This is a genomic window from Streptomyces sp. NPDC001157 (assembly GCF_053598255.1).
Map to the genome: position 1 here is coordinate 1 of NZ_JBSFJW010000037.1, position 57,671 is coordinate 57,671.

The following is a 57,671-nucleotide window of genomic DNA, read 5'->3' on the forward strand; positions in this document are numbered from 1 at the left end:
GCCCGGTTACATTCCGAACCCGGAAGCTAAGCCTTACAGCGCCGATGGTACTGCAGGGGGGACCCTGTGGGAGAGTAGGACGCCGCCGAACAATTATTCAAAGGGTTGGATCCTGAACTTCGGTTCGGGGTCCAACCCTTTTTTGTTCTCCGTCACTTGAAGTTCACGTTGCGCAACAACCATCCGAAGCATGGGTACTGCTGCAATGCTCAGGGCCGCCGGCGTCGGAGTCGGTGACGAGGTTGTCGTACCGGCCTTCGGGAACGCCGAGGTTGCCGGGGCCGTCGCCCTCGCCGGCGCGCTGCCGGTGTTCGCCGACATAGATCCGCTGACGTACTGCCTCGACCCGGCCGCTGTCGAGGCAGCCATAACTCCGCGGACGGCGGCGGTCGTTGCCGTTCACCGCTTCGGTCGGCCCGCCGACATCGCGCGGCTGCACGGCGTGGGGCAGCGGCATGGGCTTCTGGTGCTGGAGCAGGGGGAGTCCGAGGTGCCCTACGACGAGATCGCCCAGCGGAGGGAGCGGGCCGCCTACCTCGACGCCAAGTTGAGGGGTGTGCGGACACCCGACGGCGGTGACGGGCATACCTATCAGCAGTACGTGGTGCGTGTGCCGGGGAACGGGCGGCCGGATCGGGATGCCTTCGCTCGGGCCGTGCGGGCCAGGGGAGTTGAGTGCCGGGTGCCGGTGAAGACTCCTGTGCACCGGCTGCCGGAATTCCGCCGGTGCGTGTCACTGCCCGAGACCGAGAGGGCCGCCGACGAGACCCTCGCCCTGCCTGTGGACGCCGCGTTGACCAAGCGGGACATGCAGCGGATCGTGAGTGCGTGCAATGCACTGGGCGGATTGCTTCAGCCTGCTTTCTGAGCGGGGGCCGGCACTGCACGACGCGGTTGGGAGCACGTGTCTGTTCGGGGTATGATCTATTCCGTTGCCGCGGGGGAAACTCCCCAAGGTGACAGGCCCCTATAGCTCAGTCGGCAGAGCGTCTCCATGGTAAGGAGAAGGTCAACGGTTCGATTCCGTTTGGGGGCTCCAGCCAAAAGGCCCCGCCCAATTGGGCGGGGCCTTTTTCATGCTCGTGGATTCCTCAGTCCTTGTGGAGGCCGGGAACCCTCATCGCCAGGATGGCCATGTCGTCGGACGGGGCGTCGGATGCGAAGCGTTCCACCGCGCGCATGATGCGGGCGGCGACCGCGCCGGCCGTCAGGCCCGTGCAGGTGGTGAGGACGTCGGTGAGGCCGTCGTCGCCGAGCATGCGGGTGCCCTCACGGCGCTCCGTGACGCCGTCCGTGACGCATAGAAGGACGTCGCCCGGGTCGAGGGTGACCGTCTGCTCGTAGAGCTCCAGGTCCTCCATGACGCCCAGGAGCGGCTGGGGTTCGGCGGCCGGTTCGACCGTGCCGTCCTGGCGCAGGCGGAGCGGGAGGGGGTGGCCGGCGCAGACCACCTTCAGTTCGGCGCTGCCGTCCTCCTGCGGCCGTAGCTCGCCGTAGAGGAGGGTCAGGAAGCGGCTGCGGGCACCCTCGTCGAGAATGGCCGAGTTCAGTCGCTCCAGGACCGCAGGGCCGCTGAGGCCCTCGCGGGCCAGGAGGCGGAGCGCATGGCGGGCGAGGCCAGTGACCGCCGCCGCGTTGGGGCCCGTACCGCAGACGTCGCCGATGGCGAAGCCGTAGGCGCCGTCGCTGATCGGGAAGAGGTCGTAGAAGTCGCCGCCGACCTCGTTGCCCTCGCCGGCCGCGCGGTAGATGACCTCGACCTCGACGCCGTCGATCTCGGGGAGTTCCGGGGGCAGGAGGCTGCGCTGGAGGGACTGGCTGATGGCCGTGCGCTCCGAGTACAGGCGGGCGTTGTCGAGGGCCAGGGCGGCCCGGCGGCTGAGGTCCTCGGCCAGTTCCAGGATCTCCTGGCGGAAGTGTTCGTCGGTGGGCTTGCCGAGGGTCAGCATGCCGATGACTCTGTTGCGTGCCACCAGGGGGAGTACGACGGTTTCGCCGCCGACCGCGGAGGCGGTGGCGAGCGTGGGGCCGATGCCCGAGGCGATCTGGGGGGTTGGGCCGCCGCTGAGGCCGAGGCTGCGCATGGAGCTGCGCAGGGCCGCCTGGTGGGCGACCTCGCCGGGGGCCGACCAGACGCGGGCGCCGGGGGTCGGTACCGGGTCGGGCGGCGGGACCTTCGACAGCAGCGACTTGATGCCGTCGATGAGTTCCTCGTCCTCGTGCAGGACGTACGACAGGTACGGCTCGGAGGCCTGGTCGGCGATCGTGTAGACGGCGCACCAGGTGGCGAGGGTGGGGACCGTCATCTGGGCCATCAGGGCCAGGGTCTGGTCGCGGTCCAGGGTGCCTGCCAGGAGGTCGGAGGCCTCGACGAGGAAGCTGAGCGAGCCTCGGCGCAGGCGTTCCAGTTCGCCGAGGCGGGCGGACTCGACGGCCAACGCGATGCGGTCGGCGGCGAATTGGAGGCGCAGGGCCTCCTCGTTGGAGTATCTGCCGGGGCTCTCGGCCGCCACGCCCAGGGAGCCGGTGAGGCGGCCCTCGACCTTCAGGGGGACCGTGACGACCGAGCGCATGCCCGTGCCGCTGAGGAGCGGGACGGCGCCGGGTACGGCCGTGAGGTCGTCGTGGACGGCCGGCATGCGGGCCGAGCCGTAGCGGCCGGGGCCCGCCTCGACGGGCACGCGCGCGAAGCGCTGGCGGGCCGAGGGCAGGCCGGTGGAGGCGCGGACCTCCAGCTCCGTCTCGTCGTCGGTCGCGAGGAGGAGGAAGGCGGAGTCGGCGTCGAGCATGTCGCGGGCGCGTTCCACCGTGCGCTGGAGGAGGCCGTCCAGGTCGTCCGGGGCCGGAGAGCCGATGAACACCTCGAAGGGGTCGGTGTTCTGGCCGTCGGCGGTGGAGGCCGTGTCGGAGGCCGGGATGCGCAGCGGCGTCTGCAGGACGGCCCGCTCGTGGTCCCGCACGAGCAGGCAGACCGTGGAGGGCTCGCCGCCGGTGTCACGGACGCGGAGGTGGGAGGCGTACACCGGGGTGACGCGGCCGTTGGCGCCCCTTATGCCGTAGCTGCCCTCCCAGCGGGAGAGCTGGAGTGCCTCGGCGATGCCGGTGCTGGTGCCCGGTGTGTGCGGCCAGGCGGCGAGATCGGTAAGAGGCTTTCCGATCACCTGTTCGGCGGGGTAGCCGAAGAGTTCCTCCGCGTCCTCGTTCCACGAATTGATGGAGCCGCTGCGGTCGATCTGGACGACCGCCACACGGACCCGGCCGTCGGCGAGGGGGAGGAGATCGGCGGGAAGGGACGGGCCGGCGGCGCGCGTGCCCACGGCGCGCTCGGGGAGGGCGAGCTGGAACCAGACCTGCTTGTGGGTGGGCGTGTACTCGACACCCCAGCGGCCTGCGAGTGCGGCGCACAGCTGGAGTCCCCGGCCGCCCTCGCGGTCCGGGCTGCCCATGTTGACGGGGTGGCCCTGGAGGGGGATCTCGCGCTCCGGATACCAGTCGGCAACCTCGATCCGTACGCCTTCGTCACTGCGCAGACACAGGACGTCGGCGGAGGTGCCCGCGTGCACCACAGCGTTGGTGACCAGCTCGCTGGTGAGGACCACGGCGTCGTCGACGATGTCGGCGAAGCCCCAGCCCTGGAGGGTGTCGCGGACGAAGGAGCGGGCGGTCGCTACCGATCGTCCGACGGGCTCGAAGCTGGCGGCCGCGCGCGCGGTGATCACAGAACTCCTCGGCCGGTTGTCGACGGGCAGGGCTGCCTGGCCGACCGGCTCGTGCCGCTGATGCGGCAGACCGCCCGTCGGCCGGGGGTCCGGGGGCTGTTCCCCCGGGATCAGTCCGGTGGTCATGTGTGCGGCCGCCCCTCCGATGCCCGCTCGTTCTCGTGCCACCGCCCAGGCCGGACGGACCGGCGCGGCTGGACAGCCGCATGCAAGGTTACTTACCTTCGACGGCCATGCGGATGCCGGTCTGCAGTGTTTCCGCCCAGAGGGTGTGCGGACGATGTGCGAAGCTGCCGAACTGTTATGGCCGGGTTCAGGCAGGGTGAAACACTGGGCAAGCTTCTTGTGAAGGTCCGGGCAGGCTGAGTGACTTCCGCGTACAGCGGGCAGCAGCCGGTGGTGCGGCCTGGTACATCGGGCAGAAACAGGCAGCAGTAACTGGTACGGCGAGCGGTAGTACCGGAGCACAGCAGTAACGGTCGACCCCTGCGGGAGGGACACAGTGGAGTCTGGCGCAGCGACGCGGGGCACTAAGACGCGCGCGAAAGGCGGACAGTCCCTGAACAACCAGCGCAAACCACGCGGCGGGACGACCGCAGTGGACACGGCGTCCCTGAACCGGCTGCTGGCGGCTCTCGTGGCGATGCGCGACGGGAACTTCCGCAAGCGGCTCACGGTGTCCGGGGACGGCGTGATGTCGGAGATCGCGGCGGTCTTCAATGAGGTGGCCGACCGGAATCTCCATCTGACGGGTGAGCTGTCGCGGGTGCGGCGCATGGTCGGCCGCGAGGGCAAGCTCACCGAACGGCTGGAGACGGGCGCCTATGAGGGCTCCTGGGTGGCCGCCATCGAGGCGTCCAACGCGCTCGTGGACGACCTCGTACGGCCCGTCTCCGAGGTCGGCAGGGTGCTGTCCGCGGTCGCGGAGGGCGATCTCTCGCCCCGTATGGAGCTGCGGACGCAGGCGCCGGACGGGACCGGGCATCCGCTGCGCGGGGAGTTCCTCAAGGTCGGGCGAACAGTAAACAACCTTGTCGATCAGCTGTCTACCTTCACTGACGAGGTCACGCGTGTGGCCAGTGAGGTGGGCACCGAGGGCAAGCTCGGCGGGCAGGCACGCGTGCGTGGCATGTCGGGTTCGTGGAAGGACCTCACGGACTCCGTCAACACGATGGCGTACCGGCTGACGGCCCAGGTGCGTGACATCGCCCTGGTGACGACCGCGGTGGCCAAGGGTGATCTGTCGCGGAAGGTCACCGTTCATGTCGCCGGCGAGATGCTGGAGCTGAAGAACACCGTCAACACGATGGTGGACCAGCTGTCGTCCTTCTCCTCCGAGGTGACGCGAGTCGCCCGCGAGGTGGGCACCGAGGGTGAGCTCGGCGGGCAGGCGCAGGTGCCGGGTGTGGCCGGAGTGTGGAAGGACCTCACCGATTCGGTGAACCTCATGGCCGGCAACCTGACGGCTCAGGTGCGCGGGATCGCCCAGGTCACTACAGCGGTCGCCAACGGTGACCTGTCGCAGAAGGTGACCGTGTCGGCACGCGGCGAGGTGGCGCAGCTCGCGGACACGATCAACCAGATGACGGAGACGCTGCGGATCTTCGCGGACGAGGTCACGCGTGTGGCCAACGAGGTCGGTGCCGCGGGGCAGCTGGGCGGTCAGGCGAACGTGCCGGGCGCGGCGGGTACGTGGAAGGATCTGACGGACTCCGTCAACACGGTGTTCCGGAATCTGACCATTCAGGTGAGGGACATCGCGGCCGTCACCACGGCGGTGGCCAACGGTGACCTCTCCCAGAAGGTCACCGTCGACGTGGCCGGCGAGATGCTCGAGCTGAAGAACACCGTCAATGGGATGGTCGACCAGCTGTCCTCGTTCGGCTCCGAGGTCACGCGGGTGGCCCGGGAGGTCGGTGTCGAGGGTGAGCTGGGCGGACAGGCGCAGGTGCCCGGCGCGGCCGGTACCTGGAAGGACCTGACCGACTCGGTCAACACGGCATTCCGCAACCTCACCGGGCAGGTGCGCAACATCGCCCAGGTGACGACGGCGGTGGCCAACGGCGATCTGTCGCAGAAGGTCACCGTGGACGTCTCCGGCGAGATGCTCCAGCTGAAGAACACCGTGAACACGATGGTGGACCAGCTGTCGTCCTTCGCCGACCAGGTGACGCGGATGGCCCGGGACGTGGGCACCGAGGGCCGTCTGGGCGGTCAGGCGGTCGTACCGGGTGTGGCCGGTACGTGGAAGGAGCTCACCGACTCCGTCAACGGCATGGCCGGCAACCTGACGGCCCAGGTGCGCAACATCGCCCAGGTGACGACCGCGGTCGCCCAGGGTGACCTGTCCCAGAAGATCGACGTGGACGCGCGCGGGGAGATCCTGGAGCTGAAGAACACCATCAACACGATGGTCGACCAGCTCTCCGGATTCGCCGACCAGGTGACCCGGGTGGCCCGCGAGGTGGGCACCGAGGGCCGTCTGGGCGGTCAGGCGCAGGTGCCCGGTGTGGCAGGCGTGTGGCGGGACCTGACCGACTCCGTGAACGGAATGGCAGGAAACCTTACGGCTCAGGTGCGCAACATCGCGCAGGTCGCCACCGCGGTGGCCCGTGGTGACCTGTCGCAGAAGATCACCGTGGACGCGCGCGGGGAGATCCTGGAGCTGAAGAACACGCTGAACACGATGGTGGACCAGCTGTCGTCGTTCGCGGAGGAGGTCACCAGGGTCGCCCGCGAGGTGGGCACGGAGGGGCAGCTCGGCGGTCAGGCCGAGGTGCAGGGTGTCTCCGGCACCTGGAAGGACCTCACCCAGTCCGTGAACTTCATGGCGAACAACCTGACCATCCAGGTGCGCAACATCGCCGAGGTCACGACCGCGGTCGCCAAGGGCGACCTGTCCAAGAAGATCACTGTTGACGCGAAGGGCGAGATTCTCGAGCTCGTCACGACGGTCAACACGATGGTCGACCAGCTGTCCAGCTTCGCCGAGCAGGTGACCCGGGTGGCCCGCGAGGTGGGCACCGAGGGCATCCTGGGCGGCCAGGCGCACGTGCCGGGTGTCACGGGCATCTGGAAGGACCTCAGCGGCAATGTGAACCTGATGGCCAAGAACCTGACCATGCAGGTGCGCAACATCTCCCAGGTCGCCGCTGCCGTCGCCAACGGCGACCTGACGCGGACGGTGACGATCGAGGCGCGCGGTGAGGTGCAGCAGCTCGCCGACACCTTCAACACGATGGTGAAGACGCTGAGTTCGTTCGCCGACCAGGTCACGAAGGTGGCCCGCGAGGTGGGCACGGACGGCATCCTGGGCGGTCAGGCGCATGTGCCGGGCGTGGCGGGCACCTGGAAGGACCTCACCGATTCGGTGAACGGCATGGCGTCCAACCTGACCGGTCAGGTGCGCAACATCGCCATGGTCACCACCGCCATCGCCAAGGGTGACCTGACCAAGAAGATCGACATTGACGCCCGGGGCGAGATCCTCGAGCTCAAGACGACGATCAACACCATGGTCGACCAGCTGTCCAGCTTCGCCGAGGAGGTCACCCGAGTGGCCCGAGAGGTGGGCACGGAAGGACAGCTCGGCGGTCAGGCACGCGTGCGTGACGTCGACGGCACCTGGCGCGACCTCACCGAGTCCGTGAATGAAATGGCAGGAAACCTTACTCGGCAGGTGCGCGCCATCGCGCGCGTGGCGACCGCGGTGACCCGCGGTGACCTGAACCTGAAGATCGACGTCGATGCGTCCGGCGAGATCCAGGAGCTTCAGGACTACATCAACAAGATGATCGCCAACCTGCGCGACACCACCATCGCCAACAAGGAGCAGGACTGGCTGAAGGGCAACCTCGCCCGTATCTCCGCGCTGATGCAGGGGCGCCGCGATCTGCAGGACGTGGCCTCGCTGATCATGAGCGAGCTGACACCTGTGGTCTCGGCACAGCACGGCGCGTTCTTCGTGGCGATGCCGCTCATGGACGGCAAGGACCTGAGCGCCGAGAGCGAGGACGCATACGAGCTGCGCATGCTGGGGTCGTACGGCTACTCGATGGGCTCCATGCCGACGTCGTTCCGGCCGGGTGAGGCGCTGATCGGGACGGCTGCCGAGGAGAAGCGCACGATCCTGGTGGAGAACGCGCCCAGCGGCTACCTGAAGATCTCCTCCGGCCTCGGCGAGGCGCCGCCCGCGCAGGTGATCGTCCTTCCGGTGCTGTTCGAGGGCAAGGTGCTCGGTGTCATCGAGCTGGCGTCCTTCAATCCCTTCACGCAGATCCAGAAGGACTTCCTCAACCAGATCGCCGAGATGATCGCGACCAGCGTCAACACGATCTCCGTCAACACCAAGACGGAGCAGTTGCTGAAGCAGTCGCAGGAGCTGACCGAGCAACTCCGGGAGCGGTCTGCCGAGTTGGAGAACCGGCAGAAGGCCCTCCAGGCGTCCAACGCCGAACTGGAGGAGAAGGCCGAGCTGCTGGCCCAGCAGAACCGCGACATCGAGGTGAAGAACACCGAGATCGAGGAGGCCCGGCAGGTCCTGGAGGAGCGTGCCGAGCAACTCGCCGTGTCGATGCGCTACAAGAGCGAGTTCCTCGCCAACATGTCGCACGAGCTGCGTACACCGCTCAACTCGCTGCTGATCCTGGCCAAGCTGCTCGCCGACAACGCGGACTCCAACCTCACCCCGAAGCAGGTCGAGTTCGCCGAGACCATCCACGGCGCGGGATCCGACCTGCTTCAGCTGATCAACGACATCCTCGACCTGTCGAAGGTCGAGGCGGGCAAGATGGACGTCTCCCCGACGCGTATCGCGCTCGTCCAGCTCGTCGACTACGTGGAGGCCACCTTCCGGCCGCTGACCGCGGAGAAGGGCCTCGACCTGTCCGTACGGGTGTCGCCGGAGCTGCCCGCCACGCTGCACACCGACGAACAGAGGCTGCTGCAGGTGCTGCGGAACCTGCTGTCCAACGCGGTGAAGTTCACCGACTCCGGGGCCGTGGAGCTGGTCATCCGGCCCGCCGGCCGGGAGGTGCCGGTGGCGATCCGGGAGCAGTTGCTCGAGGCCGGGTCGATGAGCGACCCGGACGCCGATCTGATCGCGTTCTCGGTGACCGACACCGGTATCGGTATCGCCGCCAGCAAGATGCGCGTGATCTTCGAGGCGTTCAAGCAGGCGGACGGCACGACGAGCCGCAAGTACGGCGGTACCGGCCTGGGGCTGTCGATCTCGCGGGAGATCGCCCAGCTGCTCGGCGGTGAGATCCATGCGCAGAGCGAGCCGGGCCGGGGTTCGACGTTCACGCTGTATTTGCCGCTGCATCCCAGTGAACTGCCGCCGCAGGGCTACCAGCAGGCCCTGCCCACCCTGAACGCCGGCGACCTGGTGGCATCCGCGGACCTCGCCCATCTCTCCGAGGTGGAGATCGAGACGCCGGCCGAGGTGAAGTCGTACCGGGAGACACAGAACGGCGCCGCCGCGCTCTTCAGGCGCCGGCGCAGGCACGGGCTCGACGCCGACCAGCGTCTGGCGACGCAGGAGCAGTGGTCGGCCGCAGAGCAGGACGCGGCGCCGCAGGTGCACCGTGGCATCCGGTTCGGCGGCCAGAAGGTGCTGATCGTCGACGACGACATCCGCAACGTCTTCGCGTTGACCAGCGTGCTCGAGCAGCACGGGCTGTCCGTGCTGTACGCCGAGAACGGTCGCGAGGGCATCGAGGTCCTGGAACAGCACGACGACGTGGCGGTCGTCCTGATGGACATCATGATGCCCGAGATGGACGGCTACGCGACGACCACGGCGATCCGCAGGATGCCGCAGTTCGCGGGCCTGCCGATCATCGCTCTGACCGCGAAGGCGATGAAGGGCGACCGGGAGAAGGCGATCGAGTCCGGCGCCTCCGACTACGTGACGAAGCCGGTCGATCCCGATCACCTGCTGTCGGTGATGGAGCAGTGGATGCGGGGGGAGTGACGGGAACCATCGATGTTCACGCGGAGTTGCTGACTCAGTGTGGCCGAAGCCGTGTAGAAGTACGGGATTCGGGGAACCTTCTGGTCTCCCGCTACGTTTCTGCTACGTGCACAGTGACATCGCGGTGACAGGGTGTGGCGACGGGCGGGGTGCGGCTACGATGACCGGCACAAGGACGGGCGGCGAAAGGGAGTCGTCCCCAGGGGCGGCGCCCGGTGCACATCCGGGGCGAGGAGGGCGGGCCATGGTCCAGAAGGCCAAGATCCTCCTGGTCGATGACCGGCCGGAGAATCTGCTTGCGCTGGAGGCCATCCTCTCGGCGCTCGATCAGACGCTGGTGCGGGCATCGTCCGGGGAGGAAGCGCTCAAAGCGCTGCTCACGGACGACTTCGCGGTCATTCTGCTGGACGTCCAGATGCCGGGAATGGACGGTTTCGAAACCGCCGCCCACATCAAGCGGCGAGAGCGGACCCGGGACATCCCGATCATCTTCCTCACCGCGATCAACCACGGCCCGCACCACACCTTCCGTGGGTATGCGGCGGGCGCGGTGGACTACATCTCCAAGCCGTTCGACCCGTGGGTGCTGCGCGCCAAGGTCTCGGTGTTCGTAGAGCTGTACATGAAGAACTGCCAGCTGCGGGAGCAGGCGGCGCTGCTGCGGCTCCAGTTGGAGGGCGGTGGCGGCAAGACCGCGGTCGGCGAGAGCAAGGAGCCCGCCAGCCTGCTCGCCGAGCTGTCGGCGCGGCTCGCGGCGGTCGAGGAGCAGGCCGAGGCGCTGTCGAAGCAGCTCGACGACGAGTCTGCGGACGCGGCGGCCGTGGCGACCGCGGCCCATCTCGAACGCAAACTCACGGGATTGCGGCGGGCGCTGGACGCCTTGGAGCCGGGCGCCGGCAGCACGTCCTCGGTGTCCTCGCAGAACTGAGCTCCGGGCGCGGACCAGTTGCCCATGAGGACGCGTCAGTTCCGCGCCCGCTTCAAGGCGACACGAACGGGTGAAGCAGTAGGCACACGTGTCCGCTGTCGCCTCCACCGGTAACCTCACCTCTATGGCCTCACGTCCCTCCGCTGCCAAGAAGCAGCCCGCGAAGAAGGCGGCGGCTCCGGCGAAGAAGGCCGCTGCGAAAAAGGCCCCGGCGAAGAAGGCCCCGGCCAGGAAAGCCGCGGCGAAGAAGTCGGCGCCCCCGCCGAAGCCTGCGCCGAGCCCGACCGGGGGCATCTACAAGCTCGTCCGCGCCCTCTGGCTCGGTGTCGCGCACGCCGTCGGCGCCGTCTTCCGCGGCATAGGGAACGGCGCCAAGAACCTCGACCCGGCACACCGCAAGGACGGCGTCGCCCTGCTGCTGCTCGGTATCGCGCTGATCGTGGCCGCGGGCACCTGGGCCGATCTGCGCGGGCCCGTCGGCGACCTCGTCGAGATCCTGGTGACCGGCTCCTTCGGCCGCCTCGACCTGCTCGTGCCGATACTGCTCGCGGTCATCGCCGTGCGCTTCATCCGCCACCCCGAGCAGCCCGAGGCCAACGGCCGCATCGTGATCGGCCTGTCCGCGCTCGTCATCGGTGTGCTCGGCCAGGTCCACATCGCCTGCGGGGCGCCGGCCCGCAGCGACGGCATGCAGGCGATAGGGGACGCCGGCGGCCTCATCGGCTGGGCGGCGGCGACCCCGCTGACGTACACGATGGGCGACGTCCTCGCCGTACCTCTGCTCGTGCTGCTGACGATCTTCGGGCTGCTCGTCGTCACGGCCACGCCCGTCAACGCCATCCCGCAGCGCCTGCGGCTGCTCGGCGTGAAGCTCGGCATCCTCCACGATCCGGAGGAGGACGAGTTCACCGACGACGAGCAGCGTTACGACGACCAGTGGCGCGAGGCGTTGCCCGCGCGCACGCGCAGGCGTGGTCCGGCCCCGGAGTCGTACGACCCCGACAGCGCGGAGCAGGAGGCCCTGTCACGGCGTCGTGGCCGCCCGCGGAGGTCGGCGGTGCCGCAGCCCGACATGCAGCGCCCCATGGACGCCGTGGACGTCGCAGCGGCGGCGGCCGCCGCGCTCGACGGCGCCGTCATGCACGGTATGCCGCCCTCGCCGATCGTCGCCGACCTCACCCAGGGGGTGAGCGTCGGGGACCGCGAGGAGAGCACACCGACACCCACGCCGGCGCCGAAGGCCGTGCCGGCCGCACGCCCCAAGCAGGAGAAACTGAAGGTCGAGGTCGCGGACCTCACCAAGCCCGCCCCCGAGGCGCCCAGTGACCTGCCCGCGCGCGCCGAGCAGCTTCAGCTCTCCGGCGACATCACCTACTCCCTGCCCTCGCTCGACCTCCTCACGCGCGGCGGTCCGGGCAAGGCGCGCAGCGCGGCCAACGACGCGGTGGTCGCGTCACTCACCAACGTCTTCACCGAGTTCAAGGTGGACGCCGCCGTCACCGGCTTCACGCGTGGTCCGACGGTCACGCGTTACGAGGTCGAACTCGGCCCCGCGGTGAAGGTCGAGCGGATCACGGCGCTGACCAAGAACATCGCGTACGCCGTCGCCAGTCCGGACGTGCGGATCATCAGCCCGATCCCCGGCAAGTCCGCGGTCGGTATCGAAATCCCGAACACCGATCGCGAGATGGTCAACCTCGGAGACGTGCTGCGTCTGGCGGCGGCGGCCGAGGACGACCATCCGATGCTGGTCGCGCTCGGCAAGGACGTCGAGGGCGGCTATGTGATGGCCAACCTCGCGAAGATGCCGCACATCCTCGTGGCCGGAGCCACCGGTTCCGGTAAGTCTTCGTGCATCAACTGCCTGATCACGTCGGTCATGGTCCGCGCGACTCCCGAGGACGTCCGTATGGTCCTCGTCGACCCCAAGCGGGTCGAGCTGACCGCCTACGAGGGCATCCCGCACCTGATCACGCCGATCATCACCAACCCGAAGCGGGCCGCCGAGGCGCTCCAGTGGGTCGTACGGGAGATGGACCTCAGGTACGACGACCTCGCCGCCTTCGGATTCCGGCACATCGACGACTTCAACGCGGCCATCCGCAACGGCAAGGTGAAGCTGCCCGAAGGCAGCGAGCGGGAGTTGCAGCCCTACCCGTATCTGCTGGTGATCGTCGACGAGCTCGCCGATCTGATGATGGTCGCGCCGCGGGACGTCGAGGACGCGATCGTGCGCATCACGCAGCTCGCGCGCGCGGCGGGCATCCACCTGGTGCTCGCCACGCAGCGGCCCTCGGTCGACGTCGTCACCGGTCTGATCAAGGCGAACGTGCCCTCGCGGCTCGCGTTCGCCACCTCCTCGCTCGCAGACTCGCGCGTGATCCTCGACCAGCCCGGTGCCGAGAAGCTGATCGGCAAGGGCGACGGGCTGTTCCTCCCGATGGGCGCCAACAAGCCGACCCGTATGCAGGGCGCCTTCGTGACCGAGGAGGAGGTCGCGGCCGTCGTCCAGCACTGCAAGGACCAGATGGCGCCCGTCTTCCGGGACGACGTCACCGTGGGCACCAAACAGAAGAAGGAGATCGACGAGGAGATCGGCGACGACCTCGACCTGCTGTGCCAGGCGGCCGAGCTGGTGGTGTCCACGCAGTTCGGGTCGACGTCCATGCTCCAGCGCAAACTGCGCGTCGGTTTCGCCAAGGCCGGGCGGCTCATGGACCTCATGGAGTCCAGGGGCATCGTCGGACCGAGCGAAGGGTCGAAAGCTCGTGACGTTCTTGTGAAGGCTGACGAGCTGGACGGCGTGCTCGCGGTGATCCGCGGGGAGGCTTGAGAAGGCGGCTCGCGCGGGAGGGCCACCGATGTCCGATCGTGACTCACCCGTAAGGGATCATTGAGCAACCGTTTCCCGTCCCCGTACGTCAAGTTGAGGGAAGCGACATTCGCGCACCCCACCATCGGCGTGTCCGGCCATTCCGATGGGCTACAAAGTCCGACCGCCCGGTTGCCCCACCCTTTCGCACCCCCCATAGACTGAACCTGCAGCACAGGTGGCTTAAACGCTCGAAAGGCGCCCCCGTGTCCATCGGCAACTCCCCTGAAGACGAGCGTCCGTTCGAAGACGATCGCCAGGCAGCCCGCCACTCCATCGGCCATGCCCTCCGGCAGGCGCGAATTGCGGCCGGGCTCACCGTCGACGACGTCACCAACGCCACCCGGGTCCGCATCGCCATCGTGCACGCCATCGAGGCGGACGACTTCGCCCCCTGCGGTGGCGACGTCTACGCCCGGGGACACATCCGGACCCTGGCCAAGGCCGTCCACCTCGATCCGGCCCCGCTGCTCGCACAGTACGACGCCGAGCACGGTGGCCGCCCCGCGCCGACCCCGGCGGCCCCCCTCTTCGAGGCGGAGCGCATCCGCCCCGAGCGGCGCGGACCCAACTGGACCGCGGCCATGGTCGCCGCGATCGTCGCCGTGGTCGGCTTCGTCGGGTTCACCGCGTTCAAGGGTGGCGACGACGGCGGCGCCAAGACCCAGGTCGCCGAGGGATCCACGCCCTCGACCAGCAAGTCCGCCTCGCCCACGCCCAAGAGCAGCAAGTCCGACAACCCCAAGTCCAACCCCTCGGACAGCGCCATCGCGGCTGCGCCCCAGGACAAGGTGACCGTCCAGGTCAGCGCCGCCGACGGACGCAGCTGGATCTCGGCCAAGGACCACAACGGCCGGCTGCTCTTCGACGGCCTCCTCAAGCAGGGCGACTCCAAGACCTTCCAGGACAGCGAGAAGATCAACCTCGTCCTCGGTGACGCGGGCGCGATCCAGCTCTACGTCAACGGAAAGAAGATCGAGGACAACTTCCAGCCCGGCGCGGTCGAGCGCCTGACGTACACGAAGGGCGACCCCCAGGCCGGCTGACAGCCGACCGGCAGGGCATGTCCACACGGGGTTGGTCAAGATCGGCCAACCCCGTCGACGTGGGCTGTCAGTGAGACAAAGTAGTCTTGAGCGCATGCCTGAACGCCGTACCGTCGCACTCGTCACCCTTGGCTGCGCCCGTAACGAGGTGGACTCGGAGGAGCTCGCAGGCCGCTTGGAGGCGGACGGCTGGGACCTCGTCGAGGACGCCGCGGAAGCGGACGTCGCCGTCGTCAACACCTGTGGCTTCGTCGAGGCCGCCAAGAAGGACTCCGTCGACGCCCTCCTGGAGGCCAACGACCTCAAGGGCCACAGCAGAACCCAGGCCGTCGTGGCGGTGGGCTGCATGGCCGAGCGGTACGGCAAGGAGCTCGCCGAGGCCCTTCCCGAGGCCGACGGCGTACTCGGCTTCGACGACTACGCGGACATCTCCGACCGTCTGCAGACCATCCTGAACGGCGGCATCCACGCCTCCCACACCCCGCGCGACCGGCGCAAGCTGCTGCCGATCAGCCCCGCGGAGCGCCAGGAGTCCGCGACCGAGGTCGCGCTGCCCGGGCACGCCCCGGTGGACCTGCCGGAGGGGCTGGCGCCCGCCTCCGGCCCCCGTGCGCCCCTGCGCCGCCGCCTGGACGGCGCCCCGGTCGCCTCGGTGAAGCTCGCCTCCGGCTGCGACCGGCGCTGCTCCTTCTGCGCCATCCCGTCCTTCCGCGGCTCCTTCATCTCCCGCCGCCCGAGCGACGTGCTGAACGAGACCCGGTGGCTGGCCGAGCAGGGCGTCAAGGAGATCATGCTGGTCTCCGAGAACAACACCTCGTACGGCAAGGACCTCGGCGACATCCGCCTCCTGGAGTCGCTCCTGCCGGAGCTCGCCGAGGTCGACGGCCTCGAACGCGTGCGTGTGAGTTATCTCCAGCCGGCCGAGATGCGTCCCGGGCTGATCGACGTCCTGACCTCGACGCCGAAGATCGCCCCGTACTTCGACCTGTCCTTCCAGCACTCCGCCCCCGGAGTGCTGCGCGCGATGCGCCGCTTCGGTGACACCGACCGCTTCCTGGAGCTGCTCGACACCATCCGGAGCAAGGCCCCCCAGGCGGGCGTGCGCTCCAACTTCATCGTGGGCTTCCCGGGCGAGAGCGCGGACGACCTGGCCGAGCTGGAGCGGTTCCTGAACGGCGCGCGGCTGGATGCCATCGGCGTCTTCGGCTACTCCGACGAGGAGGGCACGGAGGCGGCGACGTACGACAACAAGCTGGACGAGGACGTCGTCGCGGAGCGCCTGGCACGTGTCTCCCGGCTGGCCGAGGAGCTCGTCTCGCAGCGGGCCGAGGAGCGCGTGGGCGAGACCGTGCACGTGCTCGTGGAGTCCGTGGACGAGGACGGCGTGTACGGCCGCGGGGCGCACCAGGCGCCGGAGACGGACGGCCAGGTGCTGCTCACGAGCGGCGAAGGTCTGAGCGTCGGCCGTATGGTCGAGGCGAAGGTGGTCGGTACGGAAGGTGTCGACCTGGTGGCCGAGCCGCTGACGGGCTCGCTCGGGTGTAGTGAGGAGGCGGGCAGATGACCGGAGTACCGGCATCGGCGGCGAACGGCTCCTCCAAGGCGGGTCCGCCGAGAGTCGACGGCGCCGATTCCGAGCCGGCCGGCGACGCGAAGCCCGCGCGGGGCGCGAAGGTCGTGGCCGCGGCCGTCAACCAGGCCAGCGTCTGGAACATCGCCAACCTGCTCACCATGCTCCGGCTGCTCCTCGTGCCCGGCTTCGTCGCGCTGATGCTGGCCGACGGGGGGTACGACCCCGCGTGGCGCTCCCTGGCCTGGGCGGCCTTCGCCATCGCCATGATCACCGACCTCTTCGACGGTCATCTGGCGCGCACCTACGATCTCGTCACCGACTTCGGCAAGATCGCCGACCCCATCGCCGACAAGGCGATCATGGGGGCGGCCCTGATCTGTCTCTCCTCGCTGGGTGACCTGCCATGGTGGGTGACGATTGTCATCCTGGGCCGGGAACTGGGGATCACGCTGCTGCGTTTCCTCGTCATCCGGTACGGCGTCATCCCGGCGAGCCGCGGAGGCAAGCTGAAGACGCTCACGCAGGGCGTTGCGGTGGGGATGTACGTCCTGGCGCTGACGGGCTGGCTGGCCACCTTGAGGTTCTGGGTGATGGCGGCGGCGGTCGTCCTGACCGTGGTGACCGGACTCGACTATGTAAGACAGGCCATTGTGCTGCGCAGGCAGGGAATCGCCGAGCGCAAGGCCGCGTTGGAGGAGACGGAAGCGTGAATTCTCCGGCCGCCGACGTCGTGCGACTACTGACGGTGAGGGGTGAGACCCTCGCGGTCGCCGAGTCGCTCACGGGCGGACTGGTTGCGGCGGAAATCACAGCCGCCCCGGGAGCGTCCAAGGCGTTCCGTGGTTCGGTGACCGCCTACGCCACCGAGTTGAAGCACGAGCTGCTGGGTGTCGACGACGCCCTGCTGGCACAGCGTGGAGCGGTGGATCCGCAGGTCGCGGCCCAGATGGCGAGTGGCGTGCGCAAGGCGCTGGGCGCCGACTGGGGCCTCGCGACGACCGGTGTCGCGGGCCCGGAACCTCAGGACGGGAAGCCCGTCGGGACGGTTTTCGTGGCCGTGGACGGCCCCTTCCGACCGGATTCCGGTTCCGCCGGTGGCGGAAAAGTCGAGGCCCTGCGGTTGAACGGCGACCGCGCGGAAATTCGTATGGAGAGTGTACGGAGCGTACTCGCACTGCTCCTGACGGAGCTTGCGGGCGAACAGTCCGGGAATGAGCTGGCACAGGATACGGAACAGAACGGGGGGTTTTGATGTTTGCAGCCCTGAGTGAACACGACATCGCTCCCCGCACGGCCGCAGCGCAAGGCGGTACGGTGGGGCGTGAAGGATGCGGCTACGCGGTCCGAGGAGGGAGCCACCGATGATTCTGCTCCGTCGCCTGCTGGGTGACGTGCTGCGTCGGCAGCGCCAGCGCCAGGGCCGTACTCTGCGCGAAGTCTCCTCGTCCGCCCGAGTCTCACTCGGCTATCTCTCCGAGGTGGAGCGGGGGCAGAAGGAGGCTTCCTCCGAGCTGCTCTCCGCCATCTGCGACGCGCTGGACGTACGGATGTCCGAGCTCATGCGAGAAGTGAGCGACGAGCTCGCCCTCGCCGAGCTGGCCCAGTCTGCTGCGGCCACCGAGCCTGTGCCCGCGTCGGTTCGTCCGATGCTGGGTTCCGTGTCGGTGACCGGTGTGCCACCGGAACGGGTGACCATCAAGGCGCCCGCCGAGGCGGTGGACGTGGTCGCCGCGTGACGTTCACGCGCGTGGCTGCGTGAGCCGACGTGCACGTGCAAGGCCCCGGCCGGGGCTTCTCCAGGGAGAACTGGGGAGGTGCGGTCGGGGTTTTCGTGTTGTCGGGGCGTCTTGCACGGCTGTCCGGGTGCGTTTGCCGGTGCGGCTCGGGGCGGTCATGGTGGATGCCTGCGATGCGTTGCGCCCATGTGCCGTCGGTGCGCCCTCCCTGCGGGTGAAGGCGGCGGTCTAGCTTCGGGGCCGGAGGTGGCGTCCATGGCACGGCCGATAGTCCGCCGGGGGACGGTTCTCGGGCTCGGGGTGCTGTGGTGGTGGGCCGTGCTGCGGCTTGCGTTCGCGCCCGGTGCCGGGGTCCTGGAGGGGGCGGTCGCTGCCGGGGGCTGGGGGCTCGGTCTGCTGCCGGTGCACTGTGTGCCGAAGGCGCGGGCGACGGGCGCCGTGGGGGCAGGGCGGTGGCGGGTGGCCTGGCGGACTGCCCGTATCACCACGGCATCGCCACCCCGCCGTTCGGACGCAGGATCTGGCCCGTCGTGAACGACGACGCGTCGGAGGCCAGATACAGCACGGTGTGCGCGACGTCCTCGGGTTCGCCGACTCTGCCCAGCGGTGACATCCGGGCCATCAGTGCCTCGGTCTGCGCCTGTGCCTCGGCTTCATGGCGGTCGGTCATGGGGGTGCGGATCCAGCCCGGTGCGACCGCGTTGACCCGGATCCCGTGCCGGCCGACCTCGTTCGCCAGGGTCTTCGTCAGCTGCACGACGGCCGCCTTGGCCGCGCCGTAGCAGAGCAGGCCGGGACGGCCGGTGTCGACGGCGCTGGAGGCCATGGTGATGATGCTGCCGCCGGTCTTCCCGTCCAGCATCAGGCGGACGGCCTCCTGGCAGGCGTACAGCACTCCCTTGAAGTTCACGCTCAGGACCCGGTCGAGGTCCTCGTCCCGGGTCTCCAGGACCGGGCTGCTGTGCATGATCCCGGCGACCGCTGCCATCACGTCCAGGCGCTCGCAGGACTCGACGGCCTGGCTGAGCTGCGCCCGGTCGGTGACGTCGAGGTGGTGGGTCAGGGCGGTGCCGCCGCCGTCCTTGATGAGTGTCGCCGTCTCTTGGAGGCCTTGTGCGTCGCGGTCGGCGCAGTGGACCGTGGCGCCCGCTGCGGCGAGCAGCACGGCCGAGGCGCGGCCGATGCCGCCTGCCGCTCCGGTGACGAATGCCGTGCGTCCGCTGAGGTCGTACGCCTTGACGGGCATGAAGGGACGGTACGAGGGTTTCTGACGCATCGTCAATTAGTCGTACGGCGTGGAGTTCCGCGGGGTGGGGCGGCACTCGGCGCCGGTCCCGTCTGACAGGTCGGGCACCAGTAGGTGGGGCGTTCGCGGGAGCCGTCGCCCTGGTCGGCCACGCGGACGGAGGTGTGGCAGCGAAGGCAGGGGCGGGGTGCGCGGCCGTACACGAACAGGTCCTGGCCGCGGCGGCCCGTCGTGGTACGGACCGGGCGGTCGCGGTTGGCCTCCAGGAGTTTCTTGGCGAGTGCGGGCAGCTTCGCCGCGCGGTCGGCGGGCAGCGCTCCGATGGGGAGCCAGGGGGTGGCGCCGAGCAGGAAGCAGAGCTCGCTCTTGTACACATTGCCGATGCCGGCGAGGTTGCGCTGGTCCAGGAGGGCCTCGCCGAGGGGGCGGGCGGGGTCGGCGAGGAGGTTGGCGAGCGCCTGCTCCGGGTCCCAGTCCGGGCCGAGGAGGTCGGGGCCGAGGTGGCCGACGGCGCGTTGTTCGTCGGCGGTCCGCAGGAGGTCGAGGACGGGGAGGCGGTAGCCGACTGCGGTGCGGTCGGCGTTGCCCAGAATCACGCGGATCTGGTGGGCGGGGCCGCCGGTCCAGCGCCGGCCGTTCGCGTACACCTTCCAGGAGCCGTCCATCCGCAGGTGGGAGTGGAGCGTCAGGCCGCCCTCGATACGCGTCAGGAGGTGCTTGCCGCGCGGGGTGACGCCCAGGACGGTGCGGCCGGTGAGGTCGGTCGTGGCGTACTTGGGCACCCGGAAGTCGCTACGGATCAGCACCCTGCCGGCGAGGGCGTCGTGCAGGCGTTTCGCCGTCTGCCAGACCGTGTCTCCTTCGGGCATGGGTCAAGGGTGTCACGGGCGGCTGCTCGCGGGCTCGGGGAGCGGGGCCCTTGCGGTCACGCCCGCAGCCGCAGGCCCCGCGGGGTTGCGATGAAGCCTGCTCCTTCCAGGAGGGTTCCGATGGGGGACGTCAGGGCCGAGGCGCCGTTGACCCGCTCCACCGTGACGGTGCCGAGGGAGCCTGCTCGGGCGGCTGCGGCCAGAGCCTGCGCGGCTGCCTGCAGGCGTGGGTCGTCGGTGGCGGTGCCTTCCGGGTCCGCGGGCCAGGCCAGCAGTGTCTTGCCGCCGCGCTCCATGTAGAGCGTCAGCTCACCGTCGACGAGGACGACCAGGGAACCCGCCTTTCGGCCCGGCTTGTGTCCTGCCCCGGTCGGGGGCTCCGGCCAGGGGAGCGCGGCGCCGTACGCGTTCGCCGGATCGGCTGCGGCGAGGACGACGGCTCTGGAGTCGGGAGTGGGGCGGGGGCGGCGATCGGGGAAAGCGGAGCCGTACGCGCCGGGTGCCGAGCCGGGGCCGCTTCGGGGGCCGCCTGCGCCTGGGGACGCGAGGTCGCGCGGAGAGACGTATTCGTCCCGTGAGGCGCGAGCGGGCGGGAAGCCGAAGTCGTCCTCGAAGCCGGTGATGTCGAATTCGGGCCGGTCTCGGCGGGCACCGTGCCCGCTCCGGGCGGTGCCGCTGCCCGAGTCGAAGCCTTCCGTCCAGTCGAAGGTGTCGGGATCATCGGAGCTGTGGGGGGTGTGGCCGTGGGGCGTTCCGGCGCCGAGATCGCCGGGTGCGGTGAAGGCGTGGGACGAGCCGAAGGGGTCGGTGGGGAAACCGCTCGGTGTGCCGTCGGCCGACGGCTGCGGCAGGGTTTCGCCGCGGTCGCGGGCGTTGGACACCGCGCGCAGGCGGTCCACCGCGCCGTCCATCGCGAACTGGGCCGCGCCGAGCCCCTCCACCACATAGCCGCGCCGTGCCTGGCCGCTCTCCTCGAAGGCGGACAGGATGCGGTACGTCGCCGAGAAGCCGCCCTCGATGCCTTCCGCGGAGACGGCGCCCCGGGTGACCACGCCGTGCCGGTCGAGGAGGGTGCGGGCGACGGCGTGCGCGCGCACCGTCGGGTCGGCCTCACGGGCCGGGAGCAGGGACCAGCGGCCGGCGACGGTCGGTGGGCCGCTGCGGGAGGCGGGGCGGGCCGCTGCGGTCAGGGAGCCGTAACGCCCGCGTGGGACGCTGCGCTTGGCGCGGTGGGCCGTGGAGCCCGCGGTGCGGCCCGAGCCCAGCAGGGAGCGCATGGGGGCCAGTGTGTCGTTCGTGAGGCGTCCGGACCAGGCCAGGTCCCAGATGGCGTCGGCGAGTTGGGGATCGGTGACGTCGGGGTGGGTGGTCGCGCGGACCTGGTCGGCGATCTGGCGGAAGAACAGGCCGTAGCCGCCGGAGAGGGCGTCCAGTACGGATTGGTGGAGCGCGGTCAGTTCCAGCGGGTGGGGCGGGGGCTGGAGCAGGGGAGCAGCGTCCGCCAGATACAGGGAGACCCAGCCGTCCTTGCCCGGAAGGGCCCCTGCGCCGGCCCAGACGACCTCGCCGGCGGCGGTGAGCTCGTCGAGCATCGCGGGCGTGTAGTTGGTGACGCGGGACGGCAGCACCAGCTTCTCCAGGGCCGACGCGGGCACGGATGCGCCCTGCAGCTGCTCGACGGCACGCACCAGTCCGTCGACGCCGCGCAGGCCGTGCCCCTTGCCGATGTGCTGCCACTGCGGCAGGAACTGGGCCAGCGCTGCCGGTGCCACCGGCTCCAGCTCGTGCCGCAGCGCGGCGAGGGAACGGCGGCGCAGTCGGCGCAGCACTGCCGCGTCGCACCACTCCTGGCCGATGCCCGCCGGATGGAACTCGCCCTGCACGACACGGCCGTTCGCGGCGAGGCGCTGCAGTGCGCCTTCCGTTACGGCCACGCCCAGGCCGAAGCGGGCCGCCGCCGTGGCCGACGTGAAGGGGCCGTGAGTGCGGGCGTAGCGGGCGAGGAGGTCGCCGAGGGGGTCCTTCACCGGCTCCGTGAAAGCCTCCGGGACACCGACCGGCAGGGCTGTGCCGAGGGCGTCGCGCAGGCGGCCCGCGTCCTCGATCGCCGCCCAGTGGTCCGCGCCGGCGATACGGACCTTGATCGCGCGGCGGGCGCCGGCCAGCTCCTGCGCCCACTGCGGCTCGGCGCCGCGCTCGGCCAGCTCCGCGTCGGTCAACGGGCCGAGCAGGCGCAGGAGGTCTGCGACACCCTCGGCGTCCTTGACGCGCCGGTCCTCGGTGAGCCACTGGAGCTCCCGCTCCAGCTCGGTCAGCACCTCGGCGTCGAGCAACTCGCGCAGCTCCGCCTGGCCCAGCAGCTCGGCCAGCAGCCGCGAGTCCAGGGAGAGCGCGGCGGCGCGGCGCTCGGCGAGCGGTGAGTCTCCCTCGTAGAGGAACTGGGCGACGTACCCGAAGAGGAGGGAGCGGGCGAAGGGAGAGGGTTCCGGGGTGGTGACCTCGACCAGGCGTACCTTGCGTGACTCCAGGTCGCCCATCAGCTCGACCAGCCCGGGGACGTCGAAGACGTCCTGAAGGCACTCGCGGACCGCTTCCAGGACGATCGGGAACGAGCCGAACTCGCTGGCCACCTGGAGAAGTTGGGAGGCCCGCTGGCGCTGCTGCCACAGCGGGGTGCGCTTGCCAGGGTTGCGGCGCGGCAGCAGCAGCGCCCGGGCTGCACACTCGCGGAAGCGGGACGCGAACAAAGCGGAGCTGCCCACCTGGTCGGTGACTACCTGGTCGACCTCGCCCTTGTCGAAGACGACGTCCGCGGCGCCGACGGGTGCCTGGTCGGCGTCGTACTCCGTGCCCGCCTTCATCGGCTCCTGGTCGAGCAGGTCCAGGCCCATCAGGTCGGCGTCCGGGAGGCGCAGCACAATGCCGTCGTCGGCGTGCATGACCTGGGCGTCCATGCCGTAGCGCTCGGAGAGCTTGGCGCCGAGGGCGAGTGCCCACGGCGCGTGTACCTGGGCGCCGAAGGGGGAGTGGACGACGACCCGCCAGTCGCCGAGCTCGTCGCGGAAGCGCTCCACGACGATGGTGCGGTCGTCCGGGACATGGCCGCAGGCCTCGCGCTGCTCGTCCAGGTAGGACAGGACGTTGTCCGCGGCCCAGGCGTCCAGGCCCGCTGCGAGGAGGCGCAGGCGGGCGTCCTCCTTGGGCAGCGAGCCGACCTCGCGCAGGAACTGGCCGACCGCACGGCCCAGTTCCAGCGGGCGGCCGAGCTGGTCGCCCTTCCAGAAGGGGAGCCGGCCCGGTACCCCCGGCGCGGGGGAGACCAGGACGCGGTCGCGGGTGATGTCCTCGATGCGCCAGGAGCTGGTGCCGAGCGTGAAGACATCCCCCACGCGTGACTCGTAGACCATCTCCTCGTCCAGCTCGCCGACCCGGCCGCCGCCCTTCTTGGGGTCGGACCCGGCGAGGAAGACGCCGAACAGCCCGCGGTCGGGGATGGTGCCACCGGAGGTGACGGCGAGGCGCTGAGCGCCGGGGCGGCCGGTGACCGTGCCGGCGACGCGGTCCCACACCACGCGCGGGCGCAGCTCGGCGAACGCGTCGGACGGATAGCGGCCCGCGAGCATGTCGAGGACCGCTGTGAACGCCGACTCCGGGAGCGAGGCGAAGGGCGCGGCCCGGCGGACCGTGGCGAGCAGGTCGTCGACCTGCCAGGTGTCCAGGGCTGTCATGGCCACGAGTTGCTGTGCCAGCACGTCCAGGGGGTTGGCGGGGACCTTCAGGGATTCGATGGAGCCGGTGCGCATGCGCTCGGTGACCACCGCCGCCTGGACGAGGTCGCCACGGTACTTGGGGAAGACCACGCCGGTGGAGACCGCGCCCACCTGGTGTCCCGCGCGGCCCACGCGCTGCAGGCCGGAGGCGACGGACGGCGGGGACTCCACTTGGACGACGAGGTCCACGGCGCCCATGTCGATGCCCAGCTCGAGGCTTGAGGTGGCGACCACGGCGGGCAGGCGGCCCGCCTTGAGGTCCTCCTCGACGAGGGCGCGCTGCTCCTTGGAGACGGAGCCGTGGTGGGCACGGGCGATGACGGGTGGTGCGCCCTGGGCGGCTCCGGATCCGCCCATGAGCTCGGCCGGGGCGTGGTGCTCCTCCAGGGTTTCGCCGGTGGCCCGCTCGTATGCGATCTCGTTGAGCCTGTTGCACAGGCGCTCCGCGAGGCGGCGGGAGTTGGCGAACACGATCGTGGAGCGGTGGGCCTGGACGAGGTCGGTGATCCGCTCCTCGACATGCGGCCAGATCGACGGGCGCTCGGTGCCCTCCGATCCGTCGGCGACCGGGGAACCGCCCAGCTCGCCGAGGTCCTCGACCGGGACCACGACCGAGAGGTCGAACTCCTTGCCCGACTTCGGCTGGACGATCTCCACCTTGCGGCGCGGCGAGAGATACCGCGCGACCTCGTCGACCGGGCGGACCGTCGCCGACAGGCCGATGCGGCGGGCCGGCTTCGGCAGGATCTCGTCCAGACGCTCCAGGGAGAGCGCGAGATGCGCGCCGCGCTTGGTGCCCGCCACCGCGTGCACCTCGTCGAGGATCACCGTCTCGATGCCGGTCAGCGCGTCACGCGTGGCCGATGTCAGCATCAGGAACAGGGACTCCGGGGTGGTGATCAGGATGTCCGGGGGGCGGGTGGACAGGGCGCGGCGTTCGGCGGCCGGGGTGTCGCCGGAGCGGATGCCCACCTTCACCTCGGGCTCGGGCAGGCCCCGGCGCACGGATTCCTGGCGGATACCGGTCAGGGGGCTTCGAAGGTTGCGCTCGACGTCGACCGCGAGGGCCTTGAGCGGCGACACGTACAGGACGCGGCAGCGCTTGCGGGGGTCTGCGGGCGGCGGTGTGGAGGCCAGCTGGTCCAGGGCGGCGAGGAACGCGGCCAGGGTCTTGCCGGAGCCGGTGGGGGCGACCACCAGCACGTCCGAGCCCTCCCTGATGGCCTGCCACGCGCCCGCCTGGGCCGCGGTGGGCGCGGAGAAGGCCCCCGTGAACCAGCCGCGGGTGGCGGGGGAGAAGCCGTCGAGGGCTCGGTGTGCGGAGCTGACCATGCGTCCATCCTGCACCCGCCCACTGACAATGGCTCTGGCCTGCGGGTTCGCTGCGCGACGCTGCGCCGGCACTGGGGCCGGGCGCGATGTGGGTCGTCGTGGGTCGGGGTCGCGTCGACGCGGCCGGCCCGCCGCCCGCGGGAGATCGGCCTGGTGCGGGAGGGGGCCGTGGGACGACGTAAGCGGCGGGCTGTGCCGCACCGCCGCGACCCGCTCCCGTGCGTCGGCGGGTGCGGGTGGGTGGGGGTGCGGGCGGGCTACTTTCTGTCGGGTCGGCGGAGAATGGGGGTATGGCGGGTTCGGGGAAGGAGTTGGCTCGGCACTGGCAGTACGCCGAGCTGCCCGGCGTCGATCTGCTGCGGGCCCGGTACATCCGCAAGGAGTTCGTGCGACATACGCACGGGAACTTCGTCATCGCTGCCATCGCCGACGGGGTCGAGGTCTTTCACCATCGGGGGGCCGATCAGTACGTCGGCGCGGGGGCGCTGGCGCTGGTCAATCCGGACACCCCGCACACCGGGCGGGCCGGTGTGCCCGAGGGGTGGCGGTACGGGGCCGTGTATCCGTCACCGGAGGTGGTGGCCGAGATCGCGGCCGAGACCACGTTCATCCGGGGGACGCCCGGGTTCGTCAGTCCGGTGCTCGACGATCCGTACACCGTGGGGCTTGTGCATCGGGTGCTGCGTGCCGCGGAGGACGGCAATGCGCTGGCCGCCGACACGCTGCTGAGGGGCGCTGTGACGAGGCTGCTGCGGCTCAATGGCGGGTCGTTGCCGCAGCGGCAGGTGCGGACGGCGGGTGCCCGGATCGCGGCACGCGCGCGTGCAGTGCTGGAGGAGCGGCTGGCCGAGCCTCCGACCCTGGAGAGGCTTGCGGCCGATCTCGGCACCAGTCCGTTCGCTCTGCTGCGGGCGTTCCGGGACGCCTACGGGATGCCGCCGCACGCCTGGCTCACAGATGCCCGGGTACGGCGGGCGCGGCACCTGCTGGACGCCAGTGCGACGCCCGCGGAGACCGCCGTCGCCGTCGGGTTCACCGATCAGCCGCATCTGAACCGGCACTTCACCCGGATCGTCGGCGTGCCCCCTGGGGCGTACCGGCGTGAGCGCAAGAACGTACAAGACGCGCGCGGGCGACTGCTCCTACCGTCGGGTGCGTGGCAGACCAGACAGCTTTCGCAGGCACACGTCAGGAAGACGGAGGAAAAGCGGACTCCGCCGTCGTACGAGACGCCCTCGGAGTCGGCGTCGCCGTAGGACTGTCCGGCTTCGCCTTCGGGGTGACGTCGGCCGGCAGCGGGCTCACGCTGCTGCAGACCTGCGCGCTCAGCCTCCTGGTGTTCACCGGTGCATCCCAGTTCGCCCTGGTGGGGGCCCTCGCGGCCGGAGGCAACCCGCTCACGGCAGCGGCGGGTGCCTTCTTCCTGGGGGTGCGCAACGCCTTCTACGGGCTCCGTCTGTCCCAGTTGCTGGCCCTCCCGCGCGCGGTGCGGCCGTTCGCCGCCCAGTGGGTCATCGACGAGACCACCGCGGTCGCGCTGGCGCAGCCCACGCGGCGGGCGACGCGCATCGGGTTCGCCGTCACCGGGCTCAGTCTGTACCTGCTGTGGAACCTCACGACATTCCTCGGCGCACTGGGCGCCGACGCCATCGGGGACACCGACGCATGGGGCCTCGACGCTGCCGGACCGGCCGTTTTCCTCGCTCTGCTCGCGCCGATGCTCAAGACCACCACCGAGCGCACGGTGGCCGGCCTCGCCGTCCTTCTGGGGCTCGGTCTGCTGCCCGTGCTGCCCGCCGGCGTGCCTGTCCTGGTGGCCGCGCTGGCAGCGCCCGCCGTTCTCTGTCCGGAGGGTCGCCGCAGGGGCACGTCACGCAAGGAAGCACACCAGAACGACGTACCAGGGGAAGACCGTTGAACACCTGGATCGCGATCGGCGCGACCGCCTTGGGCTGTTACGCCGTCAAGCTCGCAGGACTGCTCGTACCCGGGGGTGTGCTCGAGAAGCCGCTCACCAGGCGTCTGGCCGCGCTCTTGCCAGTGGCTCTTCTCGCCGCCCTCACGGCCCAGCAGACCTTCGCCGACGGGCCCGCCCTGGTGCTCGACGCGCGGGCGGCAGGGCTCGGCGCAGCCGCCGTGGCGCTTTTCCTGCGCGCCCCGTTCCTGCTCGTCGTGGCGGCGGCCGTCGTGGCGACCGCCGGGGTGCGTGCCCTGGGCGGGTGACGGCGCCCGGGTCAGCCGATGGGACGCCCGTGCGCCCTGAGGGTGTGAAGCGCCTCGATCGTCGCCATGGGGCGGGCCTCGAGGGCGGTGCCCGGTGCCCACCGGCGTCGGCGGACAGGCCAGCCGCCGTCCTCGTGCTGCGCGTCCGCAAGGAAGTCGAGGGAGCGTGTCATCTCGGCATCCGTGAACCATGCGCGCGCCAGCGAGCTCGGCGTCTTCGCGTAGTCGTACGGGAAGTGGTGTTCACCGGGCGCGTAGCCGAGGGCGACCGGGTACGCGTCAAGGCGGTCGGGCTCCAGAGCCGCGAGCCGGTGTTCGCGCACCAGGCGGCCGAGGCGGTCGGCAGCCGCCTCCGCGCGCGGACGGTCGGGGGCGGAGTCCAGGAAGGCCACGGCGGCCTCGATCTCGTAGGGGTGGGACTTCTCCAGCGACTCGACCGCGTGCCAGCAGAAGTCCGTGGCCCTGAACAGCCAGGCATGCCACACCTCGTTGCGATGCAAGAGCCCCACCACCGGCCCCGTGGTGAGGAGTTCGCTGGGCGGGTCGTCCACGATCGGCATGAAGGGGGCCGCCGGATAGCCGCGCTGGCTGGGATGGATCGCGGGCAGGGCGCCGTCCGTCGTGGACACGGCGGTCAGATAGCGGCACACGCGCTCCACCCGCTGTCCGCCACAGCGCCCGATGGCGTCCAGAACACGCAGGGCGCGCACAGTGTGCAGCGGCTGGCTGACCGGGCCGCGCAGATCGGGCTCCAGCGCGTGGCCGTACCCGCCGTCCTCGTTGCGGTACGCGTCCAGCGCGGTCTCCACCGGGTCGGCGCCCCCGTTCAGGAAGTGGTGTGCGAAGAGGCGCTGTTCCAGCACGCGCGCGGTGAGCCACACGAAGTGCTCGGCGCGGAAGAGCGGGGAGCGTGCCGGGGGTGCGGCAGGCAGTGGGGAAGCTCCTGTTTCGGGCATGCGTCAGACCGTAGGGCGGAAAGCGGTCTCGGCAAGGGGTCCCGGCTCAGGCCCACCCCCAGGGGCGGGATACTGGATGCATGCGGTTGACGGTCTTCTGGCAGCGGATGGCGGATCACTTCGGTCCGGGATACGCCGACACCTTCGCACGCGATCATGTGATGGCGGAGCTCGGCGGTCGCACGGTGCACGGGGCGCTGGACGCCGGCTGGGATGCCAAGGACGTGTGGCGCGTGGTCTGCACGGTCATGGACGTTCCGCGGGAGAAGCACTGATCGGTCACGAAGATCGCAGGGCGGTAGTTGATTGTCAGACCAGTGGGCGAGACTTGATCCGTGGCACCCACTGACGAGGCCGGGCAGACGGCCCAGCACGCATCCCCGTTCGGCACGACGCCGCCCGATCGGCCTCCGGCCGACGCCGCCGGGCCGGGCGTCCGTATGCCGCGCTGGCTGCCGCGTGCCGTGGTGCTCGTCCTCGCCCTCTATGCGGCTTTCCAGCTGGGCACTTGGGCGTTCCATCAGCTCACCGGCCTGCTGATCAACATTCTCATCGCGTTCTTCCTGGCTCTGGCCATCGAGCCCGCGGTGAGCTGGATGGCCTCGCGCGGCATACGCAGGGGGCTGGCCACAGGCTTCGTCTTCCTCGCCGTAATGATCATGGCGGCGGGCTTCGTCACCCTGCTCGGCTCCATGCTGGCGGGCCAGATCATCAAGATCGTCGAGGAGTTCCCGAACTACCTCGACTCCGTCATCAACTGGATCAACACGCACTTCCACACCGAGCTCAGACGCGTTGACGTCCAGGAGGGCCTGCTCCGCTCCAACTGGCTGCGCAACTACGTGCAGAACAGCGCAACCGGTGTGCTGGACGTGTCCGCCCAGGTCATCGGGGGTCTCTTCCAGCTGCTGACGATCACGCTGTTCTCGTTCTACTTCGCCGCGGACGGCCCGCGGCTGCGCCGCGCGATCTGCTCCGTCCTGCCGCCCGCGCGTCAGGCCGAGGTGCTGCGCGCGTGGGAGATCGCCGTCAACAAGACCGGCGGTTACATCTACTCGCGCGGCCTGATGGCGCTCATCTCCGGCATAGCGCACTACATCCTGCTGCAGTTCCTGGGTGTGCCCTACGCGCCCGTGCTCGGCGTCTGGGTGGGTCTGGTCTCCCAGTTCATCCCGACCATCGGCACCTACCTCGCGGGTGCCCTGCCCATGCTGATCGCCTTCACCGTGGGGCCCTGGTATGCGCTGTGGGTGCTGATCTTCGTCGTGGTCTACCAGCAGTTCGAGAACTACATGCTGCAGCCCAAGCTGACCGCGAAGACCGTCGACATCCACCCCGCCGTCGCCTTCGGTTCGGTCATCGCCGGCACCGCGCTCCTCGGTGCCGTCGGCGCGCTGATCGCCATCCCGGCGGTTGCCACACTGCAGGCGTTCCTGGGGGCGTACGTGAAGCGGTACGCCGTCACGGACGACCCTCGTGTCCACGGGCACCGGAGAGGGGGATCGGGGCCGGGTCTGCTCACGCGCGCGAGGCAGTTGTGGATGCGGCGGCCCGGGGCGGCACAGGACGAAGCGGTGGAAGCCGGAGAGGGTTCCTCCGCCTGAGGTGCGATCCGATGAGCGGGCGCAACCGGTTCAGTAGGTGAGGACGGCCCACACCCCGGCGCCGATCACGGCAGCCACGTAGCAACCCGTCGCCGCGGCCACGATCCGCCTCCGGACCGGCTCGCTCCAGGACGTGCCGGACAGCAGTAGGGCCAGCACCGGCAGGACGAGGACCGCGTGCAGGCTGACTCCGTGCAGTGGCTTGAGCGGGGCCGTCGAGTGGTAGGCCGCCTCCTGGTGCCCGGTCCGGGTGAGCACCACACCGCGCGCGATCATCGCGGCGCCCGAAGCGAGCGCGACGAGCAGGATCGCGAAGCCGGAACGCACCGCGAGCGCCATCCCCGCGGGTCCTGAGGGCCGGTGCCGGAACGACGCGAGAGCGAACACGGTGAGCAGCACCACGAGGACGCCACCGCCCACCGCGAGCGTCATGGACACCGCGGTGTCGAAAGGTGTCTCCATGTCGAGATGAGAGGGCACCCGGCGCCAGGCCTGAAGGGTGATACCGCCGACCTCCACGACGCAGTCGGCGGCGAACACCATGAGCAGCAGAGCGCGCAGTCGCGAACCGATGCGCAGATACGACGTCACCCAGGTGACCGCGATCAGCGTCGCCCCGAAGGACAGTCCGAACGTGACGGGCTTGCGCCAGGAGACGGGCCCGTCCCAGGGGCCGCCGTCGACGGCGAACACCACCAGGTGCACGAGGCCGGAGAGGATCAGGAGAAGACCGACGGCGTGGCAGAGGCGCTCCGCCGGGCGCGCTCCCGACCACCAGGCCATTGGGGCCGACGGCCGCGTCGGCGGCGTGGAAGCTGTCATCGGGCCCGCACTCCAGTCCAGGGCGTGGTTGCCGCGTGCTGCCCTGCCGCCCTCTCGGATGGGCTTCTTGGTCGCCATGCCCTCAGCCTCGCGAGACCGCCCTCTCCGGTCGTCGTCCGGCCGAAGACACCCGCCGTACGCCGCGAGGAGTAGCCGGACGGGACGCAGGCACGAACGGCGGCCGCATGGCGCGGAGTCCGGCCTGTTGTCGGACCGCGGACGTAGTCTCGGAGGTGTCGCATGGTGCGCTTGACACGAAAATCGAACATCCATTCTCATGGAGGCTCCGGCGAAGCTCTCGACGGGTAATTCGGCATGGTTTTGACGGAGATGCACCCGAGTTATCCACAGGCCGGACGGGCGTCGGGGCGCATTGTCAGTGGCAGGCGTTAGCGTCTTTGACGTGAAGCGATCGACTCAAGCAAACCGGGTGGAACCCATGGCAGGAACCGACCGCGAGAAGGCGCTCGACGCCGCGCTCGCACAGATTGAACGGCAATTCGGCAAGGGCGCCGTGATGCGCCTCGGCGAGCGGCCGAACGAGCCCATCGAGGTCATCCCCACCGGGTCGACCGCACTCGACGTCGCCCTCGGCGTCGGCGGCCTGCCGCGTGGCCGCGTCGTGGAGGTGTACGGCCCGGAGTCCTCCGGTAAGACGACCCTGACGCTGCACGCGGTGGCGAACGCGCAGAAGGCAGGCGGCCAGGTCGCCTTCGTGGACGCGGAGCACGCCCTCGACCCCGAGTACGCGAAGAAGCTCGGCGTCGACATCGACAACCTGATCCTCTCCCAGCCGGACAACGGCGAGCAGGCCCTGGAGATCGTGGACATGCTGGTCCGCTCCGGCGCCCTCGACCTCATCGTCATCGACTCCGTCGCCGCGCTCGTCCCGCGCGCGGAGATCGAGGGCGAGATGGGCGACAGCCACGTCGGTCTCCAGGCCCGTCTGATGAGCCAGGCCCTGCGGAAGATCACCAGCGCGCTCAACCAGTCCAAGACCACCGCGATCTTCATCAACCAGCTCCGCGAGAAGATCGGCGTGATGTTCGGCTCCCCGGAGACCACGACCGGTGGCCGGGCGCTGAAGTTCTACGCCTCGGTGCGCATCGACATCCGCCGCATCGAGACCCTGAAGGACGGCACGGAGGCGGTCGGCAACCGCACCCGCTGCAAGGTCGTCAAGAACAAGGTCGCCCCGCCCTTCAAGCAGGCCGAGTTCGACATCCTCTACGGCCAGGGCATCAGCCGCGAGGGCGGCCTGATCGACATGGGCGTGGAGCACGGCTTCGTCCGCAAGGCCGGCGCCTGGTACACGTATGAGGGCGACCAGCTCGGCCAGGGCAAGGAGAACGCTCGCAACTTCCTGAAGGACAACCCCGACCTGGCCAACGAGATCGAGAAGAAGATCAAGGAGAAGCTGGGCGTCGGCGTGCGACCGGAGGAGCCCACCGCTGAGCCGGGCGCGGACGCCGCCGTCTCCGCCACCGCGGACGACACCGCGAAGACGGTGCCCGCTCCTGCGGCCAAGACAGCCAAGACCAAGGCTCCGGCTGCCAAGAGCTGACGTATGACACGGCGAACGGACTGGGCCGAGTACGCCTACCCGGACCCTCCGCGAGGGCGGGACGGGAGAGGCGACGCGGCTCTTGCCGGACCGGACGGCGATGCGTACGGCGCCGATGCGGGGCACGGCGCGCAGGGAGGACACGACCGCGCGAGGTCGCGCGGCACGACGGCGTACGGCATCGGGGGGTGGTACGGCGACGAGCCGGGCGGCAGCGAGTGGCCGGACGACGGGGGACCGGACGGTTTCGGCTCGTCCGGTGCTGGTTCGCGCCGTGGCGGCCGGGCCCGTGGTGCAGGCGGCACCAGAGGTCGTCGGCAGCGACGCCCCGGGGAGCCGACCGGCGAGGACGGGGGCTCCTCCTCCTCGTCGAGGGCCGAGCAGGAGGAGTCCTCAGGGGACCCGGTCGAGCGGGCACGGGCCATCTGCCTGCGCCTGCTCACCGGCACCCCGCGCACGCGCAAGCAGCTCGCGGACGCACTGCGCAAGCGGGAGATTCCGGACGAGGCCGCGGAGGAGGTGCTGTCGCGGTTCGAGGAAGTCGGGCTGATCAACGACAGCGCGTTCGCGGACGCCTGGGTGGAGTCCCGGCACCATGGCCGGGGGCTCGCCCGGCGGGCGCTGGCTCAGGAGCTGCGGACCAAGGGCGTCGACTCCACGCTGATCGACGAGGCGGTCTCGCAGCTCGACTCCGAGCAGGAGGAGGCGACCGCGCGCGAACTCGTCGCCCGCAAGCTGCGCTCCACGCGTGGCCTCGACCGCGACAAGCGGCTGCGCCGCCTTGCGGGCATGCTCGCCCGCAAGGGCTACTCCGAAGGCATGGCGTTGCGGGTGGTCCGGCAGGCGCTGGAGGAGGAGGGGGAGGACACGGAGTTCCTCGGAGACGAGGGGTTCTGACGGGGCAGGAGCCATCGAGGCGTGGCCGCCGGGATGCGTGCCCGCCCAGTACGGCGTGACCATCGAACCCGGCGGCGCGGTCCCTCCTCGCCGGTGCTGTCGTCGCTCGCGTCGAGGCCCTGTCGAGCGGCTACTGCGTACCGACGTCGGCGACGACCGATCGCCGACCTCCGACCGATCCCCTATCCCCGCCCGCCTATGACGTCACCGGCAGCCCCGCCGCCTTCCATGCTTGAAACCCGCCGACCAGATCGGTGGCCCGTCCCAGCCCCAAACCGTGCAGCGATGCCGCCGCGAGGCTCGACGCGTAGCCCTCGTTGCAGATCACCACGACCCGCACGTCATGACTCGTGGCCTCCGGCACGCGGTGGCTGCCCTGCGGGTCGAGGCGCCACTCCAGTTCGTTGCGCTCGACGACGAGGGCGCCCGGGATCAGGCCGTCCCGATCGCGCAGGGCGGCGTAACGGATGTCGACCAGGAGCGCCTCGCCGGCGCGAGCGGCGTCGTAGGCCTCCTTCGGCTCGATCCGCTCATAGCCCTGGCGCACTCGCTCCAGCAACTCGTCGATGCCGACGGGCTGTTCGCTCGCGCCCCCCGCTTGCCCGCGGGCCGGACCCTCGCCGCTCACTGCCAGTCCTCCGGGCGCTCGACCTGCTCCAGGCGGAGAACCTGGCCCACGCGGCTGTAGCGGCGGATCTGCGGCAGGGGCGGGTAGTAGGCATGCACGGAGACCGCGTGCTGGTCTGTGGACTCGTTGAGCACCTCGTGGACGTGATGGCGACCGAAAGCACGCCCCTTGCCGGTCGGCAGCTGCCGCTCCCGGTCCACGCCGTCGGTGAGTTCCAGGGTCTTCCAGCCGTCGGCGGGCAGCCGGGCGGCCAGCGAGTTCTCCTTGAGCTCGCCGACCGCCGTCACGAAGGCGCCGACGGACTCGGCATGGTCGTGCCAGCCGGTGCCCGTGCCGGGCGGCCAGCCGATCAGCCAGGCCTCGCTGCCGCCGGGCCCCTCCAGGCGCACCCAGGTGCGGCCCTCGGGATCGAGGGGGAGGGAGGCGATCAGCTCCGCGTCGGCGGCCGTACGCCGTACGAAGTCGAGGAGGTCCGCCTGCGTCGGAGTCTGGGTGGCTGCGGCCGGAGAAGCAGGGGCAGAAGGGGAGACAGACACGTGGCACCGTCCTGAAGAAGAAGTCGCGTGGGGGCGCGCGGCGGCACTGGAAGGCGCGCGCGGAAGAGGGGATGCGAATTCAGCAGGACGGACGACACACGCAGCCCGCGTAGCGGACGAGGTCCATATGGACCCTCCGCCACAGGCGCACAAAGGTGTCGGTCACGATCCGGAGTACACCATTGCGGGTGTAGAGCGGTCAACTCACCGTCACTATGTGGACCACACCGTGACGGTGAGTAGGGTCACTTCGAGGGTGAGCCGGCCGTGGCCTCTGCCTTCACCGGCCCTCCCAGCGTCGCCTCCGCCGCCGAGTACAGCTCGGCAGGACGCACTCCGCCCAGCGCCGTGACCAGGTGCCCGTCCGGGCGTACCAGCAGCACGGTGTGAGCGGCCGCACCGGGATAGCTCTCGGCGACCAGCAACTCGGCGGGGTGCGGCAGCGCGGCCACCGCGGCCGCCAGCCGGGGCATGATCCCGGCGGTCATCCAGTGCTTGCGGTCCCACACTGCCGTGCCCGGCGCGATCAGCACCACCAGCAGGGCTCCGCGCCCGAGCCGGTCCCGCAGCTGCACGAAGGTGCCGTCCTCCGCGGTGACCCGCACGTCGGTGACCTGTTCCCCGGGCGCCGTGTCGACGGGAACCTCGGCTTCCAGGTGCCGGGGGGCGAGCGGGGAGGTGGCGTACGCCCCCGGCGCACCGAGTGTTCCGCGCCCCAGATGACCGTCCGTGAGCAGCGCGTCGTGGCCGCGGGCCGAGCCGGGCACGTATGCGCGCAGCCCTCCGCCGCCGCGCAGCAGTGGCAGAGCCTGGTCGGCCGCGCGCAGCCGGCCTGCGACGACCCCGCGTCGTTCCGCCTGGTAGCTGTCGAGCAGCGCCTCGTGCGGCCCGTGGTGCCAGGCCAGCGCCAGCTTCCAGGCCAGGTTGTCGGCGTCCCTGAGCCCCTCGTCGAGGCCCTGCGCGCCCAGCGCGCCGAGCAGGTGCGCCGCGTCGCCGGCGAGGAAGACCCGGCGGACCCGCCAGCGGCGGGCCAGCCGGTGGTGGACCGTGTGGACTCCGGTGTCGAGGAGCTCGTACGGCGGTGTCGAGCCCCCGGTCCAGCCGGCCAGGGTTTCCCGGATGCGGGCCAGCAGCAGCTCGGGCGTGACCAGGTCCTTGCCCGGCGGCAGCAGCCAGTCCAGGCGCCACACGCCGTCCGGGAGAGGGCGGGCGGTCACCTCCCCGGCCGAGGGCCCGGACGTCCGCCACGGCGGCATCCGATGGAGCAACGCTTCGTCCGCCCACGGGAGTTCCGTGCGCAGCGCGGCCACGGCGTGTCGCTCCACCGCGGTACGGCCAGGGAAGCGGATGTCCTGGAGTTTGCGCACGGTGGAACGCGGACCGTCGCAGCCGACCAGATAACTGCCGCGCCACCAGGTGCCCTTGGGGCCACGGGTGTGGGCGGTGACCCCCGAGGCCTCCTGCTCAACCGTGTCGAGGCGGCTGTCCACGGCGACCTCGACGAGGGGCTCGGTGGCCAGGGCGGCGCGCAGGGCGCCGGTCAGGACGTGCTGGGCGATGTGCAGCGGGGCGGGTTCGTCACCGCCGAAAGTGACCTCGCGCATCACCTGCTTGCGCCGCATCGACCGCCATCCGGCCCAGCGGGCTCCCTCCCGCGTGAGCGGCTGGCCGGACAGCCGCTCCATGAGGGCGGCGGTGTCCTCGCGCAGGACGGCGGTCCGGGCGGGGCGCGGTTCGTCCTTGCCGGGGCCCTCGTCCAGCACGACGCAGGGCACTTCCTGACGGGCCAACGCCAGGGCGAGCGTGAGCCCGACGGGCCCCGCGCCGACGATGATCACCGGGTCCACGGCGCGGCGCCCCCTGCTCGTGGCGGCGTCCTGACGGACGTGTGTGAACAGGAAGTTGGAGCAGGGTGCACGATCACAGAACGTATGCAACCCATTGGCGGGGTTTGCGTCAAGCGACGGAGGCAGTGGCGATCAGGCCACTGCCTCCGTCCCGTCCATGCTGTTTGACTGATCGTCAGAGATAGGTCTTGCTGCCGGGGAGGCCGCCACCTTCACCGCCGGTCCCGAAGCCGCCGCCCACCGCGGCCGGGTTGACCTCCACCGCGTCCTCACCGAGGACCGCGCCTGTGCTCTTCTTGCTGCGCCTAAGCCTGGCCTCCAGCCAGCCTGCGAAGCTCGTGAGCGAGAAGTTCAGCACGATGTAGATCACGGCGATGACCGTGAAGCTAGCGATGGTGTTGCCGTAGTAGCCGATCATCGTGTTCGTCGACGCAAGCAGTTCCGGGAAGGTGAGGACCGCGCCGCCCAGGGCGGTGTCCTTCACGATCACGACGAGCTGGCTGACGATGGCCGGGAGCATCGCGGTGACCGACTGCGGCAACAGGATGAGCCGCATGACCTGGCCCTTGCGCATGCCGATCGCCACGGCCGCCTCGGACTGGCCCTTGGGCAGGGCCAGGATGCCGGCCCGGACGATTTCCGCGAGGACTGCGGCGTTGTACAGCACGAGACCCGTGACGACCGCGTACAGCGGGCGGTCGTCCGAGCTGACGTTGGTGTAGTTGGCGTACAGGGCCTGCCCGAAGATCATCAGGACCAGTACGGGGATGGCCCGGAAGAACTCCACCACGATCGAGGCCGGTACGCGGACCCAGACGTGGTCGGAGAGCCGGGCGATGCCCAGGAACGCCCCGAGTGGCAGCGCGATGACCATGGCCAGCGCGGCGGCCTTCAACGTGTTCTGCAGGCCCGGCCAGATGTAAGTGGACCAGGCTTCCGTGCCGGAGAGGAAGGGCTTCCACAGCGCCCACTCGAGCTGGTTCTTGTCGTCGAGGCTGGTGTACACCCACCACACCACTGCCGCGACGGCGATCACGAAGACACCGGTGAAGAGGACGTTGCGCCGCTTGGCGCGCGGTCCTTGCGCGTCGTAGAGCACGGAACTCATCGCTTCACCGCCACCTTCTTGCCCACCCAGCCGAGGATCAGGCCGGTCGGCAGCGTCAGGATCACAAAGCCCAGGGCGAAGATCGCAGCGATCGGAATGAGTTGGGCCTCCTTCTCGACCATGTCCTTCATCAGGGCCGCCGCCTCAGCGACACCGATCGCGGCGGCCACCGTGGTGTTCTTCGTGAGTGCGATAAGCACGTTCGCCAGGGGGCCGATGGAGGAACGGAACGCCTGCGGCAGCACGACGAGCCGGAGCACCTGGGAGAAGCTGAGACCGATCGCGCGGGCCGCCTCCGCCTGCCCGACCGGCACCGTGTTGATGCCGGACCGGATCGCCTCGCATACGAACGCCGACGTGTAGGCGACCAGACCGAGAACGGCGAGCCGGAAGTTGAGCGTGTCGATGACCCCCTTCGCGCCGAGGGTGACGCCCAGGGTGTTGGCCAGGCCCAGCGACGTGAACAGAATGATCACGGTCAACGGAATGTTCCGCACGGTATTCACATAGACGGTGGCGAAACCGCGCATCAGAGGCACCGGGCCGACGCGCATGGCCGCCAGCAGAGTGCCCCAGACCAGGGAGCCGACGGCGGCGAGCAGCGTCAGCTGCACCGTCGTCCAGAAGGCCCCCAGCACGTCGTAACCTTCAAGAAAGTCGAACACGATCTCCCGCGCTCCCGCGTGTAGGGATGCCCCGGTGCGCCGCCGCGGAGGACGGCGCACCTGTCAGGCGTTGCTTCAGCTCTTGACGTCGCCGATCTTCGGCGCGGGCTCGTTCTTGTAGTTCGCCGGGCCGAAGTTCTTCTTCACGGCCGACTCCCAGGAGCCGTCGGAGACCATGTCCTCGAGCGCCTTGTTGATCTTCGCCTTGAGGGCGCTGCCCTTCTTGACGCCGATGCCGTAGTTCTCGTTGGTCATCTTGAAGCCGCCCAGCTTGAACTTGCCCTTGTACTGGGCCTGGGAGGCGTAGCCGGCGAGGATCGAGTCATCCGTGGTGAGCGCGTCGATGGCGCCGCTCTGCAGACCGGTCAGACATGCCGAGTAGGTCGGGTACTTCTGCAGCTGGGCCTTGGGAGCCAGCTTGTCGTGGACGTTCTGCGCCGAGGTCGAGCCGGTCACCGAGCACAGGTTCTTCTTGTTGAGGTCGGCCGGAGACTTGATGGAGTTGTCATCGGCGCGGACCAGGACGTCCTGGTGGGCCAGCAGGTATGGGCCGGCGAAGTCGACCGACTTCTCGCGCTCCGGGGTGATCGAGTACGAGGCGGCGATGAAGTCGACGTCACCGCGCTTCAGCATGGTCTCGCGGTCGGCGCTCTTCGACTCCTTCCACTCGATCTGGTCCGCGCTGTAGCCGAGCTTCTTGGCGACGTAAGTGGCAACGTCGACATCAAAGCCGGCGTAGCCCTGCGGCGTCTTCTGGCCGATGCCCGGCTGGTCGAACTTGATACCGATGGTGATCTTCTTGCCGCCGCCGGAGGAGGAGCCGCTGTCCTTGTCGTTGTTGCTCGACCCACAAGCCGTAGCCGCCACAGCGAGAGCGAGCACAGCGGCCGAAGCGGCGGTGACCTTGCGGAGCTTCATGATGAACATCCTTTGGCTGATGAAGAGATGAGCGCCGGCGGAGCGATGAGAGCCGGCGGTGGCTGAGCAGGGCGAACCGTCAGTGGTGGAGGATCTTCGACAGGAAGTCCTTGGCGCGGTCGCTGCGCGGATTGCTGAAGAACTGGTCGGGCGCAGCCTCCTCGACGATCCGGCCGTCAGCCATGAAGACCACACGGTTTGCAGCCGATCGTGCGAAGCCCATCTCATGGGTGACGACGATCATGGTCATGCCGTCGCGGGCGAGCTGCTGCATGACCTCCAGGACCTCGTTGATCATCTCCGGGTCGAGGGCCGACGTCGGCTCGTCGAAGAGCATGACCTTGGGGTCCATGGCCAGCGCTCGGGCGATGGCGACGCGCTGCTGCTGGCCGCCGGAGAGCTGTGCGGGGTACTTGTCCGCCTGGGTGGCCACGCCGACCCGGTCGAGCAGGGCCCGGGCCTTCTCCTCGGCCTGCTTCTTGTCGGCCTTGCGGACCTTGATCTGGCCCAGCATCACGTTCTCGAGCACGGTCTTGTGCGCGAAGAGGTTGAAGGACTGGAAGACCATGCCGACGTCGGCGCGCAGCCGGGCCAGCTCCTTGCCCTCCTGGGGCAGCGCCTTGCCGTCGATCGTGATCGAGCCCGAGTCGACTGTTTCCAGGCGGTTGATGGTGCGGCACAGGGTGGACTTACCGGACCCGGAGGGCCCGATGACCACGACGACCTCGCCGCGGGCGATCGTCAGGTCGATGTCCTGGAGTACGTGCAACGCGCCGAAGTGCTTGTTGACGCTCTTCAGGACGACCAGTTCGCCGGTCGCGGCCACGTCTTCCTTGGCCACCGATACTTCGGTCATCGCTATCGGGCTCCGTCCTCCTCGGTTTCGGAGGACAGTAGTAACCCCGTTCCACCAGCGTCATTACATCTGAGGGGAATCTGAGCATCACGATCCGATAGCAATCGGACACGTGTCGTAGCACTTCGCAGTACTCGCGCGCGGGCCGCGTATCGGCCGGGTAACTAAAGCGGTCCGCAAACGGAACCCACTTGACGTCGTCGTCGTCCATCAGCGTGACTGCCTTGATGCACACGCGCGCGTGCCAGGCGTTTTGTGCCCATCCTGTTCGTATCCATCCTGTTCGTACGGCCTATGAACCGAAGGAGGCCCGGATGAGACTGCTCCTCGTCGAGGACGACAACCATGTCGCCGCCGCTCTTTCTGCGGTTCTGGCACGGCACGGTTTCGACGTCACGCACGCGCGTAGCGGCGAGGAAGCTCTCCAGGCGCTCGTTCCGGAGGGTGACGGCTTCGGCGTCGTCCTGCTCGACCTGGGCCTGCCCGACCAGGACGGCTACGAGGTCTGCGGCAAGATCCGCAAGCGCACCAGCACCCCGGTGATCATGGTCACCGCGCGCTCCGACGTCCGCTCCCGTATCCACGGCCTCAACCTCGGCGCCGACGACTACGTGGTGAAGCCGTACGACACCGGGGAACTACTCGCCCGTATCCACGCCGTCAGCCGGCGCAGCGTCCACGAGGACCCCGGGGCGGCCGGCGACCACCAGCTGCGCCTCGGGTCCATGCTCATCGAACTGCCCACCCGGCAGGTCAGCGTGGACGGTTCGGTTGTCCAACTGACCCGCAAGGAGTTCGATCTTCTCGCCCTGCTCGCGCAGCGCCCCGGGGTCGTCTTCCGCCGGGAGCAGATCATCAGTGAGGTGTGGCGCACCAGCTGGGAGGGGACGGGACGCACCCTGGAGGTGCACGTCGCGTCCCTGCGCGCCAAGCTGCGCATGCCGGCTCTGATCGAGACCGTACGCGGCGTCGGTTACCGCCTTGTGGCCCCGTCCTCGTAGCGTGCACGGGTGCGTACTCGTCTTCTTCCGCTGCTGATCGTCCTGATGGCGGCCGTGCTGCTCGCGCTCGGGATCCCGCTCGCCGTGAGCGTTGCCGCTGCTCAGCAGCAGAAGGTCGTCGTCGACCGGATCGACGACACGGCGCGCTTCGCGTCCCTCGCCCAGTTCGTCACCGACGCCTGCAGTTCCACACGCACGTCCACGGACGAGCGGCTCAAGACTCTGAGCAGTGAACTCGACAGTTATTACGGCGTCTACGGCATCCAGGTCGGCGTGTTCTGCCGTACCGGCAGCCCCATGGCGCAGGCGCCGCAGACCTTCTCCCCCGACAAGGGCGAGGTGCACGACGCGTTCGCCGAGGCGCTGCTCAGCCGCCGCAGCCACGACCCCAAGCAGGTGTGGCCTTGGCAGCGCCACCGTCTGGTCGTCGCCTCACCGGTCATCCGCGACGGTGACGTCGTCGCAGTCGTCGTCACCGACTCGCCCACCGGAGCGCTGCGTTCGCGGATCCTGCACGGCTGGCTGGTCATCGGCGTCGGCGAGATCGCCGCGATGCTGCTGGCCGTCGGCGCCGCGCTCCGGCTGACCGGCTGGGTGCTCAGGCCCGTACGGGTGCTGGACGCCACCACCCACGCGATCGCGAGCGGTCGGCTGAAGTCCCGGGTTGCGGCCGCCGGCGGCCCCCCGGAACTCCGGCGCCTGGCCCATGCGTTCAACGAGATGGCGGACAACGTCGAGGACGTGCTGGAGCAACAGCGTGCCTTCGTCGCGGACGCCTCGCACCAGCTGCGCAACCCCCTTGCGGCGCTGCTGCTGCGCATCGAACTGCTCGCTCTCGAACTGCCGGAGGACAATGAGGAGATCGCATCGGTCCGCACCGAGGGCAAACGCCTCGCGGAGGTCCTCGACGACCTGCTCGACCTGGCCCTGGCCGAGCACACCGAGGCCGACCTGCGGATCACCGACATCGGCGCGCTGACCGCCGAGCGCGTCGCGGCCTGGACGCCGACCGCCGAGGCCAAGGGCGTACGGCTGGTGGGACATTGCCCGCCGACCACCGCCTGGGCCGACCTGGTCACGCTCTCCAGCGCGCTGGACGCGGTGATCGACAACGCGGTCAAGTTCACGCCCGAGGACGAGTGCGTCGAGGTCACGGTCGCGGCCGACGGCGACACCTCGACCGTCGTGGTCACCGACAACGGCCCCGGCCTGACCGACGAGGAACTCGCCCGCGTCGGCGACCGCTTCTGGCGCAGCGGCCGCCACCAGAACATCAAGGGCTCCGGGCTCGGCCTGTCCATCTCGCGCACGCTGCTCGCCGCGGGCGGTGGCTCGATCTCGTACGACCATCACGAGCCCCACGGGCTCACGGTGACGGTGTCCGTGCCGAGGAACAGCTCTGCGGTCTGACCGATGGGTGGTGCCGCTACGGCTTGACCGAGCGGTAGTAGCGCCGGGCGCCCTCGTGCAGGGCCAGCGGGTCGGTGTAGATCGCGGTGCGCACGTCGACGAGTTGCGCCGAGTGGACCTTCGTACCGATGCCGTCCCGGCTCCTGATCACCGTGCGCGTCAGCCACTCGGTGACCCGCGGGTCCATGTCCTTGCGCGTCATCAGCAGGTTGGACACGGCCAGCGTAGGCACGGCGAACCCTCCCTGGACGCTGGGGTAGGCCGATTCCGGCATGTTGGTGGCGCGGTAGTAGCGGGTGGCGCGGTCCCGGTCGTGCAGCTTGGCGACGAGGCCGGGCTTGATCGGCACGAACCGGAAGGCGAAGGTGCCGGCGAGTTTCTGCAGCCCCTGCGTGGGCAGCCCGCCCGACCAGAAGAACGCATCGATCTTGCCCTGCTTCAGCCGGTCCGGCCCGGTGTCGATACCGTCTGCGGACGGGGTGATGTCCTTCGCCGCGTCGATGCCGGCCGCCTTGAGCACCCGGTCGGCGATCAGCCGCACACCCGAGCTGGGCGGTCCTATGGCCACCCGCTTGCCCTTGAGGTCCGCGACGGACGTGATGCGTGAGTCGCGGGGCACGACGAGCTGCACGTAGTCGTCGTACAGGCGGGCGACACCGCGCAGCTGGTCGGCGCCGGGGTTGTGTCGCGCGAGCTCGTAGGTCTCCACCGCGTCGGCCGCGGCGATGGTGAAGTCGGCCTTGCCGGTTGCCACCCGCCTGACGTTCTCCTGGGAACCGTCGCTGGTCAGCAGCTTCACCTTCAGGTCCGGCATGTCCTTGTCGAGGGCGGTGCGCAGCAGCTTGCCGTACTGCTGGTACACCCCGGCCGGCGTTCCCGTGCTGATCGTGATCGTTCCGCTCGGAGGGGCCTCGCCCAGGGGCAGCAGCCACCACAGCAGCAACCCGAAGACGACGAAACCGGCAGCCGCGCCCTGCAGGGCCCGACGTCTGCCGATCCGGGGGAACATCTTGGACATGCGAGGGATCCTGCCAGCCGGAACGCAGTGCTGACCAGGGCTGCTGCCCTGGGCAGGGTCACAACGGGATCACGACGGGGCGTTGTCAGTGGCGGTCGATACAGTCGCCGTATGAGCTCATCGCCCGCCGACCTGGTTCGCCAATTCCACCTCGCCGTCGGGCTCGACGCCCGCAGCACCCCCACCGCGGTCCCGCCCTCACTGGCCGCCCATCGCGGTGAACTGCTCGCGGAGGAGGCCGCGGAGGTCGCCGAGGTCTCGGTCACGGGCCCGCTCGACAAGCTCGCCCACGAGCTGGCCGACGTCGTCTACGTGGCCTACGGCACGGCCCTCGTCCACGGCATCGACCTCGACGAAGTGATCGCCGAGATCCACCGCTCCAACATGACCAAGCTGGGCCCCGACGGCCTGGTCACCCGCCGCGCCGACGGCAAGGTCCTCAAGGGCGACCACTACGAGGCCCCGGATGTATCGGCGGTGCTGCGCCGGCAGGGATGGGCGCCCGGGGGCGCATGAGCCCCCGGTTGTCCACAGGGCGACCGGAGACACTTCCGGCACCGCCTACCCTTGTCACATGAGCAGCATCGACCGGAGCCAGGCAGTGGGCGTGAAGACCTACGAAGTCCGCACCTATGGGTGCCAGATGAACGTCCACGATTCCGAGCGCTTGTCGGGGCTGCTCGAAGAGGCCGGGTACGTGCGTGCACCCGAGGGCTCCGACGGCGATGCCGACGTCGTCGTCTTCAACACCTGCGCCGTCCGCGAGAACGCCGACAACCGGCTGTACGGCAACCTCGGCCGCCTCGCGCCGAAGAAGGCCTCGCGGCCCGGGATGCAGATCGCGGTCGGCGGCTGTCTCGCGCAGAAGGACCAGGACACCATCGTGAAGAAGGCGCCCTGGGTGGACGTCGTCTTCGGTACGCACAACATCGGCAAGCTGCCGGTCCTGCTGGAACGCGCGCGCGTGCAGGAAGAGGCCCAGGTCGAGATCGCCGAGTCCCTGGAGGCGTTCCCCTCCACCCTGCCGACGCGCCGCGAGAGCGCGTACGCGGCGTGGGTGTCGATCTCCGTCGGCTGCAACAACACCTGCACCTTCTGCATCGTCCCGGCCCTGCGCGGCAAGGAGAAGGACCGCCGCACCGGCGACATCCTCGCCGAGATCGAGGCCCTGGTCGCCGAGGGCGTCTCCGAGATCACCCTGCTCGGACAGAACGTCAACGCGTACGGCTCCGACATCGGCGACCGCGAGGCCTTCAGCAAGCTGCTGCGCGCCTGCGGAAAGATCGAGGGACTGGAGCGCGTCCGCTTCACCTCCCCGCACCCGCGCGACTTCACGGACGACGTGATCGCGGCGATGGCCGAGACCCCGAACGTGATGCCGCAACTGCACATGCCGCTGCAGTCCGGCTCGGACACGGTCCTGAAGGCGATGCGCCGCTCGTACCGGCAGGAGCGCTACCTCGGGATCATCGAGAAGGTGCGGGCCGCCATCCCGCACGCCGCGATCACCACCGACATCATCGTGGGCTTCCCGGGTGAGACGGAGGAGGACTTCGAGCAGACCCTGCACGTCGTCCGTGAGGCGCGGTTCGCGCAGGCCTTCACCTTCCAGTACTCCAAGCGCCCCGGCACCCCGGCCGCCACCATGGAGAACCAGATCCCGAAGGAGGTCGTCCAGGCGCGCTACGAGCGTCTCGTCGCCCTCCAGGAGGAGATCTCCTGGGAGGAGAACAAGAAGCAGGTCGGCCGCACCCTGGAGCTGATGGTCGCCGAGGGCGAGGGCCGCAAGGACGGCGCCACCCACCGTCTCTCCGGGCGTGCCCCCGACAACCGCCTGGTCCACTTCACCAAGCCCGAGCAGGAGGTGCGGCCCGGCGACGTGGTCACGGTCGAGATAACGTACGCCGCCCCGCACCACCTCCTCGCCGAGGGAGCCGTGCTCGACGTGCGCCGCACGCGCGCGGGGGACGCCTGGGAGAAGCGCAACGCTGCCGAGGCGGCGAAGCCGGCGGGCGTCCTGCTGGGGCTGCCGAAGATCGGTGTGCCCGAGCCGCTGCCGGTCGCGACGGGGAGCGGCTGCGGCTGCGACTGACCGCTCCGCTCGGCGCGGTGTCCGCCGCCAGTCGGCGGGGTTACCCTGCCGATCATGCTTGTCGCCGCCGCATGCTGCCCCTGCCCGCCACTGCTCGTGCCCGAGGTCGCCGCGGGTGCCGCAGCCGAGATGGACGTCGCGCGTGCCGCGTGCACGGACGCGGTCGGTCTGCTCGCGGCCGCCCGGCCCGACCGGCTCGTCGTAGTCGGTCCCGCAGAGCCGAGCGGCCGAGGCACGTATGCGGAGGGCTCGCGGGGGTCCTTCCGCGGCTTCGGCGTCGATGTGGACGTACGACTCGGCAGGGCCGAGCACGCCGAGGCCGAAGGCCCGGCCCCGGCGTCGGAGCGGTCGCTTCCGCCCTCGCTGGCGGTGGCCGCGTGGCTGCTGCAGCGCACCGGTTGGTCCGACGCCCCGATCGAGGGACTCGGTGTGGGGGAACCTCTCGTGGCCGAGCGGTGTATTCAAGTCGGAAGGGACATCGCCGCCACGGCCGAGCGGGTGGCGCTGCTGGTGATGGGTGACGCCAGCGCCTGCCGCACTCTCAAGGCCCCCGGTTACCTCGACGAGCGCGCGGCGCCCTTCGACGCGGAGGTGGCGCGTGCGCTGGGAGCGGCGGACGTGCCGGCCCTCAAGGCGCTGGACACCGACCTGGCGTCCGAGCTCAAGGCATCGGGCCGAGCTCCTTGGCAGGTCCTTGCCGGCGCGGCCGAGGGCACGGACCTCGCAGGCGCGTTGCTTTACGAGGACGCGCCGTACGGAGTGGGCTACATGGTCGCGACCTGGTCGTAGAGGCGCGGGGATGAACGGCGGACGGCCGGGAGCCCTCGGGCCCCGCGGCCGTCCGTCGGTGTGCCGTGCCGTTCAGGGAGCAGGCGGCGTGGACTTCGGCGGCGCGGTCGTGGCACCGCCCGCCCCCGTGCCGTCCTTGTGCGCGAGTCGGTCCATGGCGCCCTTGGCCTTGCCGGTCCCGGTGTGGATCTTGTCGCTGTACTTGCCCTTGGTCTTCTCGTCGACGACCTTCGCAGCCCTGTCGAGACCGTGCGTGATCTTGCCCCCGTGCTGTTGGGCGAGGCCGGAGACCTTGTCCTTGGCCGGGTTGAGCTTGGCCTTGAGGTTGTTCAGGAGACCCATGGTCCACCTTTCGTCGTTCCCGGGCTCGGCACGCCCCTCCGGCTCACTCGGGCCAGGGGCGGTTACGTGCGGGCGTCCTCGTCGGCGTCCCTGTCGGCCGCTTCCTCGGCGGACTGCTGCTTGGGGATCTCGACGCCCTCACCGGAGGCGGACTCGGCGGCCTCCGACGCCTTCGGCTCGCCCTCGGTCGGCTCCTCGGCCTCGACCGACCCCTTCGCCTCTGCTGCCTCCTCCGTCGCCGGCTCGGCCGTCGGTGTGTCGGCCTGAGCCTCGGCGGTTGACGCCTCCTCGGTAGCCTTCGACCTCCGCAGAAGTCGTGCGAAAACGCCCATATCCACTCCATACGTTACTCGTGCGGGCGAAATCCCGCGTCGTCCGGTGCGCCCGTTTGCGCCGCCCGGGTCGCCGCCCCCCGAAACCGGCGGCGAGAGCCTCGCAACGGGCAACGACCCGGCACCCGTGCCGTCACGTAACTCGTTCGAGGAGTGCTCCCGGGGTTTGCGAGACTGGTGGCGTGACCACCGCACCCCCCGCCCCCCGAGTCATCGCCGTCGTCGGACCGACCGCGGCCGGAAAGTCCGATCTGGGCGTTTTCCTTGCCCGGCAACTCGGAGGCGAGGTCGTCAACGCCGACTCCATGCAGCTCTACCGGGGGATGGACATCGGCACCGCCAAACTGACGCCCGAGGAACGCGGCGGCATTCCGCACCATCTCCTCGACATCTGGGACGTGACGGTCACGGCGTCGGTCGCCGAGTACCAGAGGCTCGCCCGCGCCAAGATCGACGGCCTGCTCGCCGAAGGCCGCTGGCCGATCCTGGTCGGAGGCTCCGGTCTGTATGTCCGCGGCGCCGTCGACAACCTGGAGTTCCCCGGCACCGACCCGGAGGTCAGGGCCCGGCTCGAGGAGGAGCTCGCGCTGCGCGGCTCGGGCGCGCTGCACGCCAGACTTGCCGCAGCCGACCCCGAGGCGGCGCAGGCGATCCTGCCCAGCAACGGCCGCCGTATCGTCCGGGCCCTCGAAGTGATCGAGATCACCGGTCAGCCCTTCACCGCCAACCTGCCCGGCCATGACTCGGTCTACGACACCGTCCAGATCGGCGTCGACGTGGCCCGCCCCGAACTCGACGAGCGCATCGCCCGCCGGGTCGACCGGATGTGGGACGCCGGGCTCGTGGACGAGGTGCGTGCGCTGGAGGCGCAGGGCCTGCGCGAGGGTCGTACGGCAGCCCGCGCGCTCGGGTACCAGCAGGTGCTCGCGGCGCTGGCCGGGAAGTGCACCGAGGACGAGGCGCGGGCCGAGACCGTGCGCGCCACCAAGCGCTTCGCGCGCCGTCAGGATTCCTGGTTCCGGCGCGACCCCCGCGTGCACTGGCTGAGCGGGGCTGCGGCGGATCTCACAGAACTTCCGCACCGCGCGCTCGCGTTGGTCGAACGACCGGTCACAGCCTGATCACGTCATGGCATCGGGACGCTCCGGCCGCCGTTCCGGCATCCGGCGCCGTGCCATCATCGAGCTTCGATCGACCAAGTGGAGTCCTAGTTGGGAGGGCGCGTGGCGATGGAGGCCGGCCCTCGCGACACCGCACAAGGCACCGAGCCCCTCACCGTCGTCAGCGGTGAACCGGAGCAGGACGAGATCGGTCTGAGCCCCGACGGGCCCGACGAGACGCAGGGCGGAGTGACCGCCGACGGCCCCGAGCCGGACGAGATGTTCGCCGGTGGCCCCGAGGTCGAGGTCGAGCTGCGTCCGCAGCGCCGTCTGCGCATCTGGCAGCTCGCCCCCATCGTCGCCCTCGCCGCGGTCGGCTCCCTGATGTTCGCCTTCCCGCTCGCCTTCGACTTCGGCGACAGCGGGGCCGTGATCGCCATGCTGGGACTGCTGATCTGCTCCTGCGCAGCCGGCTGGGGCATGATGGCCGCCCGTCGGGTCGGCTACACCGGCCCGGGCCTGCCGCAGCGCGGCTCCGGCCGCAGACCGGACTGGCGGGTCGTGCTGGCATACGTCGTGGTGGTCGCGGCGGTCGTGGTGCTCGCCGTGTGGCGCGTGGCAAGGCTCCGTTGAAGCGCCCCATAAGGGGCGCGGGGAACTGCGCGATCAACCACGACGGACCCGCGCGTACCCACTGCCCCGCACCCTCCCTCAGCTCCCCCAGCGGAGCGCGCCGTACGATCGAGGAATGAGCACGCGGATCGCCTTCCTCAAGGGCCACGGCACCGAGAACGACTTCGTGATCGTGCCGGACCCCGAGAACTCCATCGACCTGCCCCCGACCGCCGTCGCCGCCCTGTGCGACCGTCGCGCGGGCATCGGCGGTGACGGCCTGCTGCACGTGGTGCGGTCCGCCGCGCACCCAGAGGCGCAGCACATGGCGGCCGAGGCCGAGTGGTTCATGGACTACCGCAACGGCGACGGCTCGATCGCGGAGATGTGCGGCAACGGCGTGCGGGTGTTCGCGCACTACCTCCAGCGCGCCGGGTACGTCGGCGAGGGCGACCTCGCGGTGGCCACACGCGGGGGCGTGAAGAGCGTGCACATCGCGAAGACCGCATCCAACGGCGGCTCCGCCGCGGGTGACATCACCGTCGGCATGGGCAAGGCGCGCCTCCCCGAAGGGGACGTCACGGTGACCGTCGGCGAGCGCAGCTGGCCCGCGCGGAACGTGAACATGGGCAACCCGCACGCGGTCGCGTTCGTCGACGACCTCGCACACGCAGGCAACCTGTACTCCCCGCCGCCGTTCAGCCCGGCCTCCGCATACCCGGACGGCGTGAACGTGGAGTTCGTGGTCGACCGCGGCCCCCGGCACGTCGCCCTTCGCGTGCACGAGCGCGGCGCCGGCGAGACCCGCTCGTGCGGCACGGGCGCGTGCGCCGTCGCCGTGGCCGCCGCCCGCCGTGACGGCGTCGACCCTGCCGTCACCGGGAGCCCGGCGACATACACCGTCGAGGTGCCCGGCGGGACCCTGGTCATCACCGAACAGCCCGACGGCGAGATCGAGATGACCGGCCCCGCAGTGATCGTCGCCGAGGGTGAGATCGACTCCGAGTGGCTGGAAACATTCGTTCGCTGAACAGGGTGGCGGCCTGGAATCGGAGGCCTGTGTGCCTGGTGGTGCACGGGAGTTGCTTCGGGGCGGCGGCCGCACGTTCGAAATCACGGGTGGCCCCCTGTCGCTTGGCGCGAAACCGTAAACCTACAGACCTTCGCTCGAATGGGTGATCCGTTTCACGCTCGGCGAGAGGCGGTCAGCCGCACGTGATGGGCTCGGTAGCATCAAGCACCGGCCCGGACGGGGGACCGTTGCCATCCCCTGAGCCGTGTCCGCCATGGGGCACCCCGTCCGCCGGTCCACGCAGCCGGAGGTGCCCATGAGTGCGGAGGCCACGAACCCCGCGACCCCAGGTCCGGTAACAGGCCCGGCGGCGCGCTGGCGGGCGCGGATCGACCTGCGCCGCCTCGGCCGTGCCGCCCTGCTCGGCCCCGCCACCCGTGACCGGCTGCCCAGCGCCATCAGCCATGTCGTCGACGCTCACCGCGCCCACTACCCCAGCGCGGACCTCGAACCCCTGCGCCGCGCCTACGTGCTGGCCGAGTCCTCGCACCGCGGCCAGATGCGCAAGAGCGGGGAGCCGTACATCACGCATCCGCTCGCGGTGACGCTGATCCTCGCCGAACTCGGCGCGGAGACCACGACTTTGACGGCCTCTCTGCTCCACGACACCGTCGAGGACACGGACGTGACCCTCGATCAGGTCGGCGAGGAGTTCGGTTCGGAGGTCCGCTATCTCGTCGACGGCGTCACGAAACTGGAGAAGGTCGACTACGGCGCCGCGGCCGAACCCGAGACCTTCCGCAAGATGCTCGTCGCCACCGGCAGTGACGTCCGCGTGATGTCGATCAAACTCGCCGACCGGCTGCACAACATGCGCACACTCGGCGTCATGCGCCCCGAGAAACAGGCGCGCATCGCCAAGGTCACCCGCGACGTCCTCATCCCGCTCGCCGAACGGCTCGGGGTCCAGGCGCTGAAGACCGAGCTGGAGGACCTGGTCTTCGCGATTCTCCACCCCGAAGAGTACGAACACACACGGGAGTTGATCGTCGACAACGCCTCCCGCGCCGACGACCCGCTCGCCGAGATCGCCGACGAGGTACGAGGCGTGCTGCGCGAAGCCGACATCCCGGCCGAAGTCGTCATCCGGCCGCGGCACTTCGTCTCCGTCCACCGCGTCGCCCGCAAGCGCGGCCAGCTGCGCGGCTGCGACTTCGGCCGCCTGCTGGTGCTGGTGAACGAGGACGCGGACTGCTATGGCGTCCTCGGCGAACTGCACACCTGTATGACGCCCGTGGTCTCGGAGTTCAAGGACTTCATCGCCGTCCCGAAGTTCAACCTGTACCAGTCCCTGCACACCGCGGTCGCCCGCGGGGACGGCCAGGTCGCCGAAGTCCTCATCCGCACCCACCAGATGCACAAGGTCGCCGAGGCCGGTGTCGTCGCCCTCGGCAATCCCTATGCCCCGCCTCCGGAGGAGAACGCTCCGGCCGACGGCGAGCGCGTCGACCCCACCCGCCCCGGCTGGCTCTCCCGCCTCCTCGACTGGCAGGAGGCCGCGCCCGACCCGGACACGTTCTGGTCCACCCTCCGCGAGGACCTCGCCCAGGACCGTGAGATCACCGTCTTCCGCCCCGACGGCGGCACGCTCGGTCTGCCCGAGGGCGCCACCTGTGTGGACGCCGCGTACGCCCAGTACGGCGAGGACGCGCACGCGTGCATCGGGGCCCGCGTCAACGGCCGCCTGGCGACGCTGAGCACGGTCCTGCGGGACGGCGACACCGTCCAGCTCCTCATGGGCCAGGACCCGGCCTCCGAGCCCTCCAGGGAGTGGCTGGAGCACGCCCACACGCCTGCCGCCCGTATCGCCATCCAGCGGTGGCTCGCCGCCCACCCGACGCACGAGGAGGCGCAGGAGGCAACGCAGGAGATCGACGAGGAGCCCTCGGCCGCTCTCCGGCCCACCGCGGAGGGGCTGAGCTCACGTCCCACCACCGCCGACATCACGGTCGACCAGCCCGGCGCGACCGTCCGGCTCGCCGGCTGCTGCACACCCGTACCGCCCGACGAGGTCACCGGCTTCGCCGTGCGGGGCGGTGTGGTCACCGTCCACCGTGTCGAGTGCGCCGCCGTGGAGCGAATGAAGAGCGGGGGGCGCGCGGAGGTCGACGTGCGCTGGGGGGACACCACCGAGTGCCGGGTCACGCTGCTCGCTGAATCGTTCGTCCGCCCCCATCTGCTGGCGGACCTGACGGAGGCCATGGCCCTCGAAGGCGCCGAGATCGTGTCCGCGACGGTCGAACCCCCGACCCAGCAGCGCGTCCGCCACACCTACACGCTCCAACTCCCGGACGCGGCCCACCTGCCCGCTCTGATGCGGGCGATGCGCAATGTGCCGGGGGTCTACGACGTGAGCCGGGCGCAGACGCCGGGTGTGTGAGCGCCGGGCCGCGCGCCCCACGGCGCCAGAGCCGCACACCTGCACCTGACCTACCCATTCGGGTGGGCCGAACGCGAGTCGTCGCCGTCCGGCACGCGCGCGCTGATAGCCGTGATCCATGCTGCTCACCCCGTGCTCCCAGGCCCCGGACGGTCCGCGTCCCGGCATCGCGGCCCGGTTCCGCCGCCCTCCGCGCAGTCCCCGCCGTCTGAAGGCGGCCGCACTGCTCGCCTCCGCCGTCTCCGTCTGCCTCCTGGCCGCGAGCTCGCCCCCGGCCCCCCTGGGCATCGGCGACCGCCTCTACCCGGACCTCGGCAACCCCGGGTACGACGTGGAGTCGTACAACCTCTCCTTCACCTATCCCGGCACCAACAGCAAACCCCTCCAGGCCGTCACCACCATCAACGCCTCGACGACCACGGACCTGGCGCGTCTGAACCTCGACTTCGCGCACGGCAAGGTCGAATCGGTCCAGGTCAACGGTGAGCCGGCCACCTTCACCAGCGCGGGTGACGACCTCGTCGTCACGCCCGCCAGGCCGCTGCCCCGGGGCACCTGGACGCGGATCACCGTGCGGCACACCAGCGACCCCGGGGCCGTCAAGGACCAGGACGGCGGCTGGGTACGCACCCAGGACGGACTCGGGATGGCCAACCAGGCCGATGCCGCACACCTGGTGTTCCCGTGCAACGACCACCCCTCCGACAAAGCGCTGTTCACCATCCGGATCACCGCCCCCAACGACTACACAGCCGTCGCCAACGGCCTGCCGACCGGCGTGGAGCGCGACGGCAAGTCGACCACCTGGACGTATCGCACCCGGCACCCCATGGCCACCGAACTCACCCAGGTGTCCATCGGCCGTTCCACCGTGCTGCACCGCACCGGGCCGCACCATCTGCCCGTTCGCGACGTCGTGCCCACCAAGGACGTCAAAGAGCTCGAACCGTGGCTCGCCAAGACGCCCGACCAGATCGCCTGGATGGAGAGCAAGGTCGGCCACTACCCCTTCGAGACGTACGGCCTGCTCATGGCACAGGCGTCCACCGGCTTCGAACTCGAGACGCAGACGCTCTCTCTCTTCGAGAGCGAGCTCTTCACCGGCCACACCTACCCCAAGTGGTACGTCGAGTCGATCATGGTGCACGAGCTGTCCCACCAGTGGTTCGGCGACAGCGTCAGCCCCCAGACCTGGTCCGACCTGTGGCTCAACGAAGGGCACGCCACGTGGTACGAGGCCCTGTACGCGGAGGAGGTGGGACACAAGCCCATGGAGGCACGCATGAAAGCCGCGTACGCGGCCTCCGACGGCTGGCGCGCCGCCGGTGGGCCGCCGGCCGAGCCCAAGGCGCCCGACCCCGGCCGCAAGATCAGCATCTTCCGGCCGAACGTCTACGACGGCGCCGCGCTCGCGCTCTATGCCCTGCGCCAGGAGATCGGCCGCCCCGCCTTCGAGCGCCTGGAGAGGTCCTGGGTGAGCCTCCACCGCGACGGTACGGCCACCACCGCCGACTTCGAACGGCTCGCCTCCCGGATCTCCGGGCGCGACCTGAGCGGCTTCTTCGAAGGCTGGCTGTACGGCAAGAAGACCCCGCCGATGCCAGGTCACCCGGACTGGAAGCCGGCGGCACCCGGCACGAAGGCTGCGAAATCCGCGAAATAAGGCGATGACCGGACGGGCCGTGCCGTGCGACCATCTTCGGGTCGGCGCGGCACGGGTCGCGGGAATCTCCCGGGGCGCTCGTACGTTGTCCACCATGACCGCTGTCGCGATCGCCGTATCGGAATCCCCATCGACGTAAGGATCCAATGACCTCCTCTTCATCCCCTTCCCAGGACACTGAGCGCTTCGCGCACACCTACCCCGAGCGTCTTCGGGCCGATGCCCTGATGGAAGAGGACGTCGCCTGGAGCCACGAGATCGACGGAGAGCGGGACGGCGACCAGTTCGACCGCTCCGAGCGCGCGGCTCTGCGCCGTGTGGCGGGCCTCTCCACCGAGCTCGAGGACGTCACCGAGGTCGAGTACCGCCAGCTCCGCCTGGAGCGTGTCGTGCTCGTCGGCGTCTGGACCACGGGGACCGTGCAGGACTCGGAGAACTCCCTCGCGGAGCTCGCCGCCCTCGCGGAGACCGCGGGCGCGCTCGTGCTCGACGGCGTGATCCAGCGCCGCGACAAGCCCGACGCGGCCACCTACATCGGCTCCGGCAAGGCCTACGAGCTGCGGGACATCGTGCTCGAAACGGGCGCCGACACCGTCATCTGCGACGGTGAGCTCAGCCCGGGCCAGCTCATCCACCTCGAAGACGTCGTCAAGGTCAAGGTCATCGACCGTACGGCCCTGATCCTCGACATCTTCGCCCAGCACGCGAAGTCCCGAGAGGGCAAGGCGCAGGTCGCGCTCGCGCAGATGCAGTACATGCTGCCGAGGCTGCGCGGCTGGGGTCAGTCGCTGTCCCGGCAGATGGGCGGCGGCAAGGGCGGCGGCCTCGCCACCCGCGGTCCCGGTGAGACCAAGATCGAGACGGACCGGCGGCGGATCCGCGAGAAGATGGCGAAGATGCGCCGGGAGATCGCGGAGATGAAGACCGGCCGCGAGATCAAGCGCCAGGAGCGCAAGCGCAACAAGGTGCCGTCCGTCGCCATCGCGGGCTACACCAACGCGGGCAAGTCCTCCCTGCTCAACCGCCTGACAGGCGCCGGCGTCCTGGTCGAGAACGCCCTGTTCGCGACCTTGGACCCGACCGTTCGTCGGGCGGAGACCCCGAGCGGCCGTCTGTACACGCTGGCCGACACGGTCGGATTCGTCCGGCACCTGCCGCACCATCTGGTCGAGGCGTTCCGCTCCACCATGGAGGAGGTCGGCGAGTCCGACCTGATCCTGCACGTGGTGGACGGCTCGCACCCGGCGCCGGAGGAGCAGCTGGCCGCAGTGCGTGAGGTGATCAGGGACGTCGGCGCCACCGACGTACCCGAGATCGTCGTGATCAACAAGGCGGACGCGGCCGACCCGCTGGTGCTCCAGCGGCTGCAGCGGAACGAGAAGCGCTCCATCGCCGTCTCGGCCCGCACCGGCAAGGGCATCCAGGAGCTGCTCGCGCTCATCGACAACGAGCTGCCCAGGCCGTCCGTCGAGATCGAGGCGCTGGTGCCGTACACCCACGGCAAGCTGGTCGCCCGCGCGCACGACGAGGGCGAGGTGATCTCCGAGGAGCACACCCCGGAGGGCACGCTGCTCAAGGTGCGGGTGCACGAGGAGCTGGCGGCGGACCTCGCGCCGTATGTGCCCGCCCCGGCCGTCTGAGCCGCAGACTGAATCCCGAAGAAGCGACAATCGCCGAAGGCCCGCCCCCTCACCGAGGGGGCGGGCCTTCAGCACCAGCAGGTCTACTGACCGGCGAACTTCTTGCTCACCGAGTCGTACACACCCTTGGCCACATCACCCAGCCGCGGTCCGGCCAGCCAGCCCGAAGTCACCGGGCCGATCGAGGTGTTGGACACCAGCGCCGGCTTGCCGTCCGAGCCCGCCGCGACCCAGCCGCCGCCGGACGAACCGCCCGTCATGGTGCAGCCGATGCGGTACATCGTCGGGTCCGAGGCGTTGATCGACAGCCGTCCCGGCCGGTCCGTGCACTGGAACATCCTCTGGCCGTCGAACGGCGCGGCGGCGGGGTAACCGGTCGCGGTGATGCTGGGAACCTTCGGTACGGCCGGAGCGTTGAAGTCGACAGGCAGTGCCGAACCGACCGTCTCCTCCAGCGACTTGCCGTTTCCGCCCTTTTCCGGCGTCACATGGATGACGGCGTAGTCGTAGGAGGCACCGTCACCGCCCGTCTCGCCGCCCTTCTCGATCCACTGCTGAGAGGTCTGCGCCCAGTCGCCCCACCAGACGCCGTACGGAGCGGCCTCCTCCCTGGTGGCGTTCTGCAGCTGGGCGGCCGACTTGCCCGCGTTGTTGTACGAGGGCACGAACGCGATGTTGCGGTACCAGCCACCCTTCTTGCCGGCATGCACGCAGTGGCCCGCCGTCCACACGAGGTTCGACTTGCCGGGGTGGGCCGGGTCCGCCACGACCGTCGCCGAGCAGACCATCGTGCCTTCGGGGGAGTCGAAGAACACCTTCCCGGACGTCGCCGCGTTGGCGTGGTACGTAGGCGCAACGGCCTTCGCGTCCACGGGCGCCGGCGTGGGGTCGGTCACGCCCTGGTCACCGGAGAGGTCGTTGTCGTCGACGCCCTTGTCCGGGTCGTTGGCCTTCCGCATCCGGTCCGGGTTCCACAGACCCTTGATGATCGGGTTGATGAATTCGTCGGCCTCGCGCAGCCAGTCGTCCTTGTTCCAGTCCTTCCAGGCCCCGTGCTTCCACTTGTCGATGTCGAACCCGTGCTCTTTGAGCTTGTTCTTGATGTCGTCCGGGATCTTGATCTTGCCGTCGCCGCTGCTGCCGATGTCGCTCGCAGAGGCGGAGGCCTGGCCGTCGGCCTTGTCGTCGCCCGAGTTGCAGCCGGTGGCGGTGAGCGCCAGCGCCGATGCGAGGGCAACGGCGGCAAGAACGGGGGAGGTTCTACGGCGGGCACCCCTCTCCCGGCGAACGGTGACGGACGGCCTTATGGATCGCATGCTCTGACTCCCCCTGGGATGAACTGAACGAATCGGGTGCTGCGGCCGTGAACTCACGCTCGGAAAGAGCTGATCTCACGTGACTTCAAGGCTCCTTGGAACGGCATCACACACTATGCGCTCGCTGTGAGGGACTTCCGATGGAACAGCAACGGTTCCGTCACGGAAAGGATCTTGAGGCAACCCGTAACCCGGTGAGCGACGGGCGGTTGGTACCGGTGGGGGTTCTGCTGTCCGTGTGCGGTTCCCCGGTGGGAGGACAGGGAGTCGTGGCCGAGTCTGCATGCGGCGGGAGTGCGTCCGAGGGGACTCTTGGGCGGTGTGCTGCCGGTGAGGCGTCCGCGACCGGGCGGACCGCGCACGAGGGGATCCTGCGGCGGCAGTCGGCGCGCGAATCGGCGGCGCGCACCTATGCGCGGGCCCTGCCGATCGTGCCCGTTCGGGCCCGAGGGCTGACCATCGAGGGTGCCGACGGCCGCCGCTACCTCGACTGCCTCTCCGGAGCGGGGGCGCTCGCCCTCGGCCACAACCACCCCGTGGTACTGGAGGCCATTCGCAAGGTCCTCGACTCGGGTGCGCCGCTGCACATCCTCGACCTGGCGACCCCGGTCAAGGACGCGTTCGTCACCGAGTTGTTCCATACCCTGCCGCGTGGTCTCGCCGACCATGCGCGCGTGCAGTTCTGCGGGCCGGCAGGCACCGACGCGGTGGAGGCCGCGCTCAAACTCGTCCGCACCGCGACCGGCCGCACCGGACTTCTGGCCTTCACCGGCGCCTACCACGGCATGACCGCCGGAGCCCTTGAAGCATCCGGGCACGCCTCGGACGTACGAGTCGCGCGCCTTCCCTATCCCCAGGACTACCGTTGCCCCTTCGGCGTCGGCGGTTCGCGTGGCGCCGAGCTCGCCGCCCGCTGGACCGAATGCGTCCTCGACGACCCCAAGTCGGGGGTGGCCCTTCCCGCGGGGATGATCCTGGAACCCGTCCAGGGTGAAGGCGGGGTGATCCCCGCGCCGGACGAGTGGATGCGGCGCATGCGAAGGATCACAGCGGCCCGCTCCATCCCGCTGATCGCCGACGAGGTCCAGACGGGGGTCGGACGGACCGGTGCCTTCTGGGCGGTGGAGCACAGCGGGATCACCCCTGACGTGATGGTCCTCTCCAAGGCCATCGGCGGCAGCCTCCCCCTTGCCGTGGTGGTCTACCGCGACAACC

Annotated in this window: 47 protein-coding genes, 1 tRNA gene and 1 rRNA gene (1 of these 49 running past the window's edge); 31 read left to right on the forward strand and 18 right to left on the reverse strand. The window is 70.0% G+C overall.

The window, feature by feature from the left end:
• From rrf to ACWDAG_RS39415, 3 genes are all read left to right on the forward strand, one after another.
• Positions 1-91 (forward strand): 5S ribosomal RNA (gene rrf / locus ACWDAG_RS39405); the annotation flags it as partial.
• A 114-nt stretch (positions 92-205) separates the two neighbouring features.
• Positions 206-868: a DegT/DnrJ/EryC1/StrS family aminotransferase gene (locus ACWDAG_RS39410; protein ID WP_450700425.1), complete on the forward strand. Its 663-nt coding sequence runs from the start codon at positions 206-208 to the stop codon at positions 866-868.
• Positions 869-963: 95 nt separating this feature from the next.
• Positions 964-1,039, forward strand: a tRNA-Thr gene (locus ACWDAG_RS39415).
• A gap of 52 nt (positions 1,040-1,091) precedes the next feature.
• Here the strand turns inward: ACWDAG_RS39415 and ACWDAG_RS39420 are convergent.
• On the reverse strand, positions 1,092-3,845 hold the full coding sequence (locus ACWDAG_RS39420) for a SpoIIE family protein phosphatase (RefSeq protein WP_450700367.1): 2,754 nt from the start codon (positions 3,843-3,845) through the stop codon (positions 1,092-1,094).
• Between the two features lie 376 nt (positions 3,846-4,221).
• Here ACWDAG_RS39420 and ACWDAG_RS39425 point away from each other — a divergent pair, with 376 nt between their 5' ends.
• The 9 genes from ACWDAG_RS39425 (at position 4,222) to ACWDAG_RS39465 (ending at position 18,382) form a co-directional block, all read left to right on the forward strand.
• The gene (locus ACWDAG_RS39425) at positions 4,222-9,693 is read left to right on the forward strand and encodes a HAMP domain-containing protein (protein ID WP_450700368.1); all 5,472 of its coding nucleotides are present in this window, start codon (positions 4,222-4,224) and stop codon (positions 9,691-9,693) included.
• Positions 9,694-9,937: 244 nt separating this feature from the next.
• Positions 9,938-10,621 carry a response regulator gene (locus tag ACWDAG_RS39430; RefSeq protein WP_450700369.1) on the forward strand — a complete coding sequence of 228 codons (684 nt, stop codon included), beginning with the start codon at positions 9,938-9,940 and terminating at the stop codon, positions 10,619-10,621.
• Positions 10,622-10,745: 124 nt separating this feature from the next.
• Positions 10,746-13,454: a DNA translocase FtsK gene (locus ACWDAG_RS39435; RefSeq protein WP_450700370.1), complete on the forward strand. Its 2,709-nt coding sequence runs from the start codon at positions 10,746-10,748 to the stop codon at positions 13,452-13,454.
• Positions 13,455-13,699: 245 nt separating this feature from the next.
• Entirely contained in the window at positions 13,700-14,539 is an 840-nt protein-coding gene (locus tag ACWDAG_RS39440; protein WP_450700371.1) for a helix-turn-helix domain-containing protein, read from the forward strand.
• Between the two features lie 94 nt (positions 14,540-14,633).
• Positions 14,634-16,103 (forward strand): 30S ribosomal protein S12 methylthiotransferase RimO, encoded by a 1,470-nt coding sequence (gene rimO / locus ACWDAG_RS39445; protein WP_450700372.1) that lies wholly within the window; start codon positions 14,634-14,636, stop codon positions 16,101-16,103.
• Positions 16,100-16,822 carry a CDP-diacylglycerol--glycerol-3-phosphate 3-phosphatidyltransferase gene (gene pgsA / locus ACWDAG_RS39450; protein ID WP_390672584.1) on the forward strand — a complete coding sequence of 241 codons (723 nt, stop codon included), beginning with the start codon at positions 16,100-16,102 and terminating at the stop codon, positions 16,820-16,822. The genes rimO and pgsA overlap by 4 nt, the downstream gene beginning before the upstream one ends.
• Positions 16,819-17,364 (forward strand): CinA family protein, encoded by a 546-nt coding sequence (locus ACWDAG_RS39455; protein ID WP_450700373.1) that lies wholly within the window; start codon positions 16,819-16,821, stop codon positions 17,362-17,364. Before pgsA ends, ACWDAG_RS39455 begins: the two co-directional genes overlap by 4 nt.
• Before the next feature lie 109 nt (positions 17,365-17,473).
• Complete coding sequence (locus tag ACWDAG_RS39460; protein WP_450700374.1) at positions 17,474-17,848, forward strand: helix-turn-helix domain-containing protein; 375 nt, start codon at positions 17,474-17,476, stop codon at positions 17,846-17,848.
• Positions 17,849-18,103: 255 nt separating this feature from the next.
• Positions 18,104-18,382 carry a hypothetical protein gene (locus ACWDAG_RS39465; RefSeq protein WP_450700375.1) on the forward strand — a complete coding sequence of 93 codons (279 nt, stop codon included), beginning with the start codon at positions 18,104-18,106 and terminating at the stop codon, positions 18,380-18,382.
• Here the strand turns inward: ACWDAG_RS39465 and ACWDAG_RS39470 are convergent.
• From ACWDAG_RS39470 to ACWDAG_RS39480, 3 genes are read right to left on the reverse strand one after another with little or no spacing between them, the layout of a single operon-like run.
• Positions 18,330-19,094, reverse strand: a complete 765-nt coding sequence (locus tag ACWDAG_RS39470) for an SDR family NAD(P)-dependent oxidoreductase (RefSeq protein ID WP_450700376.1) — start codon at positions 19,092-19,094, stop codon at positions 18,330-18,332. The genes ACWDAG_RS39465 and ACWDAG_RS39470 overlap by 53 nt on opposite strands.
• A gap of 32 nt (positions 19,095-19,126) precedes the next feature.
• Positions 19,127-19,963 (reverse strand): Fpg/Nei family DNA glycosylase, encoded by an 837-nt coding sequence (locus ACWDAG_RS39475; protein WP_450700377.1) that lies wholly within the window; start codon positions 19,961-19,963, stop codon positions 19,127-19,129.
• A gap of 56 nt (positions 19,964-20,019) precedes the next feature.
• On the reverse strand, positions 20,020-25,065 hold the full coding sequence (locus ACWDAG_RS39480) for an ATP-dependent helicase (protein WP_450700378.1): 5,046 nt from the start codon (positions 25,063-25,065) through the stop codon (positions 20,020-20,022).
• Between the two features lie 290 nt (positions 25,066-25,355).
• Here ACWDAG_RS39480 and ACWDAG_RS39485 point away from each other — a divergent pair, with 290 nt between their 5' ends.
• The 3 genes from ACWDAG_RS39485 to ACWDAG_RS39495 are packed head-to-tail and all read left to right on the forward strand — an operon-like array spanning position 25,356 to position 27,288.
• On the forward strand, positions 25,356-26,321 hold the full coding sequence (locus ACWDAG_RS39485) for an AraC family ligand binding domain-containing protein (protein WP_450700379.1): 966 nt from the start codon (positions 25,356-25,358) through the stop codon (positions 26,319-26,321).
• A complete protein-coding gene (locus ACWDAG_RS39490; RefSeq protein WP_450700380.1) occupies positions 26,222-26,983 on the forward strand; it encodes an AzlC family ABC transporter permease in 762 nt (253 codons plus the stop codon). Before ACWDAG_RS39485 ends, ACWDAG_RS39490 begins: the two co-directional genes overlap by 100 nt.
• Positions 26,980-27,288: an AzlD domain-containing protein gene (locus ACWDAG_RS39495; RefSeq protein ID WP_450700381.1), complete on the forward strand. Its 309-nt coding sequence runs from the start codon at positions 26,980-26,982 to the stop codon at positions 27,286-27,288. Before ACWDAG_RS39490 ends, ACWDAG_RS39495 begins: the two co-directional genes overlap by 4 nt.
• A gap of 11 nt (positions 27,289-27,299) precedes the next feature.
• Here ACWDAG_RS39495 and ACWDAG_RS39500 read toward each other — a convergent pair whose 3' ends face one another.
• Complete coding sequence (locus ACWDAG_RS39500; RefSeq protein WP_450700382.1) at positions 27,300-28,244, reverse strand: hypothetical protein; 945 nt, start codon at positions 28,242-28,244, stop codon at positions 27,300-27,302.
• Between the two features lie 80 nt (positions 28,245-28,324).
• On the opposite strand from ACWDAG_RS39500, the gene ACWDAG_RS39505 reads away from it, so the two are divergent.
• On the forward strand, positions 28,325-28,519 hold the full coding sequence (locus ACWDAG_RS39505) for a DUF3046 domain-containing protein (RefSeq protein ID WP_030947308.1): 195 nt from the start codon (positions 28,325-28,327) through the stop codon (positions 28,517-28,519).
• Positions 28,520-28,579: 60 nt separating this feature from the next.
• Positions 28,580-29,848 carry an AI-2E family transporter gene (locus ACWDAG_RS39510; RefSeq protein WP_450700383.1) on the forward strand — a complete coding sequence of 423 codons (1,269 nt, stop codon included), beginning with the start codon at positions 28,580-28,582 and terminating at the stop codon, positions 29,846-29,848.
• 30 nt (positions 29,849-29,878) lie between these two features.
• On the opposite strand, the gene ACWDAG_RS39515 is transcribed toward ACWDAG_RS39510, so the two are convergent.
• Positions 29,879-30,631 carry a hypothetical protein gene (locus ACWDAG_RS39515; RefSeq protein WP_450700426.1) on the reverse strand — a complete coding sequence of 251 codons (753 nt, stop codon included), beginning with the start codon at positions 30,629-30,631 and terminating at the stop codon, positions 29,879-29,881.
• A gap of 478 nt (positions 30,632-31,109) precedes the next feature.
• Between ACWDAG_RS39515 and recA the strand changes: the two genes are divergently transcribed.
• Together recA and recX are read left to right on the forward strand one after the other, a co-directional pair.
• Positions 31,110-32,234, forward strand: a complete 1,125-nt coding sequence (gene recA, locus ACWDAG_RS39520; RefSeq protein ID WP_450700384.1) for a recombinase RecA — start codon at positions 31,110-31,112, stop codon at positions 32,232-32,234.
• Between the two features lie 3 nt (positions 32,235-32,237).
• Positions 32,238-33,131 carry a recombination regulator RecX gene (gene recX / locus ACWDAG_RS39525; protein WP_450700385.1) on the forward strand — a complete coding sequence of 298 codons (894 nt, stop codon included), beginning with the start codon at positions 32,238-32,240 and terminating at the stop codon, positions 33,129-33,131.
• A 196-nt stretch (positions 33,132-33,327) separates the two neighbouring features.
• On the opposite strand, the gene ACWDAG_RS39530 is transcribed toward recX, so the two are convergent.
• The 8 genes from ACWDAG_RS39530 to ACWDAG_RS39565 form a co-directional block, all read right to left on the reverse strand.
• Positions 33,328-33,759, reverse strand: coding sequence for a rhodanese-like domain-containing protein (locus ACWDAG_RS39530; RefSeq protein ID WP_450700386.1), 432 nt, complete (start codon positions 33,757-33,759; stop codon positions 33,328-33,330).
• Positions 33,756-34,295 (reverse strand): cysteine dioxygenase, encoded by a 540-nt coding sequence (locus ACWDAG_RS39535; protein WP_450700387.1) that lies wholly within the window; start codon positions 34,293-34,295, stop codon positions 33,756-33,758. Before ACWDAG_RS39535 ends, ACWDAG_RS39530 begins: the two co-directional genes overlap by 4 nt.
• Positions 34,296-34,374: 79 nt before the next feature.
• Positions 34,375-34,422 carry a hypothetical protein gene (locus ACWDAG_RS39540; RefSeq protein ID WP_309506048.1) on the reverse strand — a complete coding sequence of 16 codons (48 nt, stop codon included), beginning with the start codon at positions 34,420-34,422 and terminating at the stop codon, positions 34,375-34,377.
• 118 nt (positions 34,423-34,540) lie between these two features.
• Positions 34,541-36,142: an FAD-dependent monooxygenase gene (locus tag ACWDAG_RS39545; RefSeq protein ID WP_450700388.1), complete on the reverse strand. Its 1,602-nt coding sequence runs from the start codon at positions 36,140-36,142 to the stop codon at positions 34,541-34,543.
• A gap of 175 nt (positions 36,143-36,317) precedes the next feature.
• On the reverse strand, positions 36,318-37,250 hold the full coding sequence (locus ACWDAG_RS39550; RefSeq protein ID WP_450700389.1) for an amino acid ABC transporter permease: 933 nt from the start codon (positions 37,248-37,250) through the stop codon (positions 36,318-36,320).
• Positions 37,247-37,915: an amino acid ABC transporter permease gene (locus tag ACWDAG_RS39555; protein ID WP_450700427.1), complete on the reverse strand. Its 669-nt coding sequence runs from the start codon at positions 37,913-37,915 to the stop codon at positions 37,247-37,249. Before ACWDAG_RS39555 ends, ACWDAG_RS39550 begins: the two co-directional genes overlap by 4 nt.
• 75 nt (positions 37,916-37,990) lie before the next feature.
• Positions 37,991-38,833 (reverse strand): glutamate ABC transporter substrate-binding protein, encoded by an 843-nt coding sequence (locus ACWDAG_RS39560; RefSeq protein WP_450700390.1) that lies wholly within the window; start codon positions 38,831-38,833, stop codon positions 37,991-37,993.
• A gap of 79 nt (positions 38,834-38,912) precedes the next feature.
• A complete protein-coding gene (locus ACWDAG_RS39565) occupies positions 38,913-39,689 on the reverse strand; it encodes an amino acid ABC transporter ATP-binding protein (RefSeq protein ID WP_450700391.1) in 777 nt (258 codons plus the stop codon).
• Between the two features lie 314 nt (positions 39,690-40,003).
• Between ACWDAG_RS39565 and ACWDAG_RS39570 the strand changes: the two genes are divergently transcribed.
• Both ACWDAG_RS39570 and ACWDAG_RS39575 read left to right on the forward strand, forming a co-directional pair.
• Positions 40,004-40,690, forward strand: coding sequence for a response regulator transcription factor (locus tag ACWDAG_RS39570; RefSeq protein ID WP_450700392.1), 687 nt, complete (start codon positions 40,004-40,006; stop codon positions 40,688-40,690).
• 9 nt (positions 40,691-40,699) lie between these two features.
• Positions 40,700-42,100, forward strand: a complete 1,401-nt coding sequence (locus ACWDAG_RS39575; RefSeq protein WP_450700393.1) for an ATP-binding protein — start codon at positions 40,700-40,702, stop codon at positions 42,098-42,100.
• A gap of 16 nt (positions 42,101-42,116) precedes the next feature.
• Here ACWDAG_RS39575 and ACWDAG_RS39580 read toward each other — a convergent pair whose 3' ends face one another.
• Positions 42,117-43,118, reverse strand: a complete 1,002-nt coding sequence (locus tag ACWDAG_RS39580; protein ID WP_450700394.1) for a TAXI family TRAP transporter solute-binding subunit — start codon at positions 43,116-43,118, stop codon at positions 42,117-42,119.
• Positions 43,119-43,229: 111 nt separating this feature from the next.
• On the opposite strand from ACWDAG_RS39580, the gene ACWDAG_RS39585 reads away from it, so the two are divergent.
• The 3 genes from ACWDAG_RS39585 to ACWDAG_RS39595 are packed head-to-tail and all read left to right on the forward strand — an operon-like array spanning position 43,230 to position 45,999.
• Positions 43,230-43,634: a pyrophosphohydrolase domain-containing protein gene (locus ACWDAG_RS39585; protein WP_450700395.1), complete on the forward strand. Its 405-nt coding sequence runs from the start codon at positions 43,230-43,232 to the stop codon at positions 43,632-43,634.
• 58 nt (positions 43,635-43,692) lie between these two features.
• The gene (miaB, locus tag ACWDAG_RS39590; protein ID WP_123967890.1) at positions 43,693-45,210 is read left to right on the forward strand and encodes a tRNA (N6-isopentenyl adenosine(37)-C2)-methylthiotransferase MiaB; all 1,518 of its coding nucleotides are present in this window, start codon (positions 43,693-43,695) and stop codon (positions 45,208-45,210) included.
• Between the two features lie 54 nt (positions 45,211-45,264).
• Positions 45,265-45,999 (forward strand): class III extradiol dioxygenase subunit B-like domain-containing protein, encoded by a 735-nt coding sequence (locus ACWDAG_RS39595; protein WP_450700396.1) that lies wholly within the window; start codon positions 45,265-45,267, stop codon positions 45,997-45,999.
• A 72-nt stretch (positions 46,000-46,071) separates the two neighbouring features.
• Here ACWDAG_RS39595 and ACWDAG_RS39600 read toward each other — a convergent pair whose 3' ends face one another.
• Entirely contained in the window at positions 46,072-46,341 is a 270-nt protein-coding gene (locus ACWDAG_RS39600) for an antitoxin (RefSeq protein ID WP_450700397.1), read from the reverse strand.
• A gap of 62 nt (positions 46,342-46,403) precedes the next feature.
• A complete protein-coding gene (locus tag ACWDAG_RS39605) occupies positions 46,404-46,673 on the reverse strand; it encodes a hypothetical protein (RefSeq protein WP_450700398.1) in 270 nt (89 codons plus the stop codon).
• A gap of 182 nt (positions 46,674-46,855) precedes the next feature.
• Between ACWDAG_RS39605 and miaA the strand changes: the two genes are divergently transcribed.
• From miaA to hflX, 6 genes are all read left to right on the forward strand, one after another.
• On the forward strand, positions 46,856-47,794 hold the full coding sequence (gene miaA, locus ACWDAG_RS39610) for a tRNA (adenosine(37)-N6)-dimethylallyltransferase MiaA (protein ID WP_450700399.1): 939 nt from the start codon (positions 46,856-46,858) through the stop codon (positions 47,792-47,794).
• 108 nt (positions 47,795-47,902) lie between these two features.
• Complete coding sequence (locus ACWDAG_RS39615; protein ID WP_450700428.1) at positions 47,903-48,406, forward strand: hypothetical protein; 504 nt, start codon at positions 47,903-47,905, stop codon at positions 48,404-48,406.
• A gap of 115 nt (positions 48,407-48,521) precedes the next feature.
• Complete coding sequence (gene dapF / locus ACWDAG_RS39620) at positions 48,522-49,415, forward strand: diaminopimelate epimerase (RefSeq protein ID WP_450700400.1); 894 nt, start codon at positions 48,522-48,524, stop codon at positions 49,413-49,415.
• 298 nt (positions 49,416-49,713) lie between these two features.
• Entirely contained in the window at positions 49,714-51,837 is a 2,124-nt protein-coding gene (locus ACWDAG_RS39625) for a RelA/SpoT family protein (protein ID WP_450700401.1), read from the forward strand.
• Positions 51,838-51,955: 118 nt separating this feature from the next.
• Positions 51,956-53,500: a M1 family metallopeptidase gene (locus ACWDAG_RS39630; RefSeq protein WP_450700402.1), complete on the forward strand. Its 1,545-nt coding sequence runs from the start codon at positions 51,956-51,958 to the stop codon at positions 53,498-53,500.
• Between the two features lie 146 nt (positions 53,501-53,646).
• The gene (gene hflX / locus ACWDAG_RS39635; protein ID WP_450700403.1) at positions 53,647-55,140 is read left to right on the forward strand and encodes a GTPase HflX; all 1,494 of its coding nucleotides are present in this window, start codon (positions 53,647-53,649) and stop codon (positions 55,138-55,140) included.
• Between the two features lie 83 nt (positions 55,141-55,223).
• Here the strand turns inward: hflX and ACWDAG_RS39640 are convergent, their stop codons facing one another.
• Entirely contained in the window at positions 55,224-56,456 is a 1,233-nt protein-coding gene (locus tag ACWDAG_RS39640) for a trypsin-like serine peptidase (RefSeq protein WP_450700404.1), read from the reverse strand.
• A 371-nt stretch (positions 56,457-56,827) separates the two neighbouring features.
• On the opposite strand from ACWDAG_RS39640, the gene ACWDAG_RS39645 reads away from it, so the two are divergent.
• Positions 56,828-57,671, forward strand: the 5' portion of a protein-coding gene (locus tag ACWDAG_RS39645) for a diaminobutyrate--2-oxoglutarate transaminase family protein (protein ID WP_450700429.1). Its footprint extends 812 nt past the window's final position; the window shows 844 of its 1,656 coding nt (coding positions 1-844); the start codon lies at positions 56,828-56,830; its stop codon lies off the right edge, out of view.

Bases quoted from the DNA above. Each gene is read 5' to 3' on its own strand.
- recX (WP_450700385.1), top strand. From the start codon at position 32,238: ATGACACGGCGAACGGACTGGGCCGAGTACGCCTACCCGGACCCTCCG.
- ACWDAG_RS39475 (WP_450700377.1), bottom strand. From the start codon at position 19,963: ATGCCCGAAGGAGACACGGTCTGGCAGACGGCGAAACGCCTGCACGAC.
- pgsA (WP_390672584.1), top strand. From the start codon at position 16,100: ATGACCGGAGTACCGGCATCGGCGGCGAACGGCTCCTCCAAGGCGGGT.
- ACWDAG_RS39460 (WP_450700374.1), top strand. From the start codon at position 17,474: ATGATTCTGCTCCGTCGCCTGCTGGGTGACGTGCTGCGTCGGCAGCGC.
- ACWDAG_RS39595 (WP_450700396.1), top strand. From the start codon at position 45,265: ATGCTTGTCGCCGCCGCATGCTGCCCCTGCCCGCCACTGCTCGTGCCC.
- ACWDAG_RS39560 (WP_450700390.1), bottom strand. From the start codon at position 38,833: ATGAAGCTCCGCAAGGTCACCGCCGCTTCGGCCGCTGTGCTCGCTCTC.
- ACWDAG_RS39580 (WP_450700394.1), bottom strand. From the start codon at position 43,118: ATGTCCAAGATGTTCCCCCGGATCGGCAGACGTCGGGCCCTGCAGGGC.
- ACWDAG_RS39625 (WP_450700401.1), top strand. From the start codon at position 49,714: ATGAGTGCGGAGGCCACGAACCCCGCGACCCCAGGTCCGGTAACAGGC.
- ACWDAG_RS39480 (WP_450700378.1), bottom strand. From the start codon at position 25,065: ATGGTCAGCTCCGCACACCGAGCCCTCGACGGCTTCTCCCCCGCCACC.
- ACWDAG_RS39465 (WP_450700375.1), top strand. From the start codon at position 18,104: ATGGCACGGCCGATAGTCCGCCGGGGGACGGTTCTCGGGCTCGGGGTG.
- ACWDAG_RS39585 (WP_450700395.1), top strand. From the start codon at position 43,230: ATGAGCTCATCGCCCGCCGACCTGGTTCGCCAATTCCACCTCGCCGTC.
- ACWDAG_RS39470 (WP_450700376.1), bottom strand. From the start codon at position 19,094: ATGCCCGTCAAGGCGTACGACCTCAGCGGACGCACGGCATTCGTCACC.
- hflX (WP_450700403.1), top strand. From the start codon at position 53,647: ATGACCTCCTCTTCATCCCCTTCCCAGGACACTGAGCGCTTCGCGCAC.
- rimO (WP_450700372.1), top strand. From the start codon at position 14,634: ATGCCTGAACGCCGTACCGTCGCACTCGTCACCCTTGGCTGCGCCCGT.
- ACWDAG_RS39505 (WP_030947308.1), top strand. From the start codon at position 28,325: ATGCGGTTGACGGTCTTCTGGCAGCGGATGGCGGATCACTTCGGTCCG.
- ACWDAG_RS39630 (WP_450700402.1), top strand. From the start codon at position 51,956: ATGCTGCTCACCCCGTGCTCCCAGGCCCCGGACGGTCCGCGTCCCGGC.
- dapF (WP_450700400.1), top strand. From the start codon at position 48,522: ATGAGCACGCGGATCGCCTTCCTCAAGGGCCACGGCACCGAGAACGAC.
- ACWDAG_RS39410 (WP_450700425.1), top strand. From the start codon at position 206: ATGCTCAGGGCCGCCGGCGTCGGAGTCGGTGACGAGGTTGTCGTACCG.
- recA (WP_450700384.1), top strand. From the start codon at position 31,110: ATGGCAGGAACCGACCGCGAGAAGGCGCTCGACGCCGCGCTCGCACAG.
- ACWDAG_RS39550 (WP_450700389.1), bottom strand. From the start codon at position 37,250: ATGAGTTCCGTGCTCTACGACGCGCAAGGACCGCGCGCCAAGCGGCGC.
- ACWDAG_RS39420 (WP_450700367.1), bottom strand. From the start codon at position 3,845: ATGACCACCGGACTGATCCCGGGGGAACAGCCCCCGGACCCCCGGCCG.
- ACWDAG_RS39500 (WP_450700382.1), bottom strand. From the start codon at position 28,244: ATGCCCGAAACAGGAGCTTCCCCACTGCCTGCCGCACCCCCGGCACGC.
- ACWDAG_RS39600 (WP_450700397.1), bottom strand. From the start codon at position 46,341: ATGGGTCTCCTGAACAACCTCAAGGCCAAGCTCAACCCGGCCAAGGAC.
- ACWDAG_RS39515 (WP_450700426.1), bottom strand. From the start codon at position 30,631: ATGGCCTGGTGGTCGGGAGCGCGCCCGGCGGAGCGCCTCTGCCACGCC.
- ACWDAG_RS39485 (WP_450700379.1), top strand. From the start codon at position 25,356: ATGGCGGGTTCGGGGAAGGAGTTGGCTCGGCACTGGCAGTACGCCGAG.
- ACWDAG_RS39615 (WP_450700428.1), top strand. From the start codon at position 47,903: ATGGAGGCCGGCCCTCGCGACACCGCACAAGGCACCGAGCCCCTCACC.
- ACWDAG_RS39565 (WP_450700391.1), bottom strand. From the start codon at position 39,689: ATGACCGAAGTATCGGTGGCCAAGGAAGACGTGGCCGCGACCGGCGAA.
- ACWDAG_RS39435 (WP_450700370.1), top strand. From the start codon at position 10,746: ATGGCCTCACGTCCCTCCGCTGCCAAGAAGCAGCCCGCGAAGAAGGCG.
- ACWDAG_RS39640 (WP_450700404.1), bottom strand. From the start codon at position 56,456: ATGCGATCCATAAGGCCGTCCGTCACCGTTCGCCGGGAGAGGGGTGCC.
- ACWDAG_RS39605 (WP_450700398.1), bottom strand. From the start codon at position 46,673: ATGGGCGTTTTCGCACGACTTCTGCGGAGGTCGAAGGCTACCGAGGAG.
- ACWDAG_RS39570 (WP_450700392.1), top strand. From the start codon at position 40,004: ATGAGACTGCTCCTCGTCGAGGACGACAACCATGTCGCCGCCGCTCTT.
- miaB (WP_123967890.1), top strand. From the start codon at position 43,693: ATGAGCAGCATCGACCGGAGCCAGGCAGTGGGCGTGAAGACCTACGAA.
- ACWDAG_RS39430 (WP_450700369.1), top strand. From the start codon at position 9,938: ATGGTCCAGAAGGCCAAGATCCTCCTGGTCGATGACCGGCCGGAGAAT.